This is a genomic window from Clostridium sp. 19966, from assembly GCF_032335695.1.
Lineage (GTDB): Bacteria > Bacillota > Clostridia > Clostridiales > Clostridiaceae > JACTOJ01.
This window is the reverse complement of the sequence record NZ_JACTOJ010000024.1, coordinates 1-57,671: the sequence shown is the minus strand read 5'-3', so window position 1 is coordinate 57,671 and position 57,671 is coordinate 1. Positions and strand designations below refer to the sequence as shown.

The 57,671-nt window shown below is 34.2% G+C and carries 51 protein-coding genes and 1 pseudogene (1 of these 52 running past the window's edge); 31 read left to right on the top strand and 21 right to left on the bottom strand.

Annotated elements, in window-relative coordinates; all coding sequences use genetic code 11:
- The 7 genes from addB to IAI10_RS19685 all read left to right on the top strand — a co-directional run.
- On the top strand, positions 1–108 hold the 3' portion of the coding sequence (gene addB / locus IAI10_RS19715; RefSeq protein WP_315675024.1) for a helicase-exonuclease AddAB subunit AddB. The gene continues 3,354 nt to the left of window position 1, outside the view; the window shows 108 of its 3,462 coding nt (coding positions 3,355–3,462); the start codon falls outside the window, past its left edge; its stop codon occupies positions 106–108.
- Positions 98–3,880: a helicase-exonuclease AddAB subunit AddA gene (addA, locus tag IAI10_RS19710; RefSeq protein ID WP_315675023.1), complete on the top strand. Its 3,783-nt coding sequence runs from the start codon at positions 98–100 to the stop codon at positions 3,878–3,880. The genes addB and addA overlap by 11 nt, the downstream gene beginning before the upstream one ends.
- 191 nt (positions 3,881–4,071) lie before the next feature.
- Positions 4,072–6,339 (top strand): glycosyltransferase, encoded by a 2,268-nt coding sequence (locus IAI10_RS19705; protein WP_315675022.1) that lies wholly within the window; start codon positions 4,072–4,074, stop codon positions 6,337–6,339.
- Positions 6,311–7,396: a hypothetical protein gene (locus tag IAI10_RS19700; protein WP_315675021.1), complete on the top strand. Its 1,086-nt coding sequence runs from the start codon at positions 6,311–6,313 to the stop codon at positions 7,394–7,396. Before IAI10_RS19705 ends, IAI10_RS19700 begins: the two co-directional genes overlap by 29 nt.
- 29 nt (positions 7,397–7,425) lie before the next feature.
- Positions 7,426–8,847 carry an MBOAT family protein gene (locus IAI10_RS19695; RefSeq protein WP_315675020.1) on the top strand — a complete coding sequence of 474 codons (1,422 nt, stop codon included), beginning with the start codon at positions 7,426–7,428 and terminating at the stop codon, positions 8,845–8,847.
- A 13-nt stretch (positions 8,848–8,860) separates the two neighbouring features.
- A complete protein-coding gene (locus tag IAI10_RS19690) occupies positions 8,861–10,063 on the top strand; it encodes an alginate O-acetyltransferase AlgX-related protein (RefSeq protein ID WP_315675019.1) in 1,203 nt (400 codons plus the stop codon).
- A 38-nt stretch (positions 10,064–10,101) separates the two neighbouring features.
- On the top strand, positions 10,102–11,166 hold the full coding sequence (locus IAI10_RS19685; protein ID WP_315675018.1) for a glycosyl hydrolase family 8: 1,065 nt from the start codon (positions 10,102–10,104) through the stop codon (positions 11,164–11,166).
- 27 nt (positions 11,167–11,193) lie between these two features.
- On the opposite strand, the gene IAI10_RS19680 is transcribed toward IAI10_RS19685, so the two are convergent.
- A complete protein-coding gene (locus IAI10_RS19680; protein ID WP_315675017.1) occupies positions 11,194–12,087 on the bottom strand; it encodes a cation diffusion facilitator family transporter in 894 nt (297 codons plus the stop codon).
- Positions 12,088–12,342: 255 nt separating this feature from the next.
- Entirely contained in the window at positions 12,343–12,711 is a 369-nt protein-coding gene (locus IAI10_RS19675) for a VOC family protein (RefSeq protein WP_315675016.1), read from the bottom strand.
- Positions 12,712–12,771: 60 nt separating this feature from the next.
- Here IAI10_RS19675 and IAI10_RS19670 point away from each other — a divergent pair, with 60 nt between their 5' ends.
- Positions 12,772–13,509 (top strand): MBL fold metallo-hydrolase, encoded by a 738-nt coding sequence (locus IAI10_RS19670; RefSeq protein WP_315675015.1) that lies wholly within the window; start codon positions 12,772–12,774, stop codon positions 13,507–13,509.
- Here the strand turns inward: IAI10_RS19670 and IAI10_RS19665 are convergent, their stop codons facing one another.
- The 6 genes from IAI10_RS19665 to IAI10_RS19640 all read right to left on the bottom strand — a co-directional run bounded on the left by IAI10_RS19665 (position 13,510) and on the right by IAI10_RS19640 (position 18,507).
- Positions 13,510–14,409, bottom strand: a complete 900-nt coding sequence (locus tag IAI10_RS19665; protein ID WP_315675014.1) for a HAMP domain-containing sensor histidine kinase — start codon at positions 14,407–14,409, stop codon at positions 13,510–13,512.
- Positions 14,410–14,419: 10 nt separating this feature from the next.
- Positions 14,420–15,217, bottom strand: a complete 798-nt coding sequence (locus IAI10_RS19660) for an ABC transporter permease (protein WP_315675013.1) — start codon at positions 15,215–15,217, stop codon at positions 14,420–14,422.
- Positions 15,210–16,133 carry an ABC transporter ATP-binding protein gene (locus IAI10_RS19655; protein WP_315675012.1) on the bottom strand — a complete coding sequence of 308 codons (924 nt, stop codon included), beginning with the start codon at positions 16,131–16,133 and terminating at the stop codon, positions 15,210–15,212. The genes IAI10_RS19660 and IAI10_RS19655 overlap by 8 nt, the downstream gene beginning before the upstream one ends.
- A gap of 92 nt (positions 16,134–16,225) precedes the next feature.
- Positions 16,226–16,906 carry a response regulator transcription factor gene (locus IAI10_RS19650; protein WP_315675011.1) on the bottom strand — a complete coding sequence of 227 codons (681 nt, stop codon included), beginning with the start codon at positions 16,904–16,906 and terminating at the stop codon, positions 16,226–16,228.
- 175 nt (positions 16,907–17,081) lie between these two features.
- Positions 17,082–17,924 (bottom strand): aldo/keto reductase, encoded by an 843-nt coding sequence (locus IAI10_RS19645; protein WP_315675010.1) that lies wholly within the window; start codon positions 17,922–17,924, stop codon positions 17,082–17,084.
- A gap of 55 nt (positions 17,925–17,979) precedes the next feature.
- Positions 17,980–18,507, bottom strand: coding sequence for a flavin reductase (locus IAI10_RS19640; RefSeq protein WP_315675009.1), 528 nt, complete (start codon positions 18,505–18,507; stop codon positions 17,980–17,982).
- Between the two features lie 124 nt (positions 18,508–18,631).
- Between IAI10_RS19640 and IAI10_RS19635 the strand changes: the two genes are divergently transcribed.
- Positions 18,632–18,982 (top strand): winged helix-turn-helix transcriptional regulator, encoded by a 351-nt coding sequence (locus IAI10_RS19635; RefSeq protein WP_315675008.1) that lies wholly within the window; start codon positions 18,632–18,634, stop codon positions 18,980–18,982.
- Positions 18,983–19,083: 101 nt separating this feature from the next.
- Here the strand turns inward: IAI10_RS19635 and IAI10_RS19630 are convergent, their stop codons facing one another.
- Together IAI10_RS19630 and IAI10_RS19625 are read right to left on the bottom strand one after the other, a co-directional pair.
- Complete coding sequence (locus IAI10_RS19630; protein WP_315675007.1) at positions 19,084–19,650, bottom strand: hydrolase; 567 nt, start codon at positions 19,648–19,650, stop codon at positions 19,084–19,086.
- Positions 19,651–19,663: 13 nt separating this feature from the next.
- Positions 19,664–20,863, bottom strand: coding sequence for a multidrug efflux MFS transporter (locus tag IAI10_RS19625; protein WP_315675006.1), 1,200 nt, complete (start codon positions 20,861–20,863; stop codon positions 19,664–19,666).
- A 137-nt stretch (positions 20,864–21,000) separates the two neighbouring features.
- Between IAI10_RS19625 and IAI10_RS19620 the strand changes: the two genes are divergently transcribed.
- Positions 21,001–21,561 carry a WHG domain-containing protein gene (locus IAI10_RS19620; RefSeq protein WP_315675005.1) on the top strand — a complete coding sequence of 187 codons (561 nt, stop codon included), beginning with the start codon at positions 21,001–21,003 and terminating at the stop codon, positions 21,559–21,561.
- Between the two features lie 33 nt (positions 21,562–21,594).
- Here the strand turns inward: IAI10_RS19620 and IAI10_RS19615 are convergent, their stop codons facing one another.
- Together IAI10_RS19615 and IAI10_RS19610 are read right to left on the bottom strand one after the other, a co-directional pair.
- Complete coding sequence (locus IAI10_RS19615) at positions 21,595–23,145, bottom strand: putative ABC exporter domain-containing protein (protein WP_315675004.1); 1,551 nt, start codon at positions 23,143–23,145, stop codon at positions 21,595–21,597.
- A gap of 2 nt (positions 23,146–23,147) precedes the next feature.
- Entirely contained in the window at positions 23,148–23,846 is a 699-nt protein-coding gene (locus tag IAI10_RS19610) for an ABC transporter ATP-binding protein (RefSeq protein ID WP_315675003.1), read from the bottom strand.
- A 493-nt stretch (positions 23,847–24,339) separates the two neighbouring features.
- Here IAI10_RS19610 and IAI10_RS19605 point away from each other — a divergent pair, with 493 nt between their 5' ends.
- Both IAI10_RS19605 and IAI10_RS19600 read left to right on the top strand, forming a co-directional pair.
- Positions 24,340–25,590, top strand: a complete 1,251-nt coding sequence (locus IAI10_RS19605) for an ATP-binding protein (RefSeq protein WP_315675002.1) — start codon at positions 24,340–24,342, stop codon at positions 25,588–25,590.
- On the top strand, positions 25,587–26,933 hold the full coding sequence (locus tag IAI10_RS19600; protein ID WP_315675001.1) for a transglutaminase domain-containing protein: 1,347 nt from the start codon (positions 25,587–25,589) through the stop codon (positions 26,931–26,933). Before IAI10_RS19605 ends, IAI10_RS19600 begins: the two co-directional genes overlap by 4 nt.
- 124 nt (positions 26,934–27,057) lie before the next feature.
- On the opposite strand, the gene IAI10_RS19595 is transcribed toward IAI10_RS19600, so the two are convergent.
- Positions 27,058–27,462 carry a pyridoxamine 5'-phosphate oxidase family protein gene (locus IAI10_RS19595; protein WP_315675000.1) on the bottom strand — a complete coding sequence of 135 codons (405 nt, stop codon included), beginning with the start codon at positions 27,460–27,462 and terminating at the stop codon, positions 27,058–27,060.
- A 356-nt stretch (positions 27,463–27,818) separates the two neighbouring features.
- Between IAI10_RS19595 and IAI10_RS19590 the strand changes: the two genes are divergently transcribed.
- The 7 genes from IAI10_RS19590 to fabV all read left to right on the top strand — a co-directional run bounded on the left by IAI10_RS19590 (position 27,819) and on the right by fabV (position 37,611).
- On the top strand, positions 27,819–28,691 hold the full coding sequence (locus tag IAI10_RS19590) for a MurR/RpiR family transcriptional regulator (RefSeq protein WP_315674999.1): 873 nt from the start codon (positions 27,819–27,821) through the stop codon (positions 28,689–28,691).
- A gap of 53 nt (positions 28,692–28,744) precedes the next feature.
- Positions 28,745–30,025: a M20 family metallo-hydrolase gene (locus IAI10_RS19585; RefSeq protein WP_315674998.1), complete on the top strand. Its 1,281-nt coding sequence runs from the start codon at positions 28,745–28,747 to the stop codon at positions 30,023–30,025.
- A gap of 20 nt (positions 30,026–30,045) precedes the next feature.
- The gene (locus IAI10_RS19580) at positions 30,046–31,374 is read left to right on the top strand and encodes an amidohydrolase (protein WP_315674997.1); all 1,329 of its coding nucleotides are present in this window, start codon (positions 30,046–30,048) and stop codon (positions 31,372–31,374) included.
- A gap of 2 nt (positions 31,375–31,376) precedes the next feature.
- Entirely contained in the window at positions 31,377–32,621 is a 1,245-nt protein-coding gene (hutI, locus tag IAI10_RS19575; protein ID WP_315674996.1) for an imidazolonepropionase, read from the top strand.
- A 21-nt stretch (positions 32,622–32,642) separates the two neighbouring features.
- Positions 32,643–34,172, top strand: a complete 1,530-nt coding sequence (gene hutH, locus IAI10_RS19570; RefSeq protein ID WP_315674995.1) for a histidine ammonia-lyase — start codon at positions 32,643–32,645, stop codon at positions 34,170–34,172.
- A gap of 33 nt (positions 34,173–34,205) precedes the next feature.
- A complete protein-coding gene (locus IAI10_RS19565) occupies positions 34,206–36,224 on the top strand; it encodes a urocanate hydratase (RefSeq protein WP_315674994.1) in 2,019 nt (672 codons plus the stop codon).
- Between the two features lie 190 nt (positions 36,225–36,414).
- The gene (gene fabV / locus IAI10_RS19560) at positions 36,415–37,611 is read left to right on the top strand and encodes an enoyl-ACP reductase FabV (protein WP_315674993.1); all 1,197 of its coding nucleotides are present in this window, start codon (positions 36,415–36,417) and stop codon (positions 37,609–37,611) included.
- A gap of 48 nt (positions 37,612–37,659) precedes the next feature.
- Here the strand turns inward: fabV and IAI10_RS19555 are convergent, their stop codons facing one another.
- From IAI10_RS19555 to IAI10_RS19545, 3 genes are all read right to left on the bottom strand, one after another.
- On the bottom strand, positions 37,660–38,250 hold the full coding sequence (locus IAI10_RS19555; RefSeq protein ID WP_315674992.1) for a HutD family protein: 591 nt from the start codon (positions 38,248–38,250) through the stop codon (positions 37,660–37,662).
- Between the two features lie 41 nt (positions 38,251–38,291).
- Positions 38,292–39,101 (bottom strand): pyrroline-5-carboxylate reductase, encoded by an 810-nt coding sequence (proC, locus tag IAI10_RS19550; protein ID WP_315674991.1) that lies wholly within the window; start codon positions 39,099–39,101, stop codon positions 38,292–38,294.
- 67 nt (positions 39,102–39,168) lie between these two features.
- Positions 39,169–40,506, bottom strand: a complete 1,338-nt coding sequence (locus IAI10_RS19545; protein WP_315674990.1) for a CCA tRNA nucleotidyltransferase — start codon at positions 40,504–40,506, stop codon at positions 39,169–39,171.
- Between the two features lie 181 nt (positions 40,507–40,687).
- Between IAI10_RS19545 and IAI10_RS19540 the strand changes: the two genes are divergently transcribed.
- The 7 genes and pseudogenes from IAI10_RS19540 to IAI10_RS19510 all read left to right on the top strand — a co-directional run bounded on the left by IAI10_RS19540 (position 40,688) and on the right by IAI10_RS19510 (position 44,404).
- Positions 40,688–41,641, top strand: a complete 954-nt coding sequence (locus tag IAI10_RS19540) for an HD domain-containing protein (RefSeq protein ID WP_315674989.1) — start codon at positions 40,688–40,690, stop codon at positions 41,639–41,641.
- A gap of 20 nt (positions 41,642–41,661) precedes the next feature.
- Positions 41,662–42,360, top strand: coding sequence for an MBL fold metallo-hydrolase (locus tag IAI10_RS19535; RefSeq protein WP_315674988.1), 699 nt, complete (start codon positions 41,662–41,664; stop codon positions 42,358–42,360).
- Between the two features lie 14 nt (positions 42,361–42,374).
- On the top strand, positions 42,375–42,605 hold the full coding sequence (locus tag IAI10_RS19530) for a DUF2164 domain-containing protein (RefSeq protein ID WP_315674987.1): 231 nt from the start codon (positions 42,375–42,377) through the stop codon (positions 42,603–42,605).
- Between the two features lie 39 nt (positions 42,606–42,644).
- Complete coding sequence (locus IAI10_RS19525; RefSeq protein ID WP_315674986.1) at positions 42,645–43,145, top strand: GNAT family protein; 501 nt, start codon at positions 42,645–42,647, stop codon at positions 43,143–43,145.
- A 37-nt stretch (positions 43,146–43,182) separates the two neighbouring features.
- A complete protein-coding gene (locus IAI10_RS19520; RefSeq protein WP_315674985.1) occupies positions 43,183–43,383 on the top strand; it encodes a hypothetical protein in 201 nt (66 codons plus the stop codon).
- Positions 43,384–43,515: 132 nt separating this feature from the next.
- Positions 43,516–43,857 (top strand): annotated as a pseudogene (locus IAI10_RS19515) (tyrosine-type recombinase/integrase); the annotation flags it as partial.
- A 361-nt stretch (positions 43,858–44,218) separates the two neighbouring features.
- A complete protein-coding gene (locus tag IAI10_RS19510) occupies positions 44,219–44,404 on the top strand; it encodes a hypothetical protein (RefSeq protein WP_315674984.1) in 186 nt (61 codons plus the stop codon).
- Positions 44,405–44,612: 208 nt separating this feature from the next.
- On the opposite strand, the gene IAI10_RS19505 is transcribed toward IAI10_RS19510, so the two are convergent.
- From IAI10_RS19505 to IAI10_RS19495, 3 genes are all read right to left on the bottom strand, one after another.
- Positions 44,613–45,932, bottom strand: a complete 1,320-nt coding sequence (locus IAI10_RS19505) for a helix-turn-helix transcriptional regulator (RefSeq protein WP_315674983.1) — start codon at positions 45,930–45,932, stop codon at positions 44,613–44,615.
- 221 nt (positions 45,933–46,153) lie between these two features.
- Positions 46,154–46,681, bottom strand: coding sequence for a hypothetical protein (locus tag IAI10_RS19500; RefSeq protein ID WP_315674982.1), 528 nt, complete (start codon positions 46,679–46,681; stop codon positions 46,154–46,156).
- A gap of 86 nt (positions 46,682–46,767) precedes the next feature.
- Complete coding sequence (locus tag IAI10_RS19495; RefSeq protein ID WP_315674981.1) at positions 46,768–48,018, bottom strand: helix-turn-helix domain-containing protein; 1,251 nt, start codon at positions 48,016–48,018, stop codon at positions 46,768–46,770.
- Between the two features lie 165 nt (positions 48,019–48,183).
- Here IAI10_RS19495 and IAI10_RS19490 point away from each other — a divergent pair, with 165 nt between their 5' ends.
- The 4 genes from IAI10_RS19490 (at position 48,184) to IAI10_RS19475 (ending at position 51,613) form a co-directional block, all read left to right on the top strand.
- Positions 48,184–49,416, top strand: coding sequence for an MFS transporter (locus IAI10_RS19490; RefSeq protein WP_315674980.1), 1,233 nt, complete (start codon positions 48,184–48,186; stop codon positions 49,414–49,416).
- Between the two features lie 28 nt (positions 49,417–49,444).
- Positions 49,445–49,936, top strand: a complete 492-nt coding sequence (locus tag IAI10_RS19485) for a GNAT family N-acetyltransferase (RefSeq protein WP_315674979.1) — start codon at positions 49,445–49,447, stop codon at positions 49,934–49,936.
- 329 nt (positions 49,937–50,265) lie between these two features.
- On the top strand, positions 50,266–50,970 hold the full coding sequence (locus IAI10_RS19480) for a flavodoxin family protein (protein ID WP_315674978.1): 705 nt from the start codon (positions 50,266–50,268) through the stop codon (positions 50,968–50,970).
- A gap of 16 nt (positions 50,971–50,986) precedes the next feature.
- A complete protein-coding gene (locus tag IAI10_RS19475) occupies positions 50,987–51,613 on the top strand; it encodes a VC0807 family protein (RefSeq protein ID WP_315674977.1) in 627 nt (208 codons plus the stop codon).
- A 155-nt stretch (positions 51,614–51,768) separates the two neighbouring features.
- On the opposite strand, the gene IAI10_RS19470 is transcribed toward IAI10_RS19475, so the two are convergent.
- Positions 51,769–53,286, bottom strand: a complete 1,518-nt coding sequence (locus IAI10_RS19470) for a helix-turn-helix domain-containing protein (RefSeq protein WP_315674976.1) — start codon at positions 53,284–53,286, stop codon at positions 51,769–51,771.
- A gap of 444 nt (positions 53,287–53,730) precedes the next feature.
- Here IAI10_RS19470 and IAI10_RS19465 point away from each other — a divergent pair, with 444 nt between their 5' ends.
- Positions 53,731–54,177 (top strand): DUF4411 family protein, encoded by a 447-nt coding sequence (locus tag IAI10_RS19465; protein ID WP_315674975.1) that lies wholly within the window; start codon positions 53,731–53,733, stop codon positions 54,175–54,177.
- Between the two features lie 63 nt (positions 54,178–54,240).
- Here IAI10_RS19465 and IAI10_RS19460 read toward each other — a convergent pair whose 3' ends face one another.
- The gene (locus tag IAI10_RS19460; protein WP_315674974.1) at positions 54,241–57,390 is read right to left on the bottom strand and encodes a glycosyl hydrolase 53 family protein; all 3,150 of its coding nucleotides are present in this window, start codon (positions 57,388–57,390) and stop codon (positions 54,241–54,243) included.
- Positions 57,391–57,671 lie beyond the last annotated feature (281 nt).

Genomic DNA, 57,671 nt, shown 5'->3' with positions numbered 1-57,671 from the left:
ATGAATAATAACAAATACAGATATGTTAACAAGAAAAGCGATAAGGAATTGTGGCAGCTTATGACAAGGGAAGCGGAAGGGGAGGAGGAAGAAAATCATGGGGAATAAATGGACTCCTGAGCAGCAAAAGGCTATTGATACAAGGGGAGGAAATCTTCTGGTGGCAGCAGCTGCAGGTTCTGGAAAGACAGCGGTATTAGTAGAAAGAATAATAAAAATAATAACCTCTGAGGAGAATCCTGTGGACATAGATAGGCTTTTAGTAGTTACCTTCACTAATGCTGCAGCGGCAGAAATGAGGGAGAGGATAGGTGATGCTATTTCAAGAGAGCTGGATGTGCATCCAAATTCTAAGGTTTTGCAGAGGCAGCTTACTCTTTTAAACAGGTCTAATATAACCACAATGCATTCTTTTTGCCTAGATGTTATAAAAAACAATTTTCATCATATAGATTTAGATCCTAATTTTAGAATAAGTGATGATACAGAGGCGGTTTTATTAAAGCAAGAAGTGCTTCAGGATCTTATGGAGGATAAGTATGAAGATGGAGAGGAAAGTTTCCTAAGGCTTGTGGAATGTTTTGGAGGCTCAAAGGATGATGCTCCATTAACTGAACTCATAAACAGCTTATACAGCTTCTCTATGAGCGGTCCTTGGCCTCATAGATGGCTTAAGGAAAAAGCGGAGGAGTTTAAGGAGGCTGAAAGCTTGGATATAACCTCTACTCCTTGGGGAAAGCTTCTTCTTGAAAGCATTAAAATAGATGTTTTCAGCAGCGGAGAAAATATTGCTGAGGGCATAAAGCTGGCAGAGGATTCACCAGGGCTTGAGCCATATTTAGAAACCTTAAGAGGAGATATGATAATAATAGAAAATCTTATAGCTTCTTTGGGGGGAGGCTTTGAAGCTGCTTATGAAGCCTTTAGAAATTCTGATTTTGCTACTATTAAAAGAGCAAAAAAGGATGCGGATAAGGATGTACAGGAGCAGGTTAAAAAGCTTAGAGATGAGGCAAAGGATAAAATTAAGAGCATAAGAGGAGAAATATTCAATGTATCTCCAGAGAGGGCTCTTGAGGCTATAAGCTTCATGTATCCTGTAATGAAGGCACTTTCGGATATAGTAATAGAATTTGATGAGAGATATTCTTCAAAGAAAAGGGACAGAGGAATCTTGGATTTTAATGATTTGGAGCATTTCTGCCTATCCATATTAAGTGAAGAGGTAGAGGAACAAATAAAGCCTTCCTCCGTAGCTCTGGTTCTTAGAGATAAATTTGAGGAAGTTCTGGTGGATGAATATCAGGACAGCAATAATGTGCAGGAAACTATAATAAACATGGTTTCAAGAAAATTTGAAGCTAATCCTAATGTATTCATGGTTGGAGATGTTAAGCAGAGCATATATAGATTCAGGCAGGCAAAGCCGGAGCTTTTCCTAGATAAATATAATAATTATAAGGAAGAAGGTACTAATCAAAAGATACTTCTGTTTAAAAATTTCAGAAGCAGATTAGAGGTAATAAACGGTGTAAACTATGTGTTTAAGCAGCTTATGTCTGAAACAGTAGGAGAGCTTGACTACACTGATAGAGAAGCCTTGAATCAAGGAGCCGTTTTTGAAGAGCCAGAGGAAGGCTCTGTAGTAGGCGGGGCTTTAGAGCTTCACATACTGGATAGAAGCGGCAGTGAAGAAGAGGAAAAGGAAGAAGAGGATACGGAGGAAATTATTCCTGAGCTGGATATGCCTATGGATGAACAGGAGCTGGATAATGTTCAGCTAGAGGCAAGGCTGGTGGCAAAAAGGATTAAGGAGCTTATGAATTCTGATGAGGAGGGCAGAGTCTTTCAGGTATATGACAAGGAAATAAAGCAGTATAGAAAAGTAATGTATAAGGATATAGTTATACTTATGAGAGCTACCTCTAATTGGGCCCCAGTATTCACTGAGGAGCTTAATATTGAAGGTATACCAGTATATGCTGATTCTAACTCAGGGTATTTTCAGACGGTGGAGATACGTACCATGATGTCTCTGCTTCAGATAATAGATAACCCTTATCAGGATGTGCCAATGCTGGCAGTGCTTAGGTCTCCAATTTTTGGCTTCACTCCTGAGGAGCTTATAGATGTAAGACTCATAGCAAAGGGAAGGTATATATATGAAAATATAAGGGCTTTAGTTGAAGAAGAGCCTGAGATATCTGTAAGCCTTCTAGATAGAATTAAAATTCATAAAGAAAATCTTAAAGAAAAAAGCATTTATTTTATAGAATGCATAAATAGGTGGAGAGATAAGCATATACATATGCCGCTGGATGAATTCATATGGTATATTTACACAGATACTTCCTATTATGGCTATGTTGGAGCTATGGCTAACGGCCTTCAGAGGCAGGCTAATTTAAAAATACTTTTCCAGAGAGCTAAACAATATGAAGCTACAAGCTTTAGAGGACTCTTCAATTTTATTAATTTCATAAATAGGCTTAGAAGCAGCAGCGGAGATTTTGGAAGCGCTAAGATTCTTGGTGAGAATGAGGATGTAGTTAGAATAATGAGCATTCATAAGAGCAAAGGCCTTGAATTTCCCGTGGTGATACTGGCTGGTACTGGAAAACAGTTTAACCTTATGGATTTAAACAGAAGGATATTATTTCATGAGGAGCTAGGTTATGGTCCTGATTACGTGGATTATGAGAAGAGGCTTACTTTTCCAACCATTAAAAAGATAGCCATGAAGAAAAAATTTAAGCTGGAGAATCTTTCAGAGGAAATGAGAATTCTTTATGTTGCCTTCACAAGAGCTAAAGAAAAGCTGATAATCACTGGTTCTGTTGGTAACATAGAAGCTTCTGTTAAAAGATGGTGCAGCCTTGCAAGCTCAGACTCTTTAAAGGTTCCGGATTACCAAGTGCTTAAGGGAAAGAGCTTTTTGGATTGGATTGCCACCGCTGTAGTAAGGCATAGGGATGGAGAAGCCATAAGAAAGGCTGCTGAAAAATATGTAGCTGCAGTAGAGGATGCATCTTGCTGGGAGGTAAAGCTATGGAGCAAAAAAGATGTGCTTGTGGATAAAAAAAATGAAGCTGTGGAGGAAAGTCTGGAGGCTGGGGATAATTTATTCGAAGAAAGCTTAGAAAGCAGATATGAAAAAGAGATAGAAAGAAGATTAAGCTTCAAATATAAATATATAGATGCTTCAAAGATATCCGCAAACGTCAGTGTATCTGAGCTTAAAAGAGCTGCTATGGAAGATTTGGAGGATGGCATGGTGGTAAGCTTATATAAAACTCAGGAAGTTAAAAAGCCGGATTTTCTGAAAGAGGAAAAAGGACTTTCTCCATCAGAAAGAGGAACTATAACACATTTTGTAATGCAGCATGTAGATTTAAGTAAAATACAAAGCTCTGAAGAGATTCACCAGCAAATAAGGCTTATGGTGGAAAAAGCCTTTATAACAGAGAAAGAAGCTTCTGCAGTGAACCCATATAAAATCTATAAGTTTTTCAAAAGCGATTTAGGAATAAGAATGCTTAAAGCCTATGAGGATGGCAGAACCTTAAGAAGAGAAGTGCCTTTCTATGTTGAAATTCCTGCTACTACAGTAAATGAGAGCCTTCCAAAAGAGATTTATGATAAGGAAATGGTAAGACTTCAGGGAGTAATAGATTGCTATTTTGAAGAAGAGGATGGCATAGTACTTCTGGACTATAAGACAGATTACGTGGGGGAAGATGGAACGGAACCTATAAAGGAGAGATATACAGTCCAGATAAAATATTATAGTGAGACCTTAGAAAAAATTACAGGAAAAAAGATTAAGGATAAATATCTTTATCTTTTTTATAATGATCAAGCTATAGATATGGAAGAATAAAATTAAATATATTTAAATAAAAAATGTGAATACATAGGAAAACACTCAAATTTTGAGTGTTTTTTTGTTATTAAAACAAATTTATTAGAATTTTGTTAGAAATTGTTGATAAAATGCTATAGAATAATAAGAAATATGGCATAATAATCAATGCTTATTAATTATTATCATTGGCAAAAAGAGGTGAATTTATGAAATTCAAGAAAATAAGAAATTATTTATTGATGGCAGCTACTGTTATAGCAAATATTATTTATTTAATATGGAGAATTTTTTTCACCATTCCTACAAAATCAGGAATCATATCTATTGTTGCTGCAATTACTCTTTTGGCCGTGGAAATTATAGGCATGTTTGAAGCTGCGGTTCACTATTACAACATGTATGACATACAACATCCGAAGCTTCCCATGATTGATGATAAAAATTTATTCCCAGATATAGATGTTTTTATTACTACTTATAATGAATCTAAGGAACTGCTTTTTAAAACCATAAATGGGTGCAAAAATATGGAGTATCCTGATAAGAAAAAGGTTCATATATATTTGTGCGATGACGGTAACAGAGAAGAAATGAAAAAGCTGGCAGAGGAAATGAACATAAATTATATAACTCGTCAAGAGAGAGCAGGCGCAAAGGCAGGAAACCTCAATAATGCACTTGCTAATTCAAGCTCTTCATTAATTGCAAATTTTGATGCAGATATGATTCCTATGCATGATTTTTTAATGTCTACCGTTCCATATTTCATAGGCAGTGAAAAAGTTGGATTTGTTCAGACTCCTCAAAGCTTTTATAATACGGATTTATTTCAGTACTATCTTTTTTCTGAGGAGAGGATTCCAAACGAGCAGGATTATTTTTATAGAGATGTTCAAATCTCTAAAAACAAAAATAACTCAATTATATATGGCGGCACCAATACTGTTATAGCAAGAAAAGCTCTTGAGGATGCAGGTGGATATTATACAAAGGCTATCACAGAGGATTTTGCTACAGGATTAATAATCCAAAGTAAAGGCTATAAATGTTTTGCAATAGGAGAGGTTCACGCATCAGGAATGGCGCCTTCTGATCTGATGAGCCTTATAAAACAGCGTCAGAGGTGGGCAAGAGGCTGCATACAGACAGGAAGAAGATTAAATATACTTTTTAGGAAAGGTTTAAGCTTCAGCCAAAAGCTTAGCTATATGTCAGCTATTTCTTACTGGTATTCAGGAATTAAAAGATTTGTGTATATTATGGCACCTATTTTATTTGCAGTGTTTGGAATTGTAGTTGTTAATTGTGATTTACCTCAGGTTCTTATGTTCTGGCTTCCTATGTATTATTTGAGCAATATGGAGCTTAAAAAGCTGTCTAATAATATAAGGACTACCAAATGGACTAACATATATGAAACTATTTTATTTCCATTTCTTATAGTACCTATAATACTAGAGACCTTCGGAATATCTCAAAATAATTTTTTGGTTACGAGAAAGGATAATGGGCAAATAGATGACACCAAATATAGGCTGATAAAAGCTATACCACATATGCTTTTTGGAGTTTTGTCAGTGATAGGAATTGCAAATTGTGTGAGAATGATTTTTGATACTAATTCTGCTACTTATAGTGTTGTTTTATTCTGGCTGGTAGCCAATTTTTATAATATTTTGATGTCTATATTCTTTATGCTGGGAAGAAAATCCTTTAGAAAAACAGAAAGAGTTTTAGCTCAGGTTCCTTGCAGTATTTTTTATGCTAATGAAGAAGTAAAATGTGAAACCATAGATGTATCAGAAGGCGGTTTAGCCGTTAAGCTTAATTTTCCAAAGTATATGCCTTATGATGAAACAGTGAAAATTAGAGTAAATACGGAAAGATATTCCTCTGTATTTGAAGCAAAAATTGTGCATGTAGCAAGGCTTAGTAAACAGTGGAAATACGCTTTTCAGATAACAGAGATTGATAAGGAGAATTTTAAGCAGCTATTAAATATAACCTATGACAGAGTTCCATCACTACCTTACAATTTAGACGAAAATAGCAGCATATTTGATGATATAAGGGTAAATCTTCTAACTAGAAATAAAAAGCTTATGCTTTTTAAGAGAAAATTACCACGCATAGACTTGGATAAGGAATTAAGCTCAGAGGAAAGTGGAGAGGTTGTATTAAAGTCTTTCAATTATGAATACATGGCGCTAGATTCTATAGACGGAAGTAAACTAAAAGAAACTATAACTCTGAATATAAATAATGACAGGCAAATAATTGGCAGCTTAGAAAAGGTGCAGAATTCACAGTTATATTTATATAAGATTAATAATTATAAAGAAATAGCTAAGGACAAAAGTGTAAAAAATACATTAAATGAATGGATTGACCAGTACAATGAGAAACTATTGAAGAAGTCTAAAGCTAAAAAGGAGGAAGCCTTAGATGAAATCAATGAAATGGACTTTTTATAAAAGAGTAATGATATTCTGCGTAACATTCTTGTTTTTTGGTAATACTTTTATAACTTTTGCTTTTGAAAGCCAGGATAATATGAGTTTAAAAGCTGAAAATATGTATGTTGATAGTAATGGTGCACAACTAAAATATACTGTAAATAATAATTCTATAGATCTGAAGGTTGATTCAGAGAATTTAAATAAGGGTTATTACACAGCAAATTTATATAGTAAGGGAAGCTACAACTGGGGTAATTTTGGTATGGCTGCCTTTAATATTAAAAATAACTCTGATGGAGATTTAAAATTTAACTTTTTAGTAGTTAAAAAAGATGGTACCTATTTGTCGGTGACTTCGGATAAGACTGTTTTAATAAAAAAAGAAAATGAAGAATTAATTGAAAAAACAGCACCTAGCTATGGAACTATAAATATAGCTAAGGGCTTTCAAGGAATGATTTATGTGCCTCTAGATAGCTTAAAAAGCAAAATCGGGGATGATAAGCCGTATTCTTTTTCGGATATAGCCGCTTGGGGAATTGGTATAACCACAGAGGAAAATAAAGAAAAGCAGGTTGTTTTAAGGGATTTTTCTCTTATTTCTAAAAATGATCCTCTTGTTGGCTACGGAAATTTAAATTTTTATATACAGGGAGAAGACAGAGTTCAGATACCAGTTCAAGGGGAGTCAATAGCCCTATATAAATCTTCACTAAATAATGAACAGGTTAATTATAGGCTAGAGGATAATGCTTCAGGAGTTTATATCAGTAAGGATGGAAAACTCACATTAACCACTAATGCTAAAGAAGGAAAGATAAAAATAGAGGCTGTTTACGGAAATTTAGCAGTAGAAAAAGAAATACAGCTATTTAAATCCTGGACTCTTAGTGCCAAGGAGGTAGATGGTACAAGTAAGAGCATTCCAGCTCCGGGTGAGGTAAAAAATCTTTTAAGCGGAATATACCCATTAATTATGTCAGCTGCTTTTATAAATTCAATTAGAATAGGAGCCTTGGTGTTAGCTGTTATATTTTTATATTTGTATATAATTTGGAAAAGAGTTAAATAATCTACGAATTTCAGAAAAGAGGTGAAAGAATGCTGTTTTCAAGCGTGGTATTCATATTATATTTCCTTCCCATAGCTCTAATTTTATATTACGGAACTTTTTTTTCTAAGACCTTACAAAATATTGCCTTACTTTTATTAAGCTTGGCATTTTATGCTTGGGGCGAACCTTCCTATGTACTGCTTATGGTGGGTTCTATAATTTTTAACTATGTGCTAGGCCATCTCATTTTTTATTTTAAAAGCAAGAAAAAGTATAGTAAGTATTTTTTGATATTAGGCACTGCAGGTAATTTGGGTTCTCTTTTTATATTTAAATATTTAGCCTTTGTTGTAAGAAATCTAAATCAGCTGCAAAGCCATCAAATAGCTATTCCTAATATAGCTCTTCCTATAGGAATTTCATTTTTTACTTTTAAAGCTGTATCTTATCTTGCAGATATATATAGAGGAAAGTCCAAGGCAGAAAAAAATCCACTTTATGTAGGCTTATACATAGCACTGTTTCCTGAGCTTTTGGCCGGACCTATTTCTAGATATGAGGATATAAAAAATCAGATCAAGAAAGAAAAAATCACCTGGCAGAAATTTTCTGTTGGAACTTGCAGGTTTGTAACCGGTATGGGAAAAAAGCTTCTTATATCAAACAGCATGGCTGTAATTGTAGACAGAATTTTTCAAATGAATTCAAATAGTGCAGTGACGGTTACTCTAGCATGGCTTGGAGCTATAGCTTATACCCTGCAGATATATTTTGATTTTTCAGGTTACTCTGATATGGCTATAGGCATAGGACTTATGTTTGGTTTCAAGTTTGAAGAGAATTTCAATTATCCCTACATATCAAAATCCATAACTGAGTTTTGGAGAAGGTGGCATATATCTTTAAGTTTATGGTTCAAGGACTATCTATATTTTCCTTTAGGCGGTTCCAGAGTTAAAAACAAGGATAAGCTTATAAGAAACCTATTTATAGTTTGGGTATCCACTGGAGTATGGCATGGAGCCGAATGGACTTTTATAATATGGGGATTTTTAAATTTTATTTTTATAGCTTTTGAAAAGCTCATTTCCTTTGATGAACTTGAGATACCTGCTGTATATAGACACATATATGCTTTGTTTGTCATAAATTTGGGCTGGGTTATATTTAGAGCAAATAATATTTTGGAAGCAGGGAATTATATAGCTTCTATGTTTGGATTCAGGCATAATGGCTTTTGGAGTCCTTACACTTTCATGTTTATAAAGGAAAATCTGATTTTTATTATTGCGGCAATAGTTTTATCCACACCGATTGCAAGAAAGACCAATAAATTCATCGTAGATAAAGCTTTTGGATACAGAGTTTTAGATGGATTATACCCTTTTGCCATTGTGGGACTGTTCTTGGTATGCATGTCCTACATTGTAAAAGGAAGCTATAATCCCTTCATTTATTTTAAGTTCTGAGGGAGGATAAGGTATGAATAGACTTTTTATTAAAAAATTTGTAACCTCTGTTATCATTATGGCAATGATTTTTATATTGGCTTTTCAGAACTTAAAAAGCACCTATAAACCTATAATTGATGCAGTAAAAACTCAAGAAAAAAAGACACAGAAATTAAGCGATGATATAAATGCTGCTGAGAATGCAATGACGGATAGTACCTATGGAAAATATAAATCTATAGAGTTATATGGATATATTCAAAAGCTAATGGATAAAAATGAGGAATCTAATTTTGAGGTAGTCAAAGATAAAAATGGAGTGTTGCATTATACTTTCTTTGCGCAAAAGCCTAATCCGGTATATGAGTTGGTTAAAAGAACAGAGACCCTAAAGAAGAATCTTAAGGATAAAAAAACAAAATTTGCATATGTTATGCCTCCTGACAAATACTATAAAGGATACACAAAGCTGCCTTACGGTATCCCTTACGATTATGCCAATGAGACCGCAGATACATTTTTGGATCTGCTTAAGAAAAATAATATAGATACCATAGATTTAAGAAAAAATTTAGATAAAAGCGGTATAGCACTAGAGGATATGTTTTTTAAGACGGATCATCATTGGAATACCAAAACAGCCTTCTGGGAATTTGGGCAATTGGCTAACACTTTGAAAAATCAATATGGAGCCAATATATCAAATATGAATTTTTATACGAATAAAGATAACTATAATTTTATAACCTATCCGAATTGTTATGTAGGTTCCATGGGAAGAAAGACGGGAATAACTTACTCGGGAGTAGATGATTTTACTCTAATATATCCTAAGTACAGTACTGATTACACATATTATTCTAATACTGGAAAGCAGGAAACTACCTTGAGCGGCAGATTTGAAGAAGCGCTTATTACTGTATCTCCTTTTAGGACTCAGAAGGGAACCTATGCTTTGGAAGCAGATAAATATTCTTCTTATTTGTTTGGAAATCAAGGTATAGTGCATGTGGTAAATAAAAATATGCCAAAGGGTCCGAAGATATTGTTTGTAAAAGATTCTTATACCGTGGCATTGGCAGCCTTTCTTTCCACAGTTTGCTCTGATATTTATATGGTAGACCCAAGATACTATACAAGAAATATAACGGACTATATAAACAGCGTGAAGACGGATTTTGTATTTGTATCCTTTTATCCTCAGGATTTAACAGAAGATTTCTTTAAATTTTAAAACAGATATTAATAATAGGAGGGTGGGGTGCTGATAATTTGAAAAGAAAAGCGTATAAATTAGTTGTTTTATTTATTATGCTCATCATAATTGCCGCTGCGATTTTTCAGGCTTTAAAAAGTAAAACTGATGTAAAGGATAAAACCTATACGGATAATTACTATGAATATTGGAAGAAAAATTTCGTTGAGGATACAGCTGAAAACATGAGCAGAGTAGTAGACCCTCAGCGTAATAATATCACCGTAAGCGAAGGTATGGGCTATGGAATGCTTTTTGCTTCAGCTATGGGAGATTATAATTTATTTCAAAAGCTGTGGAACTATACTGAAAAATATTTAGATGATAACGGGCTTATGAATTGGCAGATAGCTGCTAGTGGTAAAATAATAGGAGAAGGTTCTGCCTCGGACGCAGATGAGGATATAGCCTATTCACTGCTGCTTGCAGCTAAGAAGTGGAATAATAGTGATTATGATAATGCTGCTAAAGCAATGGTAGAGGCTGTAAAGAAAAATGATATTTCCTCAGAATATGTATTGCTGCCTGGAGATAAATGGGGAAGCAACAGACCTTTTAATCCTTCCTATGCAGCACCTCTATATTACCTAGATTTTCAAAAGCTGCAGGGTCAGGATAAAAGCTTTTGGCAGAAGATAATTAAAGCAAATATGGACTTATTGGAAAAGAACATGGATAAGAATACTGGATTTTTACCTGATTGGATAAACGAAGATGGAACTATAGAACAGAAAGATAACATATATGGCTACGAAGCCTTGAGAGTTCCATTAAGGCTTATAAGCTTCTATGAAGCAAGCAAGGATTCTGGAACTAAAGATATCTTGCAAAGACAAGAAGAGTTTTTGAAAAGCATAGGCATAGATAAGCTGACAGCGGAATACAGCAGGGATGGAAAGGCGAGACAAAACTACATTAATACCTCTTATTTGGCCTCTTACGCTGCTTCTAGTTTAATAAACTATGAAGCAAGCTTTAGTAAACAATTGATAGATAAGCTTAAAGCCAGTGATGATAAAAGCTATTATGGAAGCTCGCTAAAGCTTTGGACCTTTCTTATTATCAGCGGAAAAATAAAATAGCCCAGTGTTTTGGGCTATTTTGTTAGCTTAAGCGTGAACTTTACATTCACTGCAGGAGCAATTCTTATTGCAGGACTCCACATGTATCATCACATCAGAATTTTTCAGAGAAGTTTCTATATCATTTTCTATATCATCACATATATGGTGAGCTTTTTCTACGGACATATCCCTTGGAACCACAAGATGAAGATCTATATATTTTTTACTCCCGCTTCTTCTGGTTTTTAGCTCATGATAATTGCAATAGACCATATTGTGGCCTTCTATAGCCTGACGTACTTTCGTTATTTCAACATCAGAAAGCTTAACGTCTAGAAGAGGCTGAAAAGCAGTTTTTAAAAGCTCGCAGGCTTCCCTCAATATGAAAACAGCCACACCTATTGCCACAATTGGATCTAAAAAATTCAGCTTTGTAATATAAATTAAAAGAAGTCCTAATCCAACGCTGAAAGAAGTAAGCACATCTGCCTTAAGGTGAAGAGCATCAGCTTCAAGAGCTATGGATTCCTCTTGTTTTGCAATTTTATATAGTTTCCTAGAAACTATGTAATTAACAAGAGCTGATATAAACATTACAATAAAACCTAAACCAACAGATTCTATTTTGCTAGGGTTTATTAATTTTTCCACGGCTTTATATATTATAATAATAGAAGCTATGAAGATTAAAAGTGCCTCTATCACACCAGATATATTCTCTACCTTTCCATGGCCATAAGGATGATCCTTATCCGCTGGCTTGTCAGATATAATTACTGAAAAAAAGGCTATTACAGCAGCCAGAAGATCCATAGAAGAATGAATAGCTTCAGAAATTATACTAACGGAGCCTGATAGAAATCCCACTATTAATTTCATTATTATGAGACTTGAATTAGATAATATAGAAAGCCTAGCAGTTTTTGTTTTGCTATTCAAATAATTACCTCCTATTAATTATTTACTGAATAAAATATACTTAAAAATTACATCTATATAGTATATGCATTATCATTTGAAAAGTGATTATAAAAGATTATATATTATAAAAACTATTGTGTCAATTAATATTCTGAATGTTATGGATTATCAATTGATAATAAAATATAAGTGATAGGGTTTTTCATGAAAATGAAAAAAGCAGCATTAAAAATATATGCTGCCTTATAAAAACATTAAATTTTCATTAGATTTTTATCTTGTTGGTATTACTTCTAGCCAATAATCATCAGGGTCATTTATAAAGTAGATTCCCATGCCTGGATTTTCAAAGCATATGCAGCCCATTTCTTCATGATGCTTATGAGCGGCTTTGTAATCATCTACTTTAAAAGCGATATGAGATTCATTATCTCCTAATTCATAAGGCTCTTTTCTATCTCTAAGCCAAGTTAGCTCTAATTGATGCTGAGAGGAGCCATCCCCTAAGTATACAAGTATAAAGCTTCCATCAGAAGCTTCTTTTCGTCTAACTTCCTTAAGACCAAGGGCTTCTTCGTAGAATTTTAAGCTTTTTTCTAAATTTAAAACATTTATATTATTGTGATCAAATTTAAAATTCATTTTAATTTTACCTCCTTAAAGTTATAATAAAATTATAGCATATGAACAGGAGGATTATGTATGAAAAATTTTGATGTAAAGATTAATTATCTATATCACAGCGGATTTTCTGTAGAGACTAAGAACTACTTTTTAATATTTGACTACTACAAGGATGAGCCGGATAATGGTGAAAAGAGCTTAGAAAATGGCTGCATAGGAGATAAAGAATTAAGCATAGATAAAAAAATAATAGTATTTTCTTCACATATACATCCAGATCATTTCAATCCAATCATAATGAACTGGAGAGGAAAAAGACAGGATATAGAATATGTGCTCAGCAATGATATAAGGCGCAAATATCGTTATGAGGGAGTTCATTATATAAAACTTTATGAGGAACTTCAACTTGAAGGTTTGACCATAAAAGGATATGGATCAACAGATGCTGGGAGGTCCTTTATGGTAAATGCGGACGGAATAAATATTTTTCATGCTGGTGACTTGAATTGGTGGTACTGGTGGGATGATACAGAGGAAGAGAAGAAACAGATGGCAGGAAAGTTTAAAAAAGAGGTATTAAAAATTGCCGAGGAAAATGAGAAGCTAGATATAGCGTTTTTCCCTGTAGATCCAAGGCTTAAGGATAATTATAGCCTAGGAGGAGAGTACTTTATTGAAAAAACAAAGCCTGAGATTTTTATTCCTATGCATCTTTGGGATGATTATAACACTACCAATAGATTTAAAGAAAAAATTAGTAATACTGACACAGAGATAATAACCTTTGATAAAAGAGGGGAAAGGCTTTTGTAATTAATTATATAGTGGCAGTTCAACGCAGATTTCAAGTATATCCTTCTGCAAGGCTGCGCTGGTACTGCCACCCATCTGTTGTGCTAAAAGCTGTACAATGGATAGCCCAAGACCTGTACTTTTACTTCTGGCTTTATCGCCGGTATAAAAACGGTCAAAAAGTTTGGTAACATCAATATCTGAGGGATTATTTACTGAATTCTTAAAGGATATGACAGCATTTTCAGTGGCTGAAATCTGTATTTTTATATTACTTTTAGAGTGCTGAACACAATTTCTTATGAGATTTTGTATAATCCTTGTGGCAGCTTCTTTGTCACAGAACACAAATACAGGCGAAGTCTGGGAGAAGTCTGCCTCAATTTGCTTTTCTTCAAAAAGTTCAACAGAAGCTGCTATGCATTCTGCTATAAGATTGGTAAGATTGATTTTTTCTGGCTTTAAAATATCATCCACATTTAAAAGATAGGTATATTCAAAAAAATGCTCTATGAGGCTGCCTAGCTCATCTACATGTTTTTTAGCAATTTTTAGCTTGCTTTGCTGCTGCTTTGAAAGAGGTTCTTTTTCTATCAGCTGTTGATAGCCTTTTATGGCGGTAAGAGGTGTACGAAGGTCGTGGGATATGTTTGCAATCATTTCTTTAAAGTGCTTTTCTTCACGAAGCACATCAAGACGGAGTTTTTCCTCCGCCTTAAGACAGTTGTTTATATTAACGGCCAAAGAAGTGAGCTCTTTATTAATCATTTCCAAGCTAATGGGCTGACGGGTATGCTCTTTTAATCTCTTGCCTAATTGAAGATTAATGCTGCGTAATTGCTGCTGCAAAAATATAATATAAAAAATGGACAAGATGCTTATAATACTTAAAACAACAACAATTATATTCAAACTTTTCACAAACCTTTCATTACTTAATTTCTGCTTTTCTAAATATAAAATAGGTAAGAGACAGCATTACAAAAATAAATATTAAACTTACAGCCAGAGTCTGCAAAATATAGCCTGGACTTGTATTTAAGGTGATAAGAGAATAGTTTCCGCCATAGGGTATCCAAGAGGAAATAAGGTTAAAGGCTTTAGAGCTAGTACTTAATGCTCCAAGCTGAGCACAAAAGATTGTAAAAGCATAATAGATTGCTAAAACAATCACTGGTTTTTTAACCCCTAAAACAAGAGGGACGCAAATACTTATTTGAGCAGCGTACACCACTAGTAAAGTTATTACAACAGCTATAAGCTTCCATAGCTGCCCTGCTGCCAAAGATTTACCACTATCTGAAGCTATGAAGTGAAGAAAGCCCACAGAAGCAGAGCTAACACTAAATTTATCTCCTGTTAATATAGTTACAATAGTCACTATAGCGTAGGGGAGCAGCAACAAGGTGGAAGTGAAAAGAAATACAAGTGCTTTACTGAAAATAATCTGAGCACGGCTGGAGCCATTTGCAATAGCATCATGAATGATTCTGTTTTCGAAGTCTCCACAGATAAAAATTCCTGCTGCTAAGGAGCCAATAATACTTATCATATCTGCATCTGCCAGCAGAAAGCAAATACCAGACATGTTGGAATCAATTTGTCCTTTAGGTATAAAATAGGACAATATTGCCATGCCAATTGAGGTAAAGACCATAATTGCAAATAATATTTTCATTGCTGCTGATTTACGCAATTTATATAAATCCGCCCAAATTAGATTATACATTTTTATTACCTCCTACAATAGAAACGAAGTAGTCCTCAAGAGTGTCACCAGCTACTGAAAGGTTTGTAACCACAATATTATTTTCAAAAAGGACCTTCGATACTCGTTCCTTTTCATTTAAATAATCGTAGAGTTTAATGGTTTTGTCTGGCATAACCTTGTAGTTTTGCGTATTTAATTTAAGTTCTAGGACACTAGCTAATTTTTCAGGCTGCTGGCAGCTTATTAAGATATGATGCTTGCAGCATTCTTCAAGTTCAGAAAGCGTTAACGCCTGCTTTATTTCTCCTTTATGGATGATAATATAATCTGTAGCGGTTTGGTACATTTCAGGTAGATTGTGACTTGAAATTAGTATTGTCATGTGTTTTTCTTCACATAGTTTTTTAATAAGGTTTCTTATCTCCACTACACCTATGGGATCAAGTCCATTTATAGGTTCATCAAGAATAAGAAGTTCAGGATTTCCTATAAGAGCAACAGCGATGCCTAAACGCTGCTTCATGCCAAGAGAAAAATTCTTTGCCTTCTTTTTTCCAGTATCAGAAAGACCAACAAGCTTTAATAACTCCTCCTCAATGGATTCATCCGGTATACCTTTCATAATTCTGTGAAGTTTAATATTTTCTTTTGCAGTCATAGTAGAAACCACGCTAGGATATTCAATCATAGAACCAAGTCTCTTTCTTTCTAATTGAAGGGATTTTTTATCATTGTGACCAAATAGCTCTATACTGCCGCTGCTAGGGAAACAAAGGCCTGTGATAAGCTTCATAAATGTAGATTTTCCTGCGCCGTTTTGCCCTATTAAGCCGTAAATTTTACCAGCTTCTAAGGATACAGATAGGTTATTTAAAGCAGTAACACCATTATAGCTTTTGGTAAGCTTATCCGTTTTTAAAACATATTCTTTCATTTTTGCTCACCTTTCCTTTCTTGATACCAGTATAGGAGCTAAAGGTTTAGAAAAGGTTAAGAATTAAATAGAAAGTGTGGAGAAAGGGATAATTATTCCTTGAATAATCTGTAGCCTAAGCCCCAAACTGTCTCTATGTAATCCTCCTTTGGATTTACCTTTTTAAGCTTGTTTCTTAGGTTGCTTATATGTGTTTTTACAGCGTTGTCATCACCAAGATATTCTTCTTGCCATATGGATTCATATAGATTAGCTTTGGTAAAAACCTTACCTTTATTTTTAATTAATAGTTCTAAAATTAAATATTCTTTAGCAGTGAGGTCAATTTCATAATTATTCACGGTGACACGCTTCGCAGCTTCATAAAGGAGCATGTCTTTATAATTAAGGGTATTGCTTTCCTTTAACTGGCTTCTAAATCGTCTTAAATTAGCTTCTACTCTTGCAGTAACTTCACCTAAATCAAAGGGCTTAGTAATATAATCATCTGCCCCAAGTTTAAGAAAATCTATTTTTGTGCTGACCATATCCTTGGCGGAAATAATGATAACCGGGGTTTCACAAAATCCTCTGATTTCCTTTAGAATTTCATCTCCGCTTTTATAGGGAAGCATAATATCCAATAAAATTAAATCATACTTATTATTTTTGATTTCATTGATACCCTCTATGCCTGTGTAAGCAGATTTTATTCTATAGCCTGCGTCCGTTAAGGCCTCAGCTAGCATTAGATTCACATCCTTGCTGTCTTCAACCACGAGAATGGTTTTCATGAATATTCCCCCTAGATATTTACTTCGAATTTTCGTATTACATTAAATAAAATTATAACATATATCACCTTTTTATAATATTATTGAAAATAATAGAAAATAAAAAGGAGAAGTTACATAAGATAACTATCTCCTTTATAATATTTAAAATTTTATATTCCTTTGGAAATTAATTTTAAAATTCTTCGTATACACTAGGATCCTGATTATTTATTCTGCCAGCTGCCTTTGAAAAGCTAGAAATAATATTCATTTCTTCTGCAGATAATTCAAAATCAAATATATTTAAGTTATCACGCTGATGCTCTATGGAAGATGCTTTTGGAATTGGAATAGCTCCAAGCTGTACATGCCAACGTAAAATAACTTGAGAGATAGATTTATTGTGAGCTTTTGCTATGTGAGCTATTTTTTCGTTTGATAATAAATCATTGCCTCTTCCAAGAGGGCTCCAGGATTCTGTGGCAATATTGTGCTCTTTGTGCCAAGCAAGTTGAGCTTCTTGGTTAAAATAAGGATGAAGCTCTATCTGATTTAGACTTGGCAGTATACCAGTTTCTTTTTCCAATCTTTCCATATGTTCAGGTAAAAAGTTACATACGCCTATAGATTTTATTAAGCCTCTCTTTTGAGCTTCTATAAAAGCCTGCCATGCTTCAACATATAGATTTACTCTTGGATTTGGCCAATGAATAAGGTATAAGTCGTAGTAATCTAAGCCTGCTCTGTATAGGGATTCTTCAATAGTTTTCAAGGCTTCCTTGTAAGCATGATGACGTCCTGGCAGCTTAGAGGTAATGATTAGCTGATCTCTTGAAACAGAGCTTTGTTTAACAGCCTCTCCTACAGCACCTTCATTTTCATAGTTAAAAGCGGTATCAATCAATCTATAACCTAAATCAATGGCATTTTTTATGCTTTTTACGCCTTCTGATCCATTTAAAGTATAAGTTCCAAAGCCGATTGACGGTATTTTTAATCCATCATTTAGTACTATTTCTGAAATATTGTTAGACATAATAAACCCTCTCTCTTATTGCTCTTTTAGGTCCTGTTTAAATCAGTGTTGATTTTTACACTGATTTAAACATTCCTTCTTTTATAAGAACCTTTTTAACTTCTGCTATATACATGGTATGGTAATCTTTTTCTGGATACCATTTTTCATCTAAACTACTATCTAGGAATAATTCAGGTTCAAATTTTTGAGCATATAGTTTCTTACATATAATCGCTATAGACCCTTCTTCAAAGTAAGGGGTATTATCAGAATGCTGAACTGTTAAATTAGTTTTTGCTATTTTGTCTTCATCTCTTCCGGATACATTGCCTATATAAGCTAATTCTTTTTTGAATTTTCCATCAAAAAATGTTAAGGAAAAAGTATCCGAACCATCAACAAATTCCTTGGTATAACGAGTAGGCCTTATAGTAATGAATGCTACATTTTTTCCCCACATAACACCTAAGCCACCCCAAGATGCAGTCATGGTGTTTATTTTGTTGTCTTTTTCAGCTGTAATGGTCATCCAATCACTACCGATAATTTGAAAGGGACTTTTATTTAATTCCTCAGGTTTGATTTCTTTAAAATTTGGCATAGTATCTCCTCCATTCTTAACAATCACTTTGAAAATCATTTATATATTTTATGATATAATATGTGTATTAATAAATACAGTATGCACTTTTATGTAAGATACTAACGGAAAGGAAAGTAATAGTATGGATAAGAAGGTAGTAGTAGATTCAGAGCCTATTGAATACACATTGTCTATAATTGGCGGCAAGTGGAAAATAATCATAATGTTCTGGCTTTGGAAATGTGAAGTTATGCGTTATGGGGAATTAAAAAAATCTATTAAAGGAATCACTCATAAGATGCTGAGCAGTCAACTTAAGGAATTAGAAGCAGATAATATTATACTTCGTAAAGAATATAGTCAAATCCCTCCTAAGGTTGAATATTCTTTGTCTAAAAAAGGAATATCTCTCATGCCTATTTTAAGAGGGATGTGCAACTGGGGAAAAGAAAATTTAAACTGTGACAGCTGCAATGAAAAGGCAACGTCATAAGTATGAGTATACACTAAAAGAGAGCAGACATTACTGCTGCTCATTAGTTTTGTTTAAAAATATTATTTAATGGAGTGGTACAAAGGGTAACTTTTTTGCCTTTATTTCATTGCTGCAAGAATTTCTTCAGTTGACCTTATTTTACCCATTCTAGGGAAGATATATTTACAAACAAAATCCTGTTCTTCTTTAAAGGATGCAGTCATGGCGTCCTCAACAAAAAATTGATTATATCCATGCTGGTAAGCTTCCCTTGCTGTGGTGTCCACACCTATAGAAGTGGAAATACCGCATAGAACAATGGTGTCTATACCTCTGCGGCGAAGCTGAAGGTCTAAATCAGTGCCATAGAAAGCGCCCCACTGCCTTTTAGTAATGACATGAGCGTTTTTAGTGTTTGCTATTTCAGGAACTAAATCATCCCAGCCTGCTGGGAATGATTTAGCATTAGCCTTTAGGTCAGTTTCTGGCTTAACCATGTCTTTTCCGTCTAGAGTAGAAACTCTTACTAGAGCTACGAAGGCTCCCTTTTCTGTAAAAGCATTAACTAAGCTGGCAGCCTTTTCGATAACCTGAGCACTAGTATAGGGTGCACCAGGCGTGTTTACAATTCCTTTCTGTAGATCAATGACTACAAGAGCTGTTTTTTCTGCATTAATAAAATCCATTTTAATTCCTCCTTTAAATAGCTTGTTTATGATTAATTACTTTATAAGCTTTGAAATAAACCCAGGCTGCATTTATTAAAAGCAGTGCGCTTGTTATAAAGAACACATATCTTATGCCTAGCAAAGCAGCCACCTGCCCGCCAAGCACTGAACCTGCAAATACCCCTAGATATCCAGCGGACATATTGAAACCAAAAACTCTTCCTGTAAGATTAGATGGGGTTATTTTCTTTACCAGTATATTAACGGAAGGCGTAAGTCCAGCAGAGGTCAGACCTAACAGGAATCTTAGAAGCATCAGCTGCCAGGGACTGGTTACAAAAGCTTGAGGTATAAAAATTATTCCTGCTGCTGTAAGTGAAAATAATATTACTTTGTGAGCTCCTATTTTATCAGAAAGCTTTCCAAGCCTTGGAGCAGCCAATATATTGGCTAAGCCTGAAGCCGAAAAGGTTATTCCAGCTAACAGTGCCACATGGCTTGAGTTTTTAGATAGCTGAGAGATATATACTGTGACTATGGGTTCTACGGTATATAAAGCTACTGTCAATATAAAAAAGGTCACAAATAAGGTGATGGTTAAGCTTTTCTCAGGAACTGCGTCCCATACCTGTTTAATATTCAGCGTCTCTTTATTTTCTCTTACAAAGGATTCCTTAACAAATATAAGAGTGGTAATAAAGGCAATCATCATTAGTGCCCCAGTTATAAAAAATACATTCTGCATACCGAAGTTTTCACTTATAAAACCGCCTATAGTTGGTCCTAAAAGCGAACCTGCAATATTAGCGGTTGAAAGGGTGCCAAGAGCATATCCAGCATGCTCCTTATCAGTTTGAGTAGCAATCAGCGTAGTGCAAGCCGTGCCGTAACCTGTTATAGCACCTTGAAGCATTCTTAGCGCTATTAGTATATATACATTTTGAGCAAAACCCATAAAAAATATAACTATAGACATACCAAGACTGGCTCTTAAAAGCATTGGCTTTCTTCCAATTTTATCAGCTGCACTTCCCCAAATAGGAGAAAAGATAGCCGAAACAATGAAGGTAACACCGAAGGCGATTCCGGAGAATTCAGTGATTGCCCCAGTGCTATTTACTCCAAGATGTTTAATATAGAGAGGAAGCACTGGAGCAATCTGGCTCATTCCAATGCCTGTTACGAACATGCCAAACCAGCAAAATATTAAGTTTCTTTTCCATAAAGTCATAATTTATCACGTCCTTTACTTTATACTATAATAATAAACTATAAAAAATAGTTTGTAAACTATAATTTATAGTTTGATAAAAAAGCTTTATAATGTTAAACTATTTGCATAGCCTTAAACTAAGGAGTGGATTATACATGCAGAAACGAAATTTGACCAAGGAAAAAATTATTCAGGTAGCTTTTTTGCTGGCTGATGAAATTGGTCTTAACCAAGTTACATTCCCTAAAATTGCAGAAAAACTAGATATAAAATATCCTTCTTTATATAATCATTTTGATAACATGGATAATCTTAAAAGAGAGATGACTATATTTCTTTTAAATGATTTAAATTTAAAATTGATGCAGGGATTGATTGGAAAGAGCGGAGAAGCAGCGGTAAGAGAATTTGCCAATACCTACAGGGAATTTGCTTTTAAAAATAGGACTGCTTATAGCTTGTTTGTAAATATTCCAAGCATGGAAGATGAGGAATTATATAAGCTTGCTAAGGAAACTACTAGTATAATTCACAAAATTTTGGAGTTTTACATAAAGGACCAAACTTATTTAATTCATAAAAGCAGAGCTTTAAGAAGCTTGCTTCATGGTTTTGTATCTTTAAGCTTTGCGGGATATTTTAAGGGAGAAGCTAGTTTAGAGGATAGCTTTAAATTTATGATAGATGATTTTATTATGTCTCTTTCCAAAAAATAATAACGTGCAGTAAAGCACGTTATTATAATATATTTATCTCATTTCAATATTTTCAAATAGCTTTCTTGATAGTAATATACAGATGATATCTATAATACAGTTGTAAGCTATCATTATCAAATAGCTCAGCATTTGAGCTGAAGATACGCTAACTAACAATCCAACCACTATTCCAGGGACTACTATAAGAATAAAAATAAAGATTTTTAATATGGGTTCTATAACCGGGCTTATCTTAACGCCAAAAATTCTTCTAAGAAGCATGTCTGCATATAAGTATACAGATCCAAAGCTGGCATAGCAGATAGTACATAAAATTATGGTTATAGGATTTGCCTTTAGTAGTATTCCGCAAACTAAAAATATAGCGAGTCCATCTACTAGATTTTTAATATGGTCTGTAACAGTAGAATAAAAAATAATAGAAGAAGATTTTTGAGGCATCAGATAAACATAATGTCTTTTAAGCTCCATATTCCATTTGGATTGAATGGAGAATATTAAAAGCAGATACACAGAAAAATAAAATATTCCTGTGACTCCTATGCCTTTAGAGAACAAAGAAAATATTCCAGAGCTTATAAGAAATAAAAAAGTTCTTTTATCTACGAATAAAATGCCTTCTTTTTTTGCTTCTAACAAGCATTTATCTAAAATGGCTTTTGCACCGAAGCTTACAAATCCATTCTTAACTTTTTTAACATTTTTCTTTGTGCTGCTCATGGAGTATAGACCCTGCTTAGATTTTGCAAGTATAGCCTCCCTTCTTTCAGTAGCAGCTATGGCGTCTTCGTAATAATCCATATTGATTTTATATAAAACAAAGCACATAAGTACAGAAAAGGCTAAGCATAAAGCTATATAAAGCAAGGTACTTATAGAAAAACCATAAAACCCAGTCATTAGTATTTTCATTATCCAGCCTATTACTGGTATGTAATCTGTAAAATCTAAATTTAAATATACTATTACAGCAGAGTATATATCCTTGTAAAATAGAAGCTGATATAAAAAGCCTAAAGCTGCAAGTGTTATAAGTCCATAAAGAGTTAAATCCACAGCTTTTCTATGCTTAGGAGATATACTAGCCACAGAATAAGTTATTACGGATATTATAGAAGAAACAAACACAAGTATAAAAATTCCTATAAATATAAAAATAGCTCCATAGGATTTAATATTAAAAAAGTTATATAAATTAGGAATTTGAAAGAGCAAGAAAAATATAAATATAAAGCTCACGTAGAGCTGTTTCACAAAACCGTATATAAGAATAGCCTGAGGCCTTATAGGTGCGGTGAACAGAAAATTTACGTCACTTAGCTTAAAGAAAGAGGCACCATTTTTCTTACCTTGGGAAGCGCTGGTATACATCATGAAAACAACAAAGCCTAGAGCGATGGCATGAAATAATGAATTGCTCTTCTTTAGAATATTAGTTTTATTAGAATGAGAACCTGCTGCCACTGAAAATATGAGCAAAGCTACTATAGCCACATAAAGTATAAGCTTTGCAGGATGCTTTTTTAATTCTTTAAGGCTGTTTATTATATTTCTTTTGATTAAATAGGAAAGACCCCTCATTTTTATATGCCCTCCGTTACCTCAAAGAATATTTGCTCAAGAGATTCATTTTTTTCTGCCAGCTCTTCTCTGGTCCTTTGAAATACTATTTCTCCATCCTTCATAATCAGAGCTTTATCCCATAACTCGTCTACACTGTCAATAATATGAGTGCTTATCATTAATGAACAACCTTCATTTTTTAATTCTGTAAAAACAGTTTTTAATTCTTTAATAGCCTTAGGGTCAAGTCCTATCATAGGTTCATCAAACAATATAACCTTAGGGTTAGTTATAAGGCCGCAGCATATGCTTACCTTTTGCTGCATTCCCTTTGATAAGTCTTTGCCTAATTTGTCTCTTTTGTCATCTAAATCAAATCTTTCAAATAGCTTATCCATTTTTTCTTGGTAATCATGAATATCATAGGTTCTAGCTATGAATTCTACATGTTCCTGAACGGTCAAAAGATCATATAGGGCTGGGACTTCCGGAACATAGGAAAATATCTTTTTTGCTTGTAAAGTCTTATTTAGATATGAATCTATAGCTATTTCTCCATTATATTTTAGAAGACCAGCTATACATTTTATAGTTGTACTTTTTCCAGCACCGTTTGGTCCTAAAATTACTGCTATTTCTCCATTTGCTACAGAAAAACTCACATTGTTTACAGCAGCAGTTTTGTTGTATACTTTTGTTAAATTTGAAACCACTAACATCTCCAAAACCCCCATTAAATAAAATTCTATTATAAGTATATTATGGCATTAAAGTATGTACAAGCATAATATGTAAATTTGAGCTTAATAATTGCCATTTATACAAAGTTTGTTTGGACAAAAAAAGAATGTAGAAATAATTAAAAATTTCTACATTTCTAAACTACGTTTCGGGGGGACCTCCACGTAGTGGTTTATATAATTATATACTTATTGTTCAGCATAAAAGTGTCCAAGTTTTATGAAATTAAATGATATAATTAATTTTTTATAAAATATGTACTTATACTTAAAATAAACAATTCACAAAAATATATAAAAAATGTGCAAAAAACATAGGCTTATCCACAAGTTATCAACAAAATGTACACAAAATGTGGATAACCTTTCTTTAAATTTAAGTTATCCACAAAAATAGAGCGAAAATTTAAAATATTTGTGATAAAATATAACCAATAAAAACAAACATATTGATGACTTGGGGGGTAATAGAATGGGGAAGAACTATCTAAATATGATAATATATAAAGATATGCTGGAGAATAATATAGTAAAGCTTATGCTTAATGCAATAGATTTAAAACTCCAGAAGAAGCAGGAGGAATTAAGGGCTTTAGGTAATCAAATATGCAGTGAGCTTTTGATGGAGTCAGATACAAATAATTATGATGATAATTTGTGGAAAAGCCATATAGTAAATTTGTTAATAGCAGACGAAAATCCATTTTCATTAGCCTGCGAAAAAGGTGAATTGACAAAGGAAACATCTCTTTATAAGATGGGCTTAAGAGATTTAACATTAATAAAGCAGCTATATGACACAGAAATAGATTTTTTAGATGAAGAAATAAACTCCTGTATTTACAGCTATAAAGGAGCAAAAAGCGATGGAATATTAAATAAAATAAAAGCAGCCTTTGAAAGTTTTGAAAATGATGAACAAATAGCCGATTTTATGGTAAAATTTTACTATGAGAACGGAAGCGGCATATTAAATAGGTATAAGGCTTTTAGATACGACACAAACAAGAAGCTTATAGGCATATATAATATGGACACAATAACCTTTGATGATATCATAGGCTGTGACCAGCAGAAGAAGGAGCTTATGTCAAATACAGAAGCCTTTATAAAAGGCTATCCAGCTAATAATGTTCTTCTTTATGGGGATAGAGGTACGGGAAAATCTTCCTCTATAAAAGCACTTATAAACGAATACTATTCTTCAGGTTTAAGGGTAATAGAAATAAGCAGGCATCAATTAAGCTTGTTTAACGATATTGTAGATTGTATAAGAGGAAGAGGACTTAACTTTATAATTTTTATGGATGATTTATCCTTTGAGGATTTTGAGACAGACTATAAGTATCTTAAGTCTGTTATGGAAGGTGGATTGGAGCTTAAGCCATCAAATGTTTTAATATATGCTACCACTAATAGAAGGCATATTATAAAGGAAAATTGGAAGGATAGAGAAGGAAACATCGGAGATATAAGCATTAACGAAGCAATGCAGGAGAAGCTTTCTTTAGTGGATAGATTTGGAGTAACAATAATTTATTCAGCTCCTAATCAAAATGAATATTTAGACATAGTATTTGGACTAGCGGAAAAAAATAATATAGATATGGATAAGGATGAACTTAAAGCAGAGGCTTTAAAATGGCAGATGTGGCATAATGGAAAATCGGGAAGGACGGCAAGACAATTTATAAATTTTTTATTGGGAAGAGGTGTAAAGTGAGAAAAAATAAATTGGGCCTAAAAAAATTTTATGTTCCTATAGTTTCTCTACTAATTTTATCTTCGTTAACTTTATCCGGCTGCAGCTTAGTTGGAAGTAAAACTGAGGATAAGGCAAAAGCAATGCAAACTGTAAGCAAATTAAACCTTTCAAAGCAGGATTTAAAGGATGAAAAAATAAGGCAGTCTTTATTAGAGCTTGGGCTTACAGATAAAGATATAGCTGATTTAGAGAAGACCCTTCCAGATGCCAAAAGCGGCACTACAGTGGAAGCAACGGATACCAGCACTGCTAATAAAGGTGTTTCAGATATACAAAATGGAAGCGTTACTACCGAAAAAAGCAATGATAGTGTGAGCAATGTAAAAACCACCACCGCTGAAAGTCAGGAGGATGTATATAATTCAGTGAAAAATGCTTTAGAAAATGGAGAGGATACAATTTCAATAAAATCAAAAACTATAGATAAAAATGCTATGGAGAAAATGGCTATAAACGCAGTTGAGTATTACGGTTACGGCGGTTATATATCAGAAGTAAGTGAAAATGTGTTTTTAAATAATTTTATGATTTATATTAAGTATAAGCAAGGGAAGGATACCTTTAAAGCTCAGATAAGTCAAGTAAAAGACAAGGTTAGCAAAATAGTGGCACAGCTCATAAAGCCTGGTATGAATGATTTTCAGAAAGAAAAAATGCTTCACGACTATGTGGTTAATAATACAAGATATGATCAGGCAGCCTTAAGTAATCTTGATGGTAATCCAGATACGTTTACTGCTTATGGGGTGCTGTTTAACAAAAAAGCTGTATGTGAAGGATATGCTGAAACTATGTATAGGCTTCTTAATGCAGCAGGTATAGAAAATATTTTAGTTAAAGGACAAGCTGATGATGCTCTGCACGAATGGAATATAGTTAAAATAAACGGAAAATACTATCATCTTGATGCCACCTTCGATGACCCAGTTGCTGACAAGGACTATTTAGACTACAACTATTTTAATTTAACAGACAAGGAAATTTCTAAGAATCACTCTTGGGATCAACGGAACTTTCCCGGATGCCAGTCCACTGCAGCAGATTATTTTATATATAACGGACTTTATGTAAATAGTACAGAAGCTTACAAGAAGCTTTTAGCAAATCAAATTCAAAATAAGGTTTCTCCAATAATATTAAAAACTGAAACCTTTGATAAGAATAAGTATAATACTAATACAGTAAATGATGTATTGAAAAGTAATCCAAGCTTATATAAATTAATTAACGCCAATGAACCCTATAGCTATTCCTATGATGACAACACTAATGTTATGGCAATAAGCTTGAGCTATAAATAAGTTAATAAAAGATAGGCTGCCGTTTTTACAGCAGCTTTTTCTTTTGCTCTATGAGTTGTGAAGAATATGTTTTAAGCTGTAGATATTATTTATAGTAAAATCAACAGCCTTTTAAAGCATATCCTTATTTTATGGTATAAGTCTTTGGTCCTTCTGTGAAAGAGAAGGTTTCAACCTCTTCAGTATCTATATAGAAAATTTTAAAAATAGGATTTTCAGGATTTTTATAAATATTATTTATACCTGGGTTTTCTTCTAAAGCACGAGTCTTCAAAGCTAGATCTTCTACAAAAACTACTTTTCCGTTTACGGATACTACAGGAGTAAAATTTTTAGGATAAGTGCAGAAAGAAGCAGCAGGATTTTCGGTAAGCTGCTTGTAAACTGGCTTTTGACTATTTGTGCAGAAATACACCTTGTCTCCGTCGTTAAAAAGATATTGAAAAACACGAGTTGCTAATTTTCCTTCATTTATTGTAGCTAAAACTCCATTAGGATTTTCTTTTAATATTGATGCATAATCAAACATAATATAACCTCCGAGAACTAAAATTTATTATTGGGCCCTGTAAATATCATAGTTTTATAGGTATATATTGTAAAGTAAGCACTTTAAAGTGGTATAGTAACCTGAAAGTTACAATTATGAGCTGTGAATTTAATAACATTAACATATATCCAATATTGATATATATTATTGCTATATTGATAATTTTAACGTCTAAATAAAGTTATATATTGATAAATTAATAAAAAAGTTCTAAGTTTAATTAATTATGAAAAAAAGCTTGAGTTTAACCTTAATATAGTTGTATGTTTTGATGAAATTATCAATTATTTATTTAAAATGAATGAAACCATCAATTTATATTTGGAGTTGAATATATGAACGATAAATTGGAAATAAAAACCTTTGATGAATTAAAGCAAAGACTATCCTTCAGTTCTCAGGAGTCTACAGTATATAAAAAGCTTGGATGCTTTATTGAAAACAATCTTACGGAGATTATATTTATGACTGCAGGAGAAATAGCAGCTTCAGCAGATGTGAGCCAGGGAAGTGTAACTAGGTTTTGTAACTCCTTAGGGTATAGGGGCTATAATGATTTTTTAAGGAGTCTTCAGGTTTTTGTAAGGGAAGAGATCACTGCCCCTCAAAGACTGCAATATACCCTTCATGACAGCAACAGTATTTCTGAAATTATTGATATGGAATACAACAACATGAAGCAGTTAGAGGCTATTTTAAGTTCATCTGCTTATGGAAGTATGGTGGACAGGATTCTGGAAGCTAAGGAAATAATTTTGCTTTCTTCTAGAATGTCGGCCACTCTGCTTCCTCATATAGCTTATATATTAAATAAAATAAGGGATAAAGTAGAATGCATCACTCCAGATAGTCAGAAATGGGACACTTTGCATTTGAAAAATCCTAAGGAAGTACAAATATTGACTATAATGTTTCCAAGGTATCCTAATAATCTACTTGAAAAGCTTAAGGAGCTTAAAGCAAGTGGCTTTTCTATCGCTGGAGTAACAGACAGAATAACTTCACCTTTATTTAATTTGGGCAAGCCTGTCATAGATATTCCTTTAACCAGTTCCTCTATTTTTGATATTTACAGCACTCCAATGCTTTTCTTTAATTTGCTGCTTAGGGATGTAGCTAAGAAGATAGATGGGCTTGATGATAGATTGGATAAACTTGAGGAATATGAAAAAACTAAAAACATATATTATAAATCTGCATCGCACTAAAGAGATGTTTTAAAACAGTGCAAAATAGTTTTAAGAAGTGAGGTAATTTTTTTATGCAGTATAAGGATGAGGCTAAGGCTTTAAATATAAAGGTAAACAAAAAAAGATTAGAAAATAATTTGCAGGCTTTAGCAGAGTTTGGCAAAAATCAAAATGGTGGTATAGATAGAAATTTTGGGTCTGAAGCTGATTTTCATGCGAGAAAATGGTTAATAGAAATGTGGAAAAAGGAGTTAGGAGCTGAAGCTTACATTGATCCTATTGCAAATTTATGGGTAAGGCTTCAGGGCAGTGAGGCCTTAAAGCCTATAGTATTAGGTTCCCATCATGACAGCGTAAAAAATGGAGGCAGGTTTGATGGAGCTTTAGGCATACTTCTTGCATCAGAGGTGCTCAAAAGAATTAAAGAGGAGGGTTTAAGCTTAAGACATCCTTTAGCCATAGTTTCCTTCTCCGCAGAAGAGCCTAACCCTTTTAACATATCCACTATGGGAAGCAGGGTTTCTGTGGGAAAGGTAACTAAAAAGCAGCTTAAGGAGGCTTTTGATGTTAACACCAAAGAAAAACTTGAGGATGCCATTAAATTTGTGGGAGGAGATGTGGAGAAGCTGGAAAATAGACTTCTTAATGAAGGCGATTTGAGCGCATTTATAGAGTGCCACATAGAGCAGGGAAGAAATCTGTTTGATAAAGGCTTATCCCTTGCAGTTGTTAATAAGGTTACAGGTATATATAGAGAAAAGGTAAAGGTAAAAGGGGAATCCAATCATGCAGGTACCACTAAAATGGAGTTCAGACATGATGCACTTATGGCAGCTTCAGAGCTTTGTCTTGCCTTTGAAAAGATAATAAAAAGTTTTAACAGACCAGATGTGGTAGGAACTATAGGTTGGTTTAATATAGAACCAAATTCAGCAAATATCATTCCAGGAGAGGCTAATTTAATTGTAGAAATAAGAACACCTAATAGTGATATAAAGGAAGATATAATAAATAAGCTTACTCAGTGCGTGGAAGAAATCATCAGAAAGAGAGAAGTTGAGCTTCAAAGAGAAGTAATACTTAATCAGCCGGAGGTAACCTTTGATGAGACTGTAATAAACGCCTTGAAGAAAGCAAGTGAAGCAATAAATGAAGAATTTATGGAATTAGTGAGCATGGCAGGTCACGATTCTGTGCATATGTCAGATATAACAAGGACAGGTATGCTTTTTGTAAAGAGTATAGATGGAAAAAGTCATTGTCCAGAGGAATTTACTAATATTGAAGATATAGAAAAAGCAGGTAACGCCTTGCTAGAAGCAGTTTTAATACTAGATAAAGAGCTTGATTAGAATTATAGGAGGGATACGTAATGATACTATATTGTCCAAAGTATTTGTACCACCAGGAAGAATTTAAGGAAGACATGGCTGTGGCTGTGGAAAATGGGTCAATTGTAAAAGTGGCTTTAAAAAAAGATTTAATGCAAAAATATCCAGCTGCAGAGATAAATCAGTGGGAGGATATGCTTTTGGTACCAGGTGCAGTTAATTTGCACAACCATTGTTTTCAGAGCCTTTTAAGAGGACTATCCTGTGACAGACCCTTTTTAGAATGGAGAGATGAGGCTCTATATAAATATTCTCCTAGATTTAAAAAGGAGCATATATACGGAGGAGCTTTGTTTGCCTTCGGAGAAATGATGAAATATGGAGTAACTACTGTAAGTGACTTTTTCTATCTTCATAATTTCGGCTTGGAAAGTGATGAAATGATAATAAAGGCAGCAGAGGATATAGGAATTAGATTAGTGCTTGCCAGAACCATGTATGACTGGAAGGGTGCTCCAGAGGGATATCAGGAAAGTATAGAAGAGGCTGTAAGCAATACGAGATATCTTGCTAATAAGTATAAAGATTCTGATATGGTAACTGTAATTCCAGCACCTCACAGCCTTCATGCAGCAACTCCTGAGATGATTCAGGCAGGTCATGCTCTTGCCAAGGAGCTTGGCTGCAGATTCCATATCCATGTGGCGGAGGAACCTTTTGAAGTGGAAGAATGTAAGGCAGCACACAATGGTCTTACTACTATAGAAGCTCTTGATAAGCTTGGAGTGGTAGATGAGCATATGGTTATCATACATGGCGTATATCTTAAGCCTTCTGAAATTCAGCTTATGGGAGAAAGAAAGGTAAGCCTTGCCTATTGTCCATCCAGCAACATGTTCTTGGCAGATGGTATAACAGACCTTCCAGCAATGATGAAGGCAGGGGTAAATATAGGGCTCGGTTCAGATGGTGCCTGTGGAAATAACCGTAACAGTGTTTTTGAAGAAATGCGTATGGCTTCGCTATTGCAGAAGGTTAACACCTGTGATGCTATGTGCGTTAATTATAAACAGGCTTTTGACATGGGAACTAAGCAGGGAGCAGAGATACTTCAGCTTTCAGTAGGAGAAATTGAAGAAGGTAAGAAAGCGGACTTTATCGGAGTAACTATAAAAGATCTATCCATGCAGCCTATTTCAAAGTCAAAGGAACAGCTGCTTCCAAATCTAGTTTATGCTATGCAGCCTCACTGCATCAAAAAGGTGGTAGTGGATGGAAAGCTTACTGTTGATGACGGAAAGCTCCTTACAGTATCAGAGGAAAAGATAATAGAGCTCGTTAATAAGATTATGGAGGAAGTGGAGAACTAGCAATGAAAAGAAAATTTATTATTCATGCAGCTCAGATGGTATCTCCCATAGGCACTAAGGCACTGCGAGGCAAAGATATGAGCAAGCTAACCATACTTGAGGATGCCGCTGTATATATAGAAGATGAAACTATAATCATGACAGGTACTACGGAGGAAGTTTTAAAAGCTCACAAGCTGGAAGCTGAAGACGAGGTTATAGATGCTTCAGCAAAATGCATCCTCCCTGGATTTGTAGATTCTCATACTCATTTTATCTTTGGAGGCTTCCGCAGTCAGGAGTTTATGGATCGTATAAACGGTAAGCCTTACCTGGATATATTGAAGGCAGGAGGAGGAATTCAAAGTACTGTAGTAAGTACTAAAAGCAGTACAGAGGAAGAACTGTATGCGGATGGCTGCAGCCGCCTTCAGGATATGCTTTCTATGGGAATAACTACCGTGGAAGGCAAAAGCGGATATGGGCTTGATTTAGCTACAGAGCTTAAGCAGCTCAGGGTGCTTCAAAGACTCAATAAGGAGCATCCTATGGATATTGCCATAACCTATTTGGGAGCCCATGCTGTTCCTAAGGAATATTTAGGAGCTGGAGATAAATATATAGAGGAAATAATAGAAAAGATATTGCCTGTGATTAAGAAAAAAAATCTGGCAGAATTCTGCGATGTGTTCTGTGAAGAAGGAGTATTTTCTTTAGAGCAGTCAAGAAAGCTGCTTCAAGCTGCAAAAAAGCTTGGCTTTAAGATAAAAATTCATGCGGATGAAATGTCTACTCTTGGCGGCGCCGGACTTGGTGCAGAATTAGGTGCTTTTTCAGCAGACCATCTGCTTATGGCTTCTGATAGGGATATAAAGGTTTTGGCTGCTTCAGATACTATAGCTACATTATTGCCTTGCACAGCTTTTTGTTTGAAGCATCCCTATGCTGCAGGAAGAAAAATGATAGATGAGGGATGCGCAGTTGCTTTAGCCAGTGATTTTAATCCAGGAAGCTGTTTTACTAATTCAATACCTTTAGTTTTTGCTTTGTCAGTGCTTCATATGAAGCTTACTTTAGAAGAAACTATTACAGCTTTAACCTTAAATGGCGCTGCGGCTATAGGAAGGTCTGATAAGCTTGGCAGCATAGAAGCAGGAAAGCAAGCTGACATTCTATTTCTAAAAACAGAAGATTATGGCTTCTTGGTTTATAATACAGCAATAAATCAAGTGGAACATGTGATGAAAAAAGGAACAATCATTTATTAACATAAGGTGGAGGAGTTCATAATGAAGGAAGTTATAATAACAGGTAACGATTTAACATTAGAAGAGGTTGCAAAGGTCTGTAGAGAAGATATCAGAGTTAGATTATCAGAGGAAGCAAAGGAAAAAGTACTTGTTTCAAGAAAGATAGTTGAAGATTTAATAGCTGAAGGCAAGGTGGTATATGGAGTTACCACTGGCTTTGGAAAGTTCTGTGACACGGTAATTTCAGCAGACGAATGTAAGAAGCTTCAGAGAAATCTTATAATTTCTCATGCAGTTGGAGCTGGGGCAGCTTTCCCAAGAGAAGTAGCTAGAGGAATAATGCTTTTAAGAATAAACAATCTGGCAAAGGGATATTCAGGTATAAGGCTTGAAACTATTCATACTATGATAGATATGCTTAATAAGGGAGTGACTCCTATCATTCCTGAAAAAGGTTCACTTGGAGCCAGCGGAGATTTAGTGCCTTTAGCTCATATGGTACTTCCTATGATAGGTATGGGAAAAGCAGAATATAAGGGAGTGGAATATTTTGGCGCTGAGGCTATGGGGAAGGCAGGAATTTCAGTGGTAGAGCTTTCTGCTAAAGAAGGTCTTGCACTTATAAACGGAACTCAGGCTATGACTGCAGTTGGAGCACTTACAGTATATGATGCTTTAAATATTGTGAAGACCTCGGACATTGCCGTATCCTTAAGCTTTGAGGCACATAATGGAATTGTTGATGCCCTTGATCACAGACTTCATGATGTTCGTCCTCACAAGGGGCAGATGGATTCTGCAAGAATCATTCTTGATTTATTAGAAGGCAGCAAAAACACAACAAAACAAGGGGAAATTCGTGTTCAGGATGCTTATTCACTTCGCTGCACACCTCAGGTGCATGGTGCCAGTAAGGATGCTATAAATTACGTAAAAGAAAAAGTTGAAATTGAAATAAATTCAGTAACAGATAATCCAATTATTTTTCCAGATAATAATGAAGGTATATCTGGTGGAAACTTCCACGGTCAGCCAATGGCACTTGCATTTGATTTCCTTTGCATAGCACTTTCAGAGCTTGGAAATATATCTGAGAGAAGAATAGAGCGTATGGTAAACTCTGCACTAAGCGGTCTTTCCAGCTTCCTTATCGAAAAGGGCGGGGTTAATTCAGGATATATGATAGTTCAGTATGCAGCTGCTTCCTTGGTTTCAGAGAATAAGATATTATCTCATCCGGCCAGCGTAGACAGCATACCATCCTCAGCAAATCAAGAGGATCATGTAAGTATGGGAACTATAGCTGCAAGAAAATCAAAAACTATCCTGGAGCATGTACGTCGTATATTAGCCATGGAATTAATGTGTGCCTGTCAGGCTATTGATCTTCGCGGAGATAAGGGAATGGGAAAAGGAACTAAAGAAGCTTATAAATTAGTAAGAGAAATGGTACCAATGCTTACGGAGGACAGACCTCTTTATGATGATATAGAAAAATGTGATGCAATTATAAAAGATGCATCCATAGTAAAGAGAGTAGAGGATATTGTAGGAGAAATTAAATTTTAATTATGAATCTTGTGATCTGAGAGGAGAAAAGTGATGAATAATAAAAGTATTAATGAAGCCATGACCATTAAGCTTAGCAGCACATTGCCAGAGTATCCTGTATTTGCTGAAGGTGTCCGCAGAGCACCAAAGAGAGAGCTTACCTTAAACAAGAGAGAAATAAAACTGGCTCTTAAAAATGCTCTTCGTTATGTACCGGAAGAATTACATGAAGCTTTGGCACCAGAATTTCTAGAGGAGCTTATGACTAGAGGCCGTATCTATGGCTATCGCTTTATGCCAAAGGAAAGAATCTATGGAAAGCCAATAGAAGAGTATAAGGGAAAGTGTATAGAAGGGAAAGCCTTTCAAGTAATGATTGATAATAATTTAAATCATGAGGTGGCACTTTACCCTTATGAGCTAGTTACCTATGGGGAAACAGGACAAGTGTGTCAGAACTGGATGCAGTATCAGCTGATTAAGAAGTATTTGGAAGAATTAACTGACGAGCAGACTCTTGTGATGATGTCAGGTCATCCTATGGGACTTTTTAAATCTAGCAAAACTAGTCCTAGAGTTATAATTACTAACGGTTTAATGGTGGGTATGTTTGATAACCCTGAGGATTGGGCAAAGGCTACTGCTATGGGAGTTTCAAGCTATGGACAGATGACTGCTGGAGGATGGATGTACATAGGACCTCAGGGTATTGTGCATGGAACCTTCAATACTCTTTTAAATGCAGGAAGAAAGGTGCTTGGAATTCCATCAGATAAGGATTTGTCAGGACACTTATTTGTTACTTCTGGACTTGGCGGTATGAGTGGTGCTCAGCCAAAAGCTATAGAGATAGCCGGCGGTGTAGGAATAGTGGCTGAGGTTGATTATTCAAGAATAGAAACCAGACTCGTTCAAGGCTGGGTAAGCAAGGTTACAAATAGTGTTGAGGAAGCTTTTGAAATGGCAAAAGCATATATGGAGAAAAAGGAAACTATATCTATCGCGTATCATGGAAATATTGTTGACTTGCTTCAGTATGCCGTGGACAATGATATTTTGATAGAATTATTATCAGACCAAACCTCCTGCCATGTTCCTTATGATGGAGGCTACTGTCCTCAAGGTCTAACCTTTCAGCAGAGAACAGAAATGCTTAAAAATGATAAGCATGCCTTTAAGGAATTAGTAGATAAATCTTTAATTAAGCATTTCCATTTGATTAAGGCCTTAGTGGATAGAGGAACCTATTTCTTTGACTATGGTAATGCTTTCATGAAGGCAGTTTTTGATGCAGGTGCTAAGGACATTGCTAAAAACGGCGTAGATACCAGTGAAGGTTTTATATTCCCATCCTATGTGGAAGATATTATGGGACCTATGCTATTTGACTATGGATATGGACCTTTCCGTTGGTGCTGTTTAAGCGGTGATGCTGAAGACTTAAGAAAGACAGATCATGCGGCTATGGAGGTTATAGATCCAAACAGAAGAGGACAAGATAGAGATAATTATATATGGATTCGTGACGCTGAAAAGAATAAGCTTGTGGTTGGAACACAGTGCCGTATATTATATCAGGATGCACTAGGAAGAAGAGACATAGCTTTAAGATTCAACGAAATGGTTAGAAAGGGAGAAATAGGGCCTGTAATGCTTGGACGTGACCATCATGATACAGGCGGAACTGACTCTCCTTTCCGTGAAACCTCCAATATTTATGATGGAAGTAACGTAACTGCAGACATGGCTGTTCATTGCTATGTGGGTAACGCAGCAAGAGGAATGAGCCTTGTAGCCCTTCATAATGGTGGAGGAGTTGGAATCAGCAAATCCATAAATGGCGGCTTCGGTATGGTGCTTGATGGCTCAGAGCGCGTGGATGAAATCCTTAGAACAGCTATTCCATGGGATACTATGATAGGTGTTTCCAGAAGAAGCTGGGCGAGGTGTGAGAATTCTATAGATACCGTTGCAGAGTACAATAAGACCTATGGAGCTGAGAATCATATTTCAATACCTTATATAGCTGATGATGAATTGATAGAAAAAACCGTAGAGAAATTTATGTAAAAGATAGCATATGAAAGCTTCTGCAGAGCAAAAAAAGTCTGTGCAGAAGCTTTTTAGCTATATCAATATTCTTTTAAAACATAGCTTAGCATAAAATTACCTTTTCAAAACCCAGAATATTATTGTATTATTTAAATATGTTTTATGCACTTATATTTATTATTTATTTTAATTATTAGGAGGGAATAATATGGTAATTAAACCTAGGTTTAAAGGATATATATGTTTAACAGCTCATCCACAGGGCTGTGCCAACAATGTCTCTGATCAAATTGCCTATGTGAAAAGTCAAAAACCAGTAATAGGTCCTAAAAATGTTCTTATAATCGGGGCTTCCACTGGCTATGGTCTAGCTTCAAGGATAGTTTCGTCCTTCGCTTCAGGAGCAAATACCTTAGGAGTGGCCTTCGAAAGACCAGCTTCAGGTAACAGAACTGCAACACCTGGCTGGTACAATACTGCTGCCTTTGAACAATTAGCTTCAGAAGCTGGGTATTATGCTAAAACTATAAATGGAGATGCTTTTTCTCAGCCAATAAAGCAGGAGACTATAGCTGCAATTAAAAAGGATCTTGGGAAAATAGATTTAGTTATATACAGTATAGCATCCCCTAAAAGAACAGATCCAGGCACTGGAGAAACCTTTCATTCAGTGTTAAAGCCAATAGGAACAGTTTACTCAAGCAAAACCGTTGATTTTCATACAAATATTATTTCAAATATTGAATTGGGACCTGCCACTGAAAGCGAGATTCAGCAAACCGTGAAGGTTATGGGAGGGGAAGATTGGGAGCTTTGGATTAAGGCATTAGTTCAAGCAGATGTGCTTGCAGAGGGAGCAAAGACTGTGGCTTATACCTATATAGGCTCTGAAATCACAAAGCCAATATATAGAAGCGGAACCATAGGAAAGGCAAAGGAACATTTAGAAAAGACAGCTTTGACCTTAAATAAGTATCTTGAAAAAATAAAGGGAGAAGCTTATGTGTCCTCAAATAAGGCATTGGCAACCCAAGCCAGCTCAGCAATACCGGTAGTACCTCTATATGTGTCCTTGCTTATGAAGATAATGAAGGAGAAGAATATAGAAGAAGGATGCATAGAGCAGATATATAGACTGTACGCTGATAGATTATATTCTAAAGAGCTTATTCTGGATGAAGAAGGAAGAATAAGATTGGATGATTTAGAGCTTCGCCAAGATGTGCAAGAGGAAATAATAGCAAGCTGGGATAAGATAACCAGTGAAAACATAGCAGAAATAACCGATATTGAGGACTTCAGAAAAGAATTCTTTAAGCTGTTTGGCTTTGAACATCCTAAAGTTAATTATGAGGAAGATATAGATGCAAATGTGGATATTCCTAGCTTGAAGGCATTAGAGTAATAAACTATAACAAGGAGGCTTTCAGTATGGAGCCTCCTTTTTTAAAGCTTATTTTATTTTTCTAAAAACATTGCATACTACCAAATCAGCTTCGGTTTTTGAGGATAGCTTAATGCTTATCTCCCCATCTTTCTCTTCACTTTCAAGGTAGAGAATTTCCCCTTGCTGCAGAATAAATTCCTTATTTTCAACGCTTATCAGAGCTTCTCCTTCAGCACTATAGATAATTTTCATACGGAAGGCGTCAGCTTCTGTGATATTTGAAGCTGAAAGCGGAAGATGTTTTAAGCTTCCAGTCCAATCCTTAGCAAGCATCAGATTAAAATCTCTTCCAACTCCCTTACTTGTGGTATTCCAGTCACCTTCAAAATCCGCAAAATCATAGGGCTTTAAATTAACTGTTTCTTCACCATTAAAGCATAGAGCTATATTACCTTGTAAAGGCATTAATATTCTGTGGATTCCGGGCAGCTTAGTGAAATCACTTTCTTCAATTTCTATGGTGGCAGTGGATAAACGGAAATCAAATTGTCTTTTTTGATAGCTTCCATTTTCTGGCCAAATAAACAATTCAGTAGTTTTTCCTCCAAGCCATTCCGTGGTTTTAAATTTATCTTGAGTAATTTTATTTATATTCATAAGAATGTCCCTTTCCAAAGCTAAAAATTTGTTTTTATTCTCTACTTCTTAGACATTTCCTCAGCTTTTTTAGTACAGCTTTCCATAGCTGCTATGATGCTGGCTCTAAAATTATTAGCTTCCAAGCTATAAACAGCTTCTATGGTAGTTCCTCCAGGAGAGCAAACCTTATCTTTTAAGCTGCCAGGATGCTCACCAGTTTCAAGCACCATTTTTGCAGCACCTAACACTGCTTGGGCAGCAAATTTATAAGCCTTATCTCTAGGCATTCCTCTAAGTACAGCGCCATCTGCTAGAGCTTCAATGAACATAAATACATAAGCTGGTGAGGAACCGCTTACTGATGGAATCATGTCCATAAGATTTTCATCTATTACTTCAGCTTTTCCAAAGCTCTCAAAAATAGATAAGGCTTCTTTAAGCTCCTGGGGACTAACTAATTCTGATGGAGTTAATGCACTCATAGCTTCTCCTACCAAGGCTGGTGTGTTAGGCATGGATCTTACAATCTTAATATCTTTTTCAAAGGCTTTTTCTATGGTTTCAATTGTGATTCCGGCAGCAATACTTACAATAAGAACATCTTTTTTTACTGCAGCTTTAATTTCCTTTATCACTTTTATATATTTATTAGGTTTAACAGCCAGGATTAATATATCGCTGAAAGCAGCCACATCCTTATTATTTAAAGACGCGTTAACATCATATTTGTTTTTAAGCTCCTTAAGAGTTGATTCACTAGTTCTTGAAATCATTATATTTTCTGCAGGTACTAAATTTGCTTTAAGTATGCCTGAAAGCATGGCTTCTCCCATGTTTCCACAGCCTATAAATCCTATTTTTTTATCCATTTTAATTGGCCCCCTTTTTAATAATGTTATATTCTTTAAATGCGTTTAAATAGCTATAAGTTTACCTTTAGGATTTGGAAGTTAATAACTTAGTAGCGATTTCTATTAATTTTGCTTTGTCATTTAAGTCAGGCTTTTCAAGAACCATATCAAGTATAGCATTAAGAGCATCCCCCAATTCCTTGCCAGGTTTAAAACCTAGCCTAATCAGATCAGCCCCATTTATTTTTAAATCCTTTAAGCATATTGGCAAAGCTTTTTTTAGAACTTCATCCGTTGTGTTTCTCAAATAGTCTATGGGAGAAAAATTAAAGGGAGGAGCACTGCTTTTTATATCAGCGGTTTGAAGATTAAAAAGAGTTCCCATATTTTCTTTTCCCATTTTGTTAATGAGTTTTTTAACCCCTGATTCCTTTAATTTATAGAACATGGTCATGTGGTTGCTGACCAAAAGACAAACTGTTTTTATAGTGTAGTTATCAAATTTCATACGTTTTAAAACTGTTTCGCAGATTTCAGCTCCACTGTTTTCATGACCGTAAAAATGACCTATTCCCTTTTCATCCATAGTAAAGCTTGCAGGTTTTCCTATGTCATGAAAAAGTGCTGCCAACCTGGTAATAAGCACAGGTTCAGCATTTTTTATAACCTGGAGGGTATGAGTGTATATATCTTTATCATGGTGGGGATTCTTTTGATCGAAACCCACCATATCAATAGCTTCAGGAAGAAAATATTTCAGAAGACCTGTAATTCTTAAATTTTCTATGCCAGCATCAGGATTATTAGATACTAATATTTTTGAAAATTCATCTCTTATCCTTTCTATGCTTACATTTTCTATTAGCTTATGATTCTTAAAAATAGCCTCAAAGGTTTCTTTATCAATAGAAAAATCAAGCTGACAGGCAAAACGGATGGCTCGAATCATTCTTAAAGCATCTTCATTAAATCTGTCGTTGGCATCGCCCACTGTTTTCACCATTTTATTTTTTAAGCAGTCTTGCCCATTAAAAAGATCTACCAATCCAGCTTCATTATTATAAGCTAAAGCATTTATGGTAAAGTCTCGCCTGCTTAAATCCTCAGATAAGTTTTTGGTGAATAAAACTTCATCTGGATGGCGGTTGTCAGTATATTTTCCATCTATTCTATAAGTTGTTACTTCATAATTGTTTTTATTTATTATTACAGTCACAGTACCATGCTGAAGGCCTGTAGGAACAGTATGAGGAAATATTGAAATTATATTCTCTGGAAGGGCTGAAGTGGTTATATCCCAATCGCTTGGAACCCTTCCTATAATGCTGTCGCGAACACAGCCTCCTACTGCAAAAGCTTCAAAGCCGCTTTTATTAAGTTCCTCTATAATAAAATTCACTTCTTGTGGAAGATTAATTTTCATAGATGCACCTCGTTCTTTTGAAATTAATTTAATTATAAATATTTTGCCATAAAAATAAAAGCATTATATGTGATATAATTAGTTAAGTAATGGTAATATTTATATATATGACTTTTTTACTTATTCTATTGAGAATTTAGATATATCCAATAGTTGAGCAATTTTGGAAGGGGAATTTTAAATGACAGCAATAAATGGTTTTGAAGCAGGGAAAAAGATAGAAGGATTTTATCTTATTAAATCCGTAGACTGCAAGACGACAAATAGTAATAATAAAAAATATCTTGATTTCACATTAGGAGATAAAACTGGAGAAATAAATGCTAAGCTTTGGGAATGTAATGAGATAGATTTTAAGGCTTACAGCTCTAATACCATAGCAAAGGTTAGAGGCACAGTATTAGCATGGCAAAATGGTCTTCAGCTTAAAATAGAGAAAATACGAGTAGCGGATGCAGAAGATAAGCTTGACGCATCAGAGTTTGTACCTACAGCACCATACTCCTCAGAAGATATGTATGGCACACTTATGTCTTATGTAAATGCAATGAAAAATGAAGACATAAAGGGAATAGTAAATGAGGTTCTTGGAGTATATCAGGATAAAATAATGCACTTTCCTGCAGCTAAAAAGAATCATCATTCCATAAGAGGCGGGCTTTTATATCATGTAACTACCATGCTTAGAGCTGGAGAAAAGCTTTGTGAAATATATACAGATTTAAACAGGGATCTTTTATATGCAGGAGTTATTCTTCATGATTTGGCTAAAATGGAAGAGATGGATGCCAGCGAACTAGGCATTGTAAGCGATTATACCGTAGAAGGCACAATGCTTGGACATATTGTTCAGGGCATAAAGAATGTGGAGATAGCCGCAAAGAAGATAGGAGCCGATAAAGAAACAACCATGCTTTTGCAGCACATGATATTATCTCATCATTATGAACCTGAATATGGAAGTCCAGTAAAACCAATGATTCCAGAGGCAGAGGTTTTGCATTACCTTGACATAATTGATGCAAGACTTTTTGATATGAGAAGAGCTACTAAGGATATTAAGGGCGGAGAATTTTCAGACCGAGTTTGGTCCTTGGAAAGCAGAAGAATATATAAACCAATTCTAGGGGAATAGATATATGATGGAGGATTGAAATGTTTAAGTTTATTGGAACTGGGAGTGCTTTTAATACAGCGCTGGGAAATACCAGTTGTTATATAAAAAAAGACAGTAGCATGCTATTAGTGGACTGCGGAGGAACAGTATACGAAAGGCTTCAAAAGCTTAATCTGCTTTCCAATCTTAAAAATTTGCATGTAATAATCACTCATACCCATCCAGATCATGTAGGAAGCTTAGGGGAAGTGATTTTTTACAGCCACTTTATTTTAAAAATCAAGCCCAAGCTTTATTTTCAAGATGGACCTTGGATTAAAGGACTTTTTAAGTATATAGGGGTGCAGGAGCAAATGTATGAGCTTGTCACAGATAAAAGCTGTACTATTGAGGATTCAAGTCTTGGAAACATGGAGCTTGAATTCATGCCAGTGGAGCATGAAGAAGGAATGCCAGCTTTTGCCTTTTTAATGAAGTATAGCGGAAAAAATATATACTACAGCGGCGATGCTAAAGGGATAGGCAGAGATATATTAAGACTATTTAACAATGATAGAATAGACATGCTTTATCAGGATACTTGTGCCTTAGATTATGACGGAAATGCCCACACCTCTTTAAAACGGCTTAAAGAAATGATTCCTCACGCCATGAGGGATAAGGTTTATTGCATACATCACGATAACACTTTGAGCAAGTATGAAGTGGAAGAAGCAGGCTTTAATTATGTGGAATGAAAGGATTATAAGCTATGAAAAAGAGAACCATAGAGTTATCTAAAGAAAAAAGGCAGCTTATGATAGGCAAAATACAGGATTATTTCTATACTGAGAGAGAAGAGGAAGTAGGGGAGCTTGCGGCTTCTTTTATCCTCGATTTTATAATAGAGGAAATTGCTCCAGAGTTTTATAATGAAGGAATAAATGCTGCTTATCGTTATATGAACGAAAGAGTAGAGGATATGCTAGGAATGCAGAAATAAGTAATAATTAATAGGTAAAATCTAAAGGTAGTGAATTTTATGACGGATATTTCAGAAGAAAATAAGCAGCCAGAATATATACAGATAGATGGAGGACTTAGGCTTGCTAAGTTTAAGGGCAAATACGATTTTGCCTTGAAATGGTATTTAGATGAAGAAACAGTAAAGCTGGTGGATGGTGTTTCTAAATCTTATGATGAAGAAAAGTTGTCTAGAATGTACAACTATCTGAACGGTAAGGGAGAGCTTTACTTTATTGAAATAAAAGAAAAGAATGAATATAAACCTATTGGAGATGTTACCTTCTGGCAGCAGGATATGCCTATTGTTATAGGGGATAAAGCTTACAGGGGTATGGGAATAGGATATAAGGTGATAATGATTTTATCTAAAAGGGCTGAGGAACTAGGCTATGATAAAATCTATGTTGATGAGATATACTCTTATAATATAGCCTCACAGAAGACCTTTGAGAAAGCAGGCTTTAAGGCATTTCTCCAAAAAGAAAAGGGCTGCTCCTATGTGAAGGAAATTGTCTAAATACAATTGTAAGGTATAGAAGTTAAGAGGTGAAGGTGTGTTGTTAAAAAAGAGCGATAAGATAGGGATTGTAGGCTGCTCTAATGCACAGCCACTTCGTTATAAAAATAAGCTAGAGGAGCTTTTAAATATCCTTAGAAATATGGGACTGGAACCGGTGGTAAGTGATTACGAATCCGAGAAAGCTTATTTTATGTTATTATATATAGTTATATCTTGTTATGTTTCTTCTAAATAACTCAAGGAGCTAAATTTATCTTCATTTATTCCATAATTATTTTTAAATTCACTCATATTTCCAATTTATAATCTTTTAAGTTTTGTGGTGTTAATATATTTATGTAATATTATACTTTGTTGAAGGAGCAAGATAAAAGAATATCCTGAATTGGATCTAAATCACTATATATTTAAAAGCCGCAAGGGTATTAATTCTCCAATAACCAGGCAGCAAGCATATAGAATATTAAATAATGCAGCTGAATCAATAGGACTCATAGAAAGGGATGTAACTACTAATATCATAATATCAGGAGAAATTGGAACTCATACCTTGAGAAAAACATTTGGTTATCATGCATATCAAAATGGTACTTCTCTGGAATTACTCATGGATATATTCAATCATTCATCAAAATCCCAAACCTTAAGATACATAGGCATTACTGAAGAGCAGAAGAAAGAAGTTTATTTACAATCAAATTTAGGTTAAATTTATTAATTTTATCTTAAAAAGTTCGTCACGAACCTTTTTTATTAGTAACATATATCGGTTGTACACAAAAAGTGATCAAACATGACCATTTTTTTAAATAAATGTTTTTTATTTTATCAGTCTGTTTCCCATGGAGCATCAGTGATTTAAAATCTGCATTACTACTTTAGAACTTGTTAAAGCTGTAACAGTTAACGCAAATAAGATTGTTTAAGCTATCGTTCCTTTGGCTATACTGATAAATAAAATAGGATTAGGAGAGATTATTTTATGGATCAAAGTTATGATAATGGATTAACAATTGGTGAATTAGAAAAGCTAATAAAAGATTTACCAAAAAACATGAAAGTATGCGTTAATGAGTTTCCTGCGTTTAGACTTTATTCAGGAAAATGATATAACTGACTCAACATATGAAGTTGATGCAACTGTGGTAGTAGTAGAATGGGGTATTGTTATTAACTCTGGAAGTTCTAGTGATATAATATTTGTCGATACCGGTGGAGTTTCTGGTTTTGAATACGATGGAATAGGAGAAGGTTAATAAGAAATTTATCTTTCTATACAAAAATCAATGAGTTTTTAATAAAAAAAGTGGTCATAATTGATCACTTTTTTTTAATAAATGTTCTTTACTTTATTAGTCTGTCCCCCATGGAACACCAGCAATATCTAAAAGATGCACTATATGAGGACTTGTTAAAATTGTAACTGTTAGTATAAACAATATTGCTAGAATTTTTTTATGTTTTTTAAACATCTATTCCACTTCCCTCTTTAATATTTTCAAAATTAGTTCTACAAAAATCACATAGTTCTAATACGCTTTCTTTATCGTCTAATGAAGTAAAATATTTCAATATATCTATAAAAAGTACATTGTCCAAAGTTTTAGTTTCTATAAGTAGCTGCTTATATTCATTTTTTATATCTATGTCTATAGTATAATTAGGAATATGTACTATTTCATGCAGAATGTCTTTTATTATAAGAGAATATTTAAAGACTTTCGCTTGATCCAGGGCTTCTTTAAAAAAGATGATGGATTTTTCTATGTCCTTTAAACTTAAATACCTTTTAGCTACATCAAAATATATATGTGGCAGCATAATAAAATCTTTTTGAATTAAAGGAATATAATCTAATATTAAACTTAAATATTTATTTGCTGTATCAAATTGCTGAAAATCTATATAAGTTTCACAAATATTATTGTAATATACTGCTCTATGTCCATAGTCCTTGCTATCTGTCATTTCTATTAATTCATTATAAATATTCAAAGTTTCCTCATAGGATTTTATACTTCTTAAATTAGACGCTCTTAATAATAATACTTGTGTATACCCTTTTGTACTGCTGCTTACAAGCTTCATTACTTTGTCTATATATTCTATAGACTTTTCATATTCCTGTAGGTGATTATAGTAAAGTCCAATATTAAATAAAAAGCCTATCTTTTTTTCATTATCCATTTCAGGAAATCTGTCTAGGGCATAATTACAAGTATTTATTCCTTCTCTAAGATTACCCATAAAATAATAAGTGTTAGAAAGCTTCTGTAATAGCGGAATTAGCGGCTGAGTTTTCATATCTAAATTCATAAGACACTTAGTATTTTCATAATAAAGTGAAGCTTTTGAAAAGTCGTTCGTGCTATAAAAATAATCACCGGTGATCTCACAAATAATTATCTTCTTATCTATGAAGTTCCACTCTAATAAAAATTCTTCTACCTTCTTAAAGCTTTCTACATACCTAACATCTTTATTTTCAGCAAGTTTTCTAAGCTCATCTATGAATGTATCAAGTATCTTTCTAGCTTGAGTTTCTTCATCTTCCAATAGATATTCGATATCCATATCTAAGGCAATATTTTTTTCTTTAAGTTTTTCTGTAGCATGCTTAATAACTATTTCTGCGGTACTTCTAGTCAATTTAGCCTTGCTATTTTCAATTTGACTTATAAGATTTCTAGTTATATCGGTTCCCACAAGTTCATCCTGGTTTAATCCGTATCTATCTCTAAATCTTCTAAGTTTTTCACCTATAGGTATAACTCTATATTCCACCCATATATCACCACCATTAAATAATATTTACTATTATACCATAGTAAAGGATTTTTTTCACATTTTTGAAATTATTTATCATTTTTTAGTATAAACATATATTTTTTTTATAATTTTATAATAAAATTTGATAAAAGAGCATCATTTAAAGTAATTTATAATTTTGTTATATAATATTAGCTATCTATATAAATTATTCTTATTGCTGCAAAAATTTTATCTCATTTAACTATGTCGCCCATACCTGATTTACTTTGCCCTTGGTGGAGATGCTCTATCCATCCCAACAATTCGGAAATGTCAGTGCTATCTGTTATATCATTGTCCATAATTCGCCAAACATATTCTTTATCCTCATTTATTTTATATATCATATAGTTTTTAACCACATTATTTTCATATCCGGCAGATTTGAAACTTAAAGCTATACTACTGCCATCTCTATAAGATATATTTACTTGAAATTCATTGCCTCCAAAAATAGACTGAGCAATGGCATCCTGTCCGTTTCCTAATCCATTTATAGTATCAATAATTTTATTTATATCAAATTGATTTTTTATTTGTTTATACTTATTATTGTTGTATTTCAAAGAAAACGTTTTTATATTTTCTTTACTTAACGAACCTATAACTATGGGCTTTTGTGTATATCTAATCCTTTCTACAACTTGTCTGGTAACAATAAAGGCAGAGGCAGGAATTAGAATTCCTACGAAACAAATTGATAGTTTCTTTTTTAAGGACATAATGCATACTCCTTTAAATACTCAATACATTTATTTTACAATTATTCAAACAAAATGTAAATCATTCCATGTTAAATTGTTATAATTTACAAAAGCTCCTTATAGAGTTTATTAGCTTCTTTATATCTTCGTCTATTTTCAAGATATTCAATGAGCTTTAGCTTTATATCTCTGCACACATCATTTACTTTTGTTTTTTCGTAATAGGGAAGAATTTTATTTTTTACCTCTTCATAAAAAATATCATCATTAAATTTATAGGCTACTAAATATAGAAAATACAGGGGATTGGTATATAAAGTATCCTTGTCCTTCATATCTAAAAATTCATCAAAAATTTCTTGGCATTCCTTTAATTTGCCAAGCTTAAGGCAAGCATCCACATAATTGTAAGCGGATAGTGTACCTCCTTTTGTTTCTTTTAAAGCCAAACTGCTCCATTTTAGGCTTTCCTCATATTTTCCTAAACAGGAATAAAGATTAGACAGGTTTGTATAAAGATGGGAATATAATTTATCCATATCAAAATGCTTTGCAGACATAAGCGCGGCATCAAAATGCTTTTCGGCTTGATCATATAGTTTTAAATAGGAAAAGCCTATACCAAGATAGTTGTGGCACCATACAGCATTTAGGTAGCGGCCGCTTTTTTCGTAGCTGTCTAAGGCTTTTTCCAGATAATAAACCCCAGTTGAGGGACTTGTACTAAAGCAGTAGGATTGACCTAAACAGTAGTTTATCCAGGAGGTGTCCTTTAGCTTTAAGGCTTCCTTTTGCCTTTTTATGCCTTCCTCATTCATATGATTCTTTGAAAAAATAGAACCACTTATAAAAAGATAGATGAACTTTAAATCCTTGCTTAAGGACATATAAATTTTATCCATAAGATTTATGTCATACTTTAAAATGTCATAACTTTGACTTTCTACAAAGGTTTTATACATAAGCTCGTATATTTTAAATTCAATGCTGTAAGGAGAAAGCTTTAAAACCTCTTCAATTTTCTCAAGCTCCTTATATATTCTTTGTGCTTCATCTCTATTGAAGCTTTCAATGGCGTTCATCATGGTATTAAGCTTTTGTCTCACAAGACCTATGTTTTGGAATCTGCCTAGGCTGCTGATATTTAATTTTTTAAGTAAAGCTTCTATTATTTCTTTTCTTAAATGCTTTTTTCCGTTTTCAAAATAGCTCAGATGGCTCACAGAGCATATGCCATGAGCTAGATATTCTTGACTGACTCCTTCTTTAAGTCTTGTATATTTGATCCAGGCGGATAAAAAATCATACTCTAATTCCATTCCAAAGATATTTACTATAGTATCTATGCTAATCACCCCTATTAAATCGATTAAAAAGCGAAATATTCACTGAAATAAGTGAAATATATATAAAATTATAGCATTAAACAATGATTTGTTATAGAAATTATTCAACAAAAAAGCTTTGTAAATAACATTTTCATGGCTTAAGATTTATTATAGACAGAGAGGGGGATGCAAATGAAGAAATTAATTGAAAGTTACAGGGGCTTGCCTAAAGAAATGTATGCTATGTGTTTTGCCAAGCTTATCAATAGCTTAGGGGATTTTGTGGTGCCATTTTTAGCCTTATATCTTACTCAGAAGATAGGCATGAGCACTGCAGCCTCAGGAATAATAGTTACTATAGCTTCCGTTATAGTTATTCCAGCTTCCATAATAGGAGGAAAGGTAGCAGATGATTTGGGAAGAAAAAAAGTATATATATATGCTCAGACTATATCTGCAGCGGCCTTGATACCTTGTGCATTTTCAAAGAGCGCCTTGGTAAGTGTTACCTGCCTTTTAATAAGCACTTTTTTTAATGGGTTTGTAAGGCCCGCTTTTAATTCTATAGTTACGGACATACTTCCCGCGGATCAAAGACAGACGGGGTTTTCTCTTCAATATCTTTCTATAAATGTGGGTGTTTCCATAGGACCCATAATAGCTGGTTTCCTTTTTAATAATTTATTACCTATGCTTTTTATAGGGGATGCTCTTACTTCCTTTATAGCAGTATTTTCTGTGTGGAAATATGTAAGAGAAACTAACCCTGAAGCTAGTGAAAAAATAGTGGAAAGCAAAGCTGAAAAGAGAGAAGAGGGAAATATGCTGGAGATGCTATGTAAGAGGCCTCATCTATGCTTATTCTTCCTTATAAACATAGCTTATGCCTTCATATATTCTCAGCATAGATTCTCTTTGCCGCTGACCTTAAACAGCGTATTTAAGAATAATGGTGCCCATATGTTTGGTTATGTTATGAGTGTTAATGCTATAACTGTGCTTGCGTTATCAGTTTTTGTAGGAGCTATAACAAAGAAAAATCATCCTTTATCTAATCTGGTTTTGGCGGGGATAGCCTACTCAATAGGCTTTGGAATGCTGGCCTTTGTGAGTAATTTTAGCTTTTTTATATTGTCTACTGTTATATGGACTACAGGAGAAATATTAAGTACCATAAATTCAGGAGTTTATTTGGCAAACAATAGTCCAAGCAATTACAGAGCAAGACTAAATGCAGTATCATCTATAGGCTGGGCCATAGGAGCCGCGTCCAGTACCTCTTTTTCTGGTGCATATATGGGGGCTTACGGATATAGGAGTATATGGACATTAGTTATAATCATATCCTTAATATCAGCCAGCTTTATGTTTTTATTAAAGCTATATTCAAAGAGAGTGGAAAAGAAACAAAATATGGCTGCTTAAGATATGTACGAAAGGTTGGTAATTGGCTATGGAAAATTTAATTATCAGAAAGGCAGAACCTGAGGATGCAGAGAAAATAATAATTTTGGTAAAGCAGGTAATGGAGGAGTCACCGTTCTTTCCGGGAAAGTCGGAAGAATTTAAGCTTACGCCAAAGGAAGAAGCAGATTACATAAGTAATTTAGCACTTTTTTTAGCAGCGGAAGTTGATGGTGAGATAGTTGGAATTGCTACTTTAGATAGGAGCAGTCTATGCAGGATAAAGCATACAGCTATGCTTGGAATCGCTATTATTAAGGCTTACAAAGGAAAGGGTATAGGTAGTGTGCTTATAAATACAATATTTAAATTAGCACGGATAAATGGAGTTGAGAAAATAGATTTAGAGGTATTTGAAAATAATAAGTCAGCTTTGTCATTATATAAAAAGTTTGGATTTATAAAAGAGGGAGTAAAAATAAAAGCTATAAAAACTAAATATGGATATGAAAATATGATTTTAATGGGGAAGTTCTTATAGTAAAAAGTAAAAGCTGCTGTCAACTATATATTTAGTTAATTGAGCAACAGTCCAAGCAATTACATAGCAAGACTAAATGCAGTATGATATTTTAGCAGAATATACAATTATAGAAAAGAGATTGCAGATATAATCTTAATAGGTTATCTAATGCAATCTCTTTTTATTTATGCTAATCTAAGGTCTTTGCTTTTAATTAGTCATAAAATAGTGACTAAAGTAATACCAAAATAAGGGACTATAGTAACTTTGATACCAATAATGATGAATGTATAATTATTATTGTAATAAGGATTAAACAAAGAAATTCAAAATAAGGAGAGATTTTTATGAAGGTTTTAGCTATAAATGGAAGTCCCAAAGGAAAAAACGGAAATACTGAAGTGATTTTGAAATCATTTCTTAATGGGTGTGAAGAGGCAGGTGCAGATACAGATACTATATACTTAAATGAGAAAAAAATAAAACATTGTTTGGGTTGCTTTACATGTTGGACTAAAACTCCAGGGGAATGTATCCATAAGGATGATATGAAGGAATTATTGAATAAGATATTAGAAGCTGACGTAATGGTATATGCAACTCCGCTTTATTATTTTACGGTCTCTGGCCTTATGAAAGATTTTATGGATAGAATGCTTCCGTTAAACAATGGAGAAATAGTAAAGGTTAAAGATGAATATTCACACACTAGAAGATTTAATAGTGCAGTCAATGTAAAAACTATTTTGATTTCAAACTGCGGCTTCCCTGGAAAATACAACTTTTCTGGCTTGGTTGAGACTTTTAAGGTTATGACAAAGGGAAATTTAGAAGGAACCATATTATGTGGACAGGGAGGAATTCTTAGCAGTATAGAAACAAATGACCTATTGAAACAAATATACAGTCCTTTCTTTACGGCGTTAAAAAAGGCTGGTGAGGAAGTAATTCGTGAAGGGCATATAAGTTTAGAAACCGAAGAAATTATAGAAAAAGAATATATTGATCCTAAAATATATATCGAAAATGCCAATAAATCATGGAGTAAATAGGAGGAGGAATTTTATTATGCAGATAACAACTAAAACCAATAATAAAACTAATTTAGTATTAAAAAATGTTTTCAACGCTGATTTTGTGGTAAGTGCTATTATACCAATAGTAATATTTTATATATTCGATAAATTTAAAATGACTTTTGACGGAATAGTATTATGCGGGGTATGGAGCATAGGAGTGGTGGCATTAAATTTTATGAAGGATAAGAGATTTAATGCTCTTGCAGTAATGAGCGGATCATTTTCAGCAATTTCATTGATATGTACTATTATTTCGAAAAACCCTACCTTTTATTTAGTTGCACCTATAATTCAGGACATTTTAATTGCACTAGTTTTTTCTGTATCCTTACTTTTTAATAGATCCTTGATTCAAGTAATTGTAGAACAAAGCTATTTGAAAAATGCTTCGGAAAAATTGAAAAGCAATCCTAAATATAAATCCGCATGGAGACTACTTACAATAGCATGGGCAGTATTAAATGTAAGTCAGGCAGTTTTGAGAATGGTATTGCTTCATTTTGTGTCAATAAGCTCATATTATGCTATAAACACCTCTTACAACAGCATAGCAGTACCTGCTCTAATAGCTTTCTCAATTCTATTTCCACAATGGTATTGGAAAAAGAAATTCTAAAAATAAAGCTATCTACAAAGAATGTAATAATAGCTATTAGATGATTTTCAAAGTTTATCTAGTAGCTATTATTAAATTGATTGATAATTTTGTGCTTAATTCATTTACTGATATATAATTAGAACCAAACGTTCTGATTAAAACAGAGTCAATTATTAAAGCTTATTAACTATGGATTTTAAAACTTCACATGCCTTAGCTTCATTTTCTTTTGCCTCTATTATCAAGGAGACTATTTTTTCCCTGACTTCAGGTTCAGCAAATTTTCGTATAGAGGCTTCATTTTGTTCAAAACCGCCTTTTACTTCATTCATCTTAAAGGTGCAGTTAGCTGATTTCCTGAAATGATTTGCAGCAAGGGAACAGTCTCTTTCTATTTTTTCATTTGTTTTTCCTACCCAGTCTAGAAAAATAGCGGCGTAAGATCTGCCCTCTCCCACCATGCACTGGGCATCATTTTGGCACATTATTCTTTCAGATAGTATTGGGAGTATAGCTTTTGGAGAAAATTCTTTGTCATTTCCTATGGCTTTAGCCCAAGCATCGTAGGCAGCTTGCCCTCCAGCATATTCAAGCTTGTTGTGATTATAATGATCTATTTTAATGACTTTATTATTAGTCATTATATCTATACCATTTATAAGAATGTCCTTTTGACTTACCAGCTGATTCATGTCTTCACCTATGGATATTACTCCAACAGTACTTGGATTTTCCCACCAATTGTCGCATATAAAATATCCTGTTTCATGAAATTTTATATCCTTTGCAAATTCTGAGTTATTCTGAAAGAAGTTCCAGCCTAAAAGGGTTTCTCCATCATTATCGTAACCAGTAATTATGCAGGCTTCTGGAGGTCCAATGATTCCTAGAGCTATAACTGGGCGTCCTGAATTTATTTGGTCTTTTATAAAAGTTATAAAAGTTTCTTTGTCAGTTCCTTCTCGAGAGAGAAGCTTATATTCTCTGCCGGCAGCTTCAAAGGAACGTTTAAAAGCTTCGAACTTATCTTCATATATGCACATGGTATCAATATTTCCGCCATCCCAGGTGTTTAAATTCCATCGAAGTCTAAAGGCTGCACCTGATGCTGCCATGAGATAGGCGTAATCAATAGTCTGTCCCATATAATTTAGACATGACTTTAAGGAAGAAATAAAGGGGGTGCCTTCTTCAAAGCAGTACTCTACCTTTGGAACTCCAAATAGAATACAGCTGTTATCAGTTTTTATACTATCTTTCATATTAATACATACCTCCATAATTTCGGTGAGAAGAAGCAGATTACTGCCTTTTTTTAGAATAGCTGGTCCATATACTCCTACAGCTAAAATTCGCCTTCCTACTTGATAGCTGCCATTACGAAAGCTTATAGGAGTTATACCTGTATGCCTCTTAAAAGCTCTGGTAAAGGTATCATAGCTTTCAAAGCCATAGTCTACTGCTATATCAGTAATGCTTTTATAGGTATGAATTATGTCAAAAGCAGCATTTGCTATCTTTCGGGACAATATATAATTGGAAAGGGTATGATTAGTACATTGTCTAAAGGTTTCTCTAATATGCCTATAAGAAAAACCTGTGGAACTCTCCAATTCTTTATAATCAATATTAGCTTTTATCCTCTGTTCTATGAAAGTCACTACGGACCATATAAAAAGTGAGTAATCCACAGCTTCACCACCTTATTTGTATTTTTCTTCCGGAAGTAATTTTATTATACTATGATTTATATTGTATCACTCGACGTTTTTGACCCTGATTGTTAATTAATTTGGTTATGTTTTAAAAGAATGTTGATAAAGGCTTTGGTGGATCTGAAACTCTAAGGCTTGCTTTGTTATAATTGGCTACCTATTTTAATGTGCCGTCCTGGCACTAAAATGGCTTTGCCCTTCCTGGGCAAAATTACGCCAATTATAAGTCGCACTTCCTAAGAGTTTCTAGAACTCCAAAGATAATATCAACATTTTAAAACAAAGCCATTAATTTTTGTATGAAAAGAATATAATATATAGGATATGTTTTAAATCAGTGTAAAAAGCAACACTGATTTAAAACAGAGCCTTTAAAAAAGAGCTATAAATTTAGGCTAAGCAAGGAGGTAACAAATAGAAATGGATAAATATTTGCTGGATACTAATGTGGTAATAGAGCTTTGGAATAGATATTCTGATATTATAGATAAGCTGGTGGAAGAAAAAAGTATAAACATATTGAAGGAAATAGCTGAGGAGCTTGTTGTAAAAGAAAGAAGGCAGTACAACGGACAGATGGTTTTATCAGAAAGGTTTTGTGACCTAATTTTGTTTATATTAGAAATAGACAAAACTCGTGTTGATGAATTCTATTCTGTGATTGAAATCAAATACTCTCAGAATGGGAAGGCCTATTTAAATAATGCAAATAAGCTATCAGAAAATGATCTGCTGCTTTTATATGCCTGTAATATGAATCCTAAGCTTTTATTGGTTACTCAGGATAAATATTTGTTTAATGCAGCAAAGCTTATACTGGGAGAGGATAGAGTGCTGACTTTAAAAGAGTTAGTAGAACATATTTAAAAATAGATAGTTTATTTATAATAAAAGCTGTTACACTAATTTCTCAGTGTAACAGCTTTGTGTTTAATAATTTCTCTTTTTCTTATAAGTAACCACGAATACACCAATTGCTAAAAAAAATATTCCTAAACCAGCCAAAACTTTATCATCTATAAGGCCGCCAGTTTTAGGTAATTTACTAGCAGTAGTTGAAGCAGTATTGGAAGAGCTAGTTTTTGAGATATCACTGCCAGAGCTTGAGGTAGTACTACCTTTTGTTGCAGTCACAGTTTTTATGTCCTTATCCATTACAAAATAATCACTGCAATGATAAATTGAAAATTCTACATATCCATTTTTATCTGCCTTTAAATTTTGGGCTACTAGGTCGTAACTGTTAGCAGTTGGATCATAGTGGTAGAGATATATATTATTTTTATCTTTTCCTTGAAGCCAGCTGTTTGAAAGCTTTATTTTTATCAAAGCCTTACCGGGTAAAATTCCTTCGTAGCTAAAGGATATAGGAAGTACATCATAGCCATTAGCTAGCTTAGTCATAGCTTCTTTATAATTTGAGCTGAGAGCGGCCTTTAAATCCACATCCTTAATAGCTTGATTTATATCCGCACCATTAAATGTCCAGGACAATAACAGGCTTCCATCTGCTGCTTTTTGAATAAAGGTAACATTTTTATTTGCTCCTTTAATAGCGGCGAAAATACTTTTATCAACCAAGGTATTATCTGTTGCATCTACGGTTACATTATCACTGCTCCATAATGCTTGTATAATATCTGCCGAAACATTTTTTAAGGTTTCATTTGTGGGCGCAGGTGCTGGCAAATCAGATACCTTAGATAATTCTACTCCATCTAAATCCCACCAACTGTTTGCTTGAGCGTTGACATCCATTCCAACAGTACATTTTCCATTTGTAACCTTGATATTTTCAAGGCTGATTTGAGTCCATTTACCGTATTTAGAGGCATCAAAAGTCATAGCTGTTCCGCCAAAGTCGCTGGCGAAAAGGTTCACTGTGCTTTTTCCATCTCCAGTGCCTACTACCCATGCTTTTAATGTGTATATTCCATTAGGTATATTGCTTACGCTTTGACTTACCTTATAATTAAATTCTGTGGCTTTCCAGGAATTTAGAGTATATTTACCTCCATCTGCAGTCCAGGAATCCATTTTTATAACTCCATCGTTAGCATCATCACCGGTAATATCCCAGCTAGAAGTATCTCCAGTTTCAAAACCGCCGTTTTCTAATACGCTTGAGGAGGCTGGAGCCGTATCTTCATCCTTGGAAAATTCTACTCCGTCTAAATCCCACCAGCTGCCGCCTAATGCATCAACATTCATTCCAACTGTACACTTCCCATCGGTAACTTTAATATTTCCTAAGGTAACTTGAGTCCAAGAACTATTTTTTGATACATCAAGAGTCATATCAGGACCTCCGAAGTCGCTGGCAAAAAGTTGTACGGTACTTTTTCCATCACCAGTTCCTACTACCCACGCTTTCAAAGTATAAATTCCATTAGGTATATTAGTAAGAGTCTGGCTTATTTTATAGTTAAAATTAGTGGCTTTCCAGGAATTTAGAGTGTATTTACCGCCGTCTGCAGTCCAGGAATCCATTTTTATAACTCCATCATTGGCATCATCACCGGTAATATCCCAGCCAGAGGTATCACCAGTTTCAAAACCACCATTTTTTAACAGGTTCGTTGAAACATTCACCACCGCAGCTGCTTTTATATCCGTGCCTGCTACAGAACCGTTTATGGTGATTTTTCCTGCCTTTGAATAGTCTTCAGCTGATACCTTATCCCAAGTAACACTTTGAGCTTTTATATTTCCATCACTATACACTACATCAACAGTGGTTGGTAGACTAGAAGTTGGATCTATGCCGACAAAGCCATCAACATTAACTTGGGGTATGCTGATAACATTTGGCTCTACTGAAGTATTGCTGCTTACAGCATTAAACACATCTAGAGATGGAAGAGCATTTCCGTTAAAATCAAACATAGCTTGGTTTTCCCAGGCATTACCCCCACCCGTTTTCCAGTCAGCACCTTTTACAGGAGTCCAGTCACCTTCCCAGTAGAAGATCCCAAGTCCTCTGTTGTTAGGGAGCTGTGCCATAATATCCATCATTGCTCTAACCTCAGTAGCTTGGCCTTGAACTGTAGCTGGAAACACACCTGCTGTTTCTTGAGCTGCTCCAAAATTATTTGCTGAACTATCACCTTCTTCTAAGGTATAAGCATAGGCTGTTTCTGCTATAACAAATTCTTTAGCAGGATATCTTGCGCTTAATTTATTAAGATTATCTTTAAGACTAGACACAGGCCCATGCCAATAAGGATAAAATGAAAGACCTATCACATCATAATCTACATTCCTTGCGTTCATGGCATCAAAAAATGTTGTGAAACCAGTATTGTCTCCGCCTTTTGCTAAGTGAAGAACTATTTTTATTTTATTTCCGCTGCCCTGAACTTCTCTTACAGCCTTTGAGCCGCTGTTAATTAATCTAGCCAATTCGTCGTAACCGCCAGAATTTTCTCCTGTAATTTTGCCATCATTCCACAGCATTCCATCGTTGATTTCATTACCTATCTGAACCATGTCTGGAAGAGCATTATGAGCTTTTAAAGTGTTTAAAGTATCTTTAGTGAAAGTATATACATCATTTTCTAAGGTAGCATAGTTGCCTGTTTTTTCTTTTGTGTCATTTGACCATGCTGCTGGAATTGTTTGAGAGTTAGGATCTGCCCAGAAATCGCTATAATGAAAATCTAGAAGAACCTTTAAACCTAAGGCTTTTGCTCTGGAAGCCAAATTAAGAGTGGTGGTCAAATCATTATTTCCGCCGCCCTGAGTTGGATTATTCCATATTCTAAGTCTTATCCAGTTGACTCCATGTTTCTTCAATATTACTAGGCAGTCTTCAGATTTAGGATTACCGTTGGCATCAAATAAACCGTCGTAGTACTTGCCTCCATTATCTTCTATTTGCTTTAGCATGGAAACATCCATACCTTTTATAAAATCAGAAGATAAATTTTTAATAGGTGGAATGGTTATTGTACTGCTGCTTAATTTAGGATTATAGTTAATGCTGTTCTCAGCGTTAACCTTTAATGCTTTAGTGAAAGATGAGAATGACAGGACTAATGAAGCAGATAAAGTTAGAGCCATAAATTGTTTCTTAAACATTTTTAATACACCTTCTTAATAAATTTTTGAATCCTTTGTAGACATGACTCAAAATAAATATTTATTTTAAGAAGATAATTTTGGAAGACGAGAAAATGTATTAAAAGAAAACCTTTTCTGAATACGTTTTAATTTTATCAAGTTTTAACTAAATTTGCAACATAATATTTAATTAGGCTATTCTGAAAACCAATTTTTAGGGTCAATTGACCCTAAAAAAAGAAAAAAAGAATAACCACTAAATTATCCATGAATAATTTTTAAAAAATGGATAATAATTA

Bases quoted from the DNA above. Each gene is read 5' to 3' on its own strand.
- addA (WP_315675023.1), top strand. From the start codon at position 98: ATGGGGAATAAATGGACTCCTGAGCAGCAAAAGGCTATTGATACAAGG.
- IAI10_RS19705 (WP_315675022.1), top strand. From the start codon at position 4,072: ATGAAATTCAAGAAAATAAGAAATTATTTATTGATGGCAGCTACTGTT.
- IAI10_RS19700 (WP_315675021.1), top strand. From the start codon at position 6,311: ATGAAATCAATGAAATGGACTTTTTATAAAAGAGTAATGATATTCTGC.
- IAI10_RS19695 (WP_315675020.1), top strand. From the start codon at position 7,426: ATGCTGTTTTCAAGCGTGGTATTCATATTATATTTCCTTCCCATAGCT.
- IAI10_RS19690 (WP_315675019.1), top strand. From the start codon at position 8,861: ATGAATAGACTTTTTATTAAAAAATTTGTAACCTCTGTTATCATTATG.
- IAI10_RS19675 (WP_315675016.1), bottom strand. From the start codon at position 12,711: ATGAATTTTAAATTTGATCACAATAATATAAATGTTTTAAATTTAGAA.
- IAI10_RS19670 (WP_315675015.1), top strand. From the start codon at position 12,772: ATGAAAAATTTTGATGTAAAGATTAATTATCTATATCACAGCGGATTT.
- IAI10_RS19660 (WP_315675013.1), bottom strand. From the start codon at position 15,217: ATGTATAATCTAATTTGGGCGGATTTATATAAATTGCGTAAATCAGCA.
- IAI10_RS19655 (WP_315675012.1), bottom strand. From the start codon at position 16,133: ATGAAAGAATATGTTTTAAAAACGGATAAGCTTACCAAAAGCTATAAT.
- IAI10_RS19650 (WP_315675011.1), bottom strand. From the start codon at position 16,906: ATGAAAACCATTCTCGTGGTTGAAGACAGCAAGGATGTGAATCTAATG.
- IAI10_RS19645 (WP_315675010.1), bottom strand. From the start codon at position 17,924: ATGTCTAACAATATTTCAGAAATAGTACTAAATGATGGATTAAAAATA.
- IAI10_RS19640 (WP_315675009.1), bottom strand. From the start codon at position 18,507: ATGCCAAATTTTAAAGAAATCAAACCTGAGGAATTAAATAAAAGTCCC.
- IAI10_RS19635 (WP_315675008.1), top strand. From the start codon at position 18,632: ATGGATAAGAAGGTAGTAGTAGATTCAGAGCCTATTGAATACACATTG.
- IAI10_RS19630 (WP_315675007.1), bottom strand. From the start codon at position 19,650: ATGGATTTTATTAATGCAGAAAAAACAGCTCTTGTAGTCATTGATCTA.
- IAI10_RS19625 (WP_315675006.1), bottom strand. From the start codon at position 20,863: ATGACTTTATGGAAAAGAAACTTAATATTTTGCTGGTTTGGCATGTTC.
- IAI10_RS19620 (WP_315675005.1), top strand. From the start codon at position 21,001: ATGCAGAAACGAAATTTGACCAAGGAAAAAATTATTCAGGTAGCTTTT.
- IAI10_RS19615 (WP_315675004.1), bottom strand. From the start codon at position 23,145: ATGAGGGGTCTTTCCTATTTAATCAAAAGAAATATAATAAACAGCCTT.
- IAI10_RS19610 (WP_315675003.1), bottom strand. From the start codon at position 23,846: ATGTTAGTGGTTTCAAATTTAACAAAAGTATACAACAAAACTGCTGCT.
- IAI10_RS19605 (WP_315675002.1), top strand. From the start codon at position 24,340: ATGGGGAAGAACTATCTAAATATGATAATATATAAAGATATGCTGGAG.
- IAI10_RS19595 (WP_315675000.1), bottom strand. From the start codon at position 27,462: ATGTTTGATTATGCATCAATATTAAAAGAAAATCCTAATGGAGTTTTA.
- IAI10_RS19590 (WP_315674999.1), top strand. From the start codon at position 27,819: ATGAACGATAAATTGGAAATAAAAACCTTTGATGAATTAAAGCAAAGA.
- IAI10_RS19585 (WP_315674998.1), top strand. From the start codon at position 28,745: ATGCAGTATAAGGATGAGGCTAAGGCTTTAAATATAAAGGTAAACAAA.
- IAI10_RS19580 (WP_315674997.1), top strand. From the start codon at position 30,046: ATGATACTATATTGTCCAAAGTATTTGTACCACCAGGAAGAATTTAAG.
- hutI (WP_315674996.1), top strand. From the start codon at position 31,377: ATGAAAAGAAAATTTATTATTCATGCAGCTCAGATGGTATCTCCCATA.
- hutH (WP_315674995.1), top strand. From the start codon at position 32,643: ATGAAGGAAGTTATAATAACAGGTAACGATTTAACATTAGAAGAGGTT.
- IAI10_RS19565 (WP_315674994.1), top strand. From the start codon at position 34,206: ATGAATAATAAAAGTATTAATGAAGCCATGACCATTAAGCTTAGCAGC.
- fabV (WP_315674993.1), top strand. From the start codon at position 36,415: ATGGTAATTAAACCTAGGTTTAAAGGATATATATGTTTAACAGCTCAT.
- IAI10_RS19555 (WP_315674992.1), bottom strand. From the start codon at position 38,250: ATGAATATAAATAAAATTACTCAAGATAAATTTAAAACCACGGAATGG.
- proC (WP_315674991.1), bottom strand. From the start codon at position 39,101: ATGGATAAAAAAATAGGATTTATAGGCTGTGGAAACATGGGAGAAGCC.
- IAI10_RS19545 (WP_315674990.1), bottom strand. From the start codon at position 40,506: ATGAAAATTAATCTTCCACAAGAAGTGAATTTTATTATAGAGGAACTT.
- IAI10_RS19540 (WP_315674989.1), top strand. From the start codon at position 40,688: ATGACAGCAATAAATGGTTTTGAAGCAGGGAAAAAGATAGAAGGATTT.
- IAI10_RS19535 (WP_315674988.1), top strand. From the start codon at position 41,662: ATGTTTAAGTTTATTGGAACTGGGAGTGCTTTTAATACAGCGCTGGGA.
- IAI10_RS19530 (WP_315674987.1), top strand. From the start codon at position 42,375: ATGAAAAAGAGAACCATAGAGTTATCTAAAGAAAAAAGGCAGCTTATG.
- IAI10_RS19525 (WP_315674986.1), top strand. From the start codon at position 42,645: ATGACGGATATTTCAGAAGAAAATAAGCAGCCAGAATATATACAGATA.
- IAI10_RS19510 (WP_315674984.1), top strand. From the start codon at position 44,219: ATGAGTTTCCTGCGTTTAGACTTTATTCAGGAAAATGATATAACTGAC.
- IAI10_RS19500 (WP_315674982.1), bottom strand. From the start codon at position 46,681: ATGTCCTTAAAAAAGAAACTATCAATTTGTTTCGTAGGAATTCTAATT.
- IAI10_RS19490 (WP_315674980.1), top strand. From the start codon at position 48,184: ATGAAGAAATTAATTGAAAGTTACAGGGGCTTGCCTAAAGAAATGTAT.
- IAI10_RS19485 (WP_315674979.1), top strand. From the start codon at position 49,445: ATGGAAAATTTAATTATCAGAAAGGCAGAACCTGAGGATGCAGAGAAA.
- IAI10_RS19480 (WP_315674978.1), top strand. From the start codon at position 50,266: ATGAAGGTTTTAGCTATAAATGGAAGTCCCAAAGGAAAAAACGGAAAT.
- IAI10_RS19475 (WP_315674977.1), top strand. From the start codon at position 50,987: ATGCAGATAACAACTAAAACCAATAATAAAACTAATTTAGTATTAAAA.
- IAI10_RS19465 (WP_315674975.1), top strand. From the start codon at position 53,731: ATGGATAAATATTTGCTGGATACTAATGTGGTAATAGAGCTTTGGAAT.
- IAI10_RS19460 (WP_315674974.1), bottom strand. From the start codon at position 57,390: ATGTTTAAGAAACAATTTATGGCTCTAACTTTATCTGCTTCATTAGTC.